Source organism: Cytophaga aurantiaca DSM 3654 (assembly GCF_000379725.1).
Taxonomy (GTDB): Bacteria; Bacteroidota; Bacteroidia; order Cytophagales; family Cytophagaceae; genus Cytophaga; species Cytophaga aurantiaca.
Window position 1 is genome coordinate 11,045 of the sequence record NZ_KB903630.1, and the last position, 57,671, is coordinate 68,715.

A 57,671-nucleotide genomic window follows, 5' to 3' on the forward strand; every position below is an offset into this window, starting at 1 on the left:
GTTGCTCCCAATCCATTTGTTGATGAAACACGCATTGATTTTCATTACAAAAAGAATGCAGGTTCTGCGATGTTAAAAGTAATGAATATGCAAGGTGAGATCGTTTATGAGTCTACCGAATTTGACATTAATGAAACAATCAGTATAGGGAAGGAATTGAAAAGTGGTATTTATATTGTTGTGGTTATATATGAAAACGAAAGTTACGTTCGAACGATAGTAAAGAATCAATAGAGATAAACCATAACGTGTGCAAATTTTTTTCACAAAGAACGCAATAGAATATGGATACCACCTTTGGTGTTCTGTGTACCACAGACCATAGTGGCGGGGTGGAGCAGTAGGTTGTTGGTGCCACTGCGATACTTTCACTCTATAGGTTTAGATATGATTTTTACGAAAAATATCTTTGAAAGCATTGAAGTGTGCTATTATAGAGAATAGTAATAGAATACAGCCGGCAATTGTAAGGAGAGATGAAATATTTGTAATGGTATGGGTAATTATGTTTTCGTAGAAATAATCCATGAACATATAGCCTTCAGTATTTTTAGCGAAAAATAATCTGTCTAATGAATTGCCAAGCCATCCCAATAAAATCAACGTTGATGAGATCATAAAAATAGGTAGCGAGTTTTTTCTTAAGATCAGTATAAATAGAATAAGAGTAAAACCTTTGAAAATCCAGATACCAATTTTAAATACATTAAAACCAGCCATTCCCATGTTGTCAACGTGCGTTAGCATTAATTTGTCTCCAAGAAGCTCTATCATTTGTCCATATTCGAGATGAGTTCTAACCTGAAATTTGATTAATAAATCAATAGCTACAAGTAAAGCTATTGGAAGAATTATTTTTAAGATTTGAATTGTTCTTTTGTTCATGTAATTTATTATAAATTTTGTTTCAACGTATCAAACAATTCGTTTTCGATTCTGAATTTCACTTTTTCTATTTGAGCAAAAGGAGTAAGTCCTGCAACATTTCCTGCAAAGACAATATCCGATTTTTCTAATTCGGTAATGTTATAAAAGCCAGTTTTAAATTCAATGTTGTTAACGGCACAGTATTGTTGGATCTGTTTACGCATAACCCCATCAATACAACCTGTTTCAATGCCTGGTGTATAGATCGTATTGTTTTTGATCCAGAAGATGTTTGCCTGTAAGCATTCGCTCACATTGCCATCGATATCTGTAATGATGATGTCGTTTGCTTTTCTGCGCTTCATCTCAAGTCCGGCCAGTACGTATCTTCCAGAGCTGAGTAATTTAAACATAGAGCCTTTATGGTAGTGATTGCGCACATCGTCTGAAAAAACCACATAGGCTTTACTTGAATGTATCCCAGGTACATATTCTTTTACAAGAACAGTAAGAATGCCATTGGTAGATTCCGGTGCGTATAATCCGCCCCAGTTTCTATGCACGATTAATTTGATACGTACGTTTGGTCCATATTCATTCCTCTTTATGAGTTCATGAATGATGTACTTCAATTCTGTTTCGCTGCTGCATACTTCGTTGCTAAGCTCCAGGCATTCCATGGATTTTTGCAATCGGGCAAAGTGATCTGAAAAATATTGAATGGTATTGTTTTTACCGAGCATTGTTTCGAAGATGCCATCACCATATTGGAATGCTCTGTTATCTACAGAGAAAAGAGCTTCGCTATCTGAAACGAATTGATCGTTGGAATATATAATCATACGTGTAAAATTATCATTGTAAAGATACAAGCATTTTATTGAAGTGAAAGGATGTTGTTTAGATTGAATGTCGTGACATATTCGATCTTTTCTAAGACCTCATCCCCAGCCCTTCTCCTAAAAGGAGAAGGGAGGTTTCTCTGTAGTGTATATTGGTGAAAATTAGTGAAATATTTACTACTAATAATGTTTGTTTCGTTTAGTCAATTCTTTTATTGATTTAAGTTAATACTTACTAAGAGAGAACTTTTTGTTTGCCCTTCCTTTTTTACCCGAATGATAAACAATACAATTCCATAAACGATCAGTGCTTCACCTGCCCAGAAGATCCACCAGTTATAGGCTTGGGGTATATAACTGGTCATGTCTTTCAATAACGCTTCTTTGCTTGAGACGGTCCACATTTGTGATAGATCATGCGTTTGAACATAATCCCATATAAAAGATCCGATGATGATCATGCAGCCCAGAATTTGCAACGAGAATTCTTTTTGTTTGAATGTTACTTTGAAGCCGTTCTCCTGAAGATAGATGATAGCGGCAGTAAGTACGATCATGGTTAGAGAAACGATGCATGGTGCGAGTATCGGTCCGACCCAAGGAACAGGAATTAAGAAAAGGATGTCCCAGGTAAACACGGATGCAGGCCAGTCTAATAAGACTTTCAAAAAGATATAATAGAAAATATCCCAGATGGCGAAGGCATAAATAAAGAATGCAAAACGCTGCATCTTATTTTTACCTGCCAGGATACCAATACCTGCTAACATAATAATAGTTGCAGCTTCGCGTAAGAATTCTGTAAGAGCAATTCTTGGTGCAATCGGCATCAACGGAAAATCAAACCCTTCCGGATAATATAATTCGCGCAGGTCTACAACCACAGCAGTTTCCATAAATCCCATTGCAATGCTAAAGAACGTGAGCCAGAAGAGTGTTTTAGTGAGTGTGTTCATTTTTGATAATTATGAATTATGAATTATGAATTATGAATTATGAATTATGAATTATGAATTATGAATTATGAATTATGAATTCGTTTCATTTAGTGAAGCAATTTAATTATACATAAAGAGTTGCGAAGAGAAGCACTCCCTTCTCCTTGAGGAGAAGGGTTGGGGATGAGGAGTTGCAATTATGCATACTTTTCAAGCAATCGTATTTTTTTATGACAGATGTAAAGAGGGATTAATCCGAATACTCCGAAGGAACAATCGATCAGTTGCCAGAAAAAGGGAATGCCTCTGATCGGTCCGCAGATAAAGGCGAGGGGGAATACCATCAAACAGGTAATCATTCCAAATTCAATTACCCATATATTTTTCACCGGATCTTTTAGCGGTCCGATGAAGGCCACTGCAATAACCAAATGTGCAAATGCAAGCCAGTCGGTTCCATAGCTTAAATAAGGATATGTTTTATTTGTAATCGCTACAGCCTCATAAATTGTAGTGAGCCACGACTGCATGGTTAATGGTAAAAAAGATTTTATGTGAACTAATGCAGCCAATTCTGTTTCGATGGGGAAGGCCGTGATGCCACTTAGTATCAGAAGAACTATAAATACAATGAGTAACGTGCGGATTTCTTTTGTTATTTTTTGTTTTGTTAATGTGTTCATAATAATTTGTGTTAATGAAGTTAAAAATTCCAATCACCGAATATGAAGCAACCCAACATAAAAGCGGGTAGTAGCAGTAACAGGAATAATAATTTGTTAATAATTAATAATATTGCCAGCCAGGCATTTATTACTTGTATTTTAAAGAAATAATACCAACTGTAACTAAGTAGAATAGGCTGTAAAAGAAGGTTTGCCATTCCCTGATATATCCAGATTGTAAAGAGTTTATCAATATGACTGTAAAAAATTCCTATCGGTATAATCATGTATAGCAGTATATGCAAAAGAATACTACCGATTAGGAGTTTAATAAGAACTTTCATATTTGCGTTTTGTCTACCTAATTAGTATTGTAAAGTACTTTGTAGTTCAAAGTAAATACAAAATTAGTTGAACTGCAAGGAAATTTCAGAAAATATTATGAAGATGAGGGGGGACTCTATTTTTTACTCACAAACCAAACTCCTGTAATAATAAACAGCGTACCGATAGCTTGTCGGATTGTGAAAGGTTCGTTCAGGAAATAATTTGCCAGAGCGATAGTGAATACAGGGCCTAAGGTTGCAATGATGGAAGACTTATCCGTGCCGATAAGTTTAATCGATTGCGCTAGAGTAAGCGAAGGGATAACGGTTGCAATAATCGCCATGGCAAATCCGATCCATAAAACCGGAGTTGAAGCCGTTGAAAAATCGGGTATTCCATTTACTGCTCCTTGATGTATCATTACAGAGATACATGATACAATCATAGCATAGGCAGTATAGCGTTGCGAACCGATGATGGGAATTAATTTTCCGCTACCGACAATGTAGAATGCATACGTTACTGCGCAGGCAAATACTAAAATACTTCCTTTAATTAAATTTTCTGTATTGGATTCTGTATTGCCTAAATAAATAAAGAAGATACCGATGTAAGTAAGTATCAAGGCGAAATAATCCTTGCGCTGCAATTTACTGCCAAATAAGATGGTATTAAGAACAACAATTAAGGTTGGGTATATGAATAATATAAGTCGCTCTAAAGAAGCAGAGATATAGGTTAATCCGGTAAAATCGAATAGGCTTGAAACGTAATAACCAATAAAACCCAAAAATATAATCCATCCCCATTGTGTTTTAGATATAGGAGTTGATGCCTGTTTGGAATAATACCATGCGAGGAAAATATAGATCGGAAAGGAGAAGAAATATCGAAGGAATAAAATGAAAACAGTATCTGCGCCATACATGTAGGCGTATTTAACCATGATTGCTTTCGTAGAAAAGCATGCAGCGCTGCAAATACCTAAAAAGACTCCTAAATATTGTTTTTGTATTGAATTTGGTTCTGCAGTCATTTATAGGTTTAACTTTTATGATGTATATTTACATAATCTTTAAACAAACATAATACGAATACTGATGCAGAAAAAGGTAGACGCAACAAAAATTGCAATAATAGGTGGAGGGAGTTGGGCAACCGCGCTTGTTAAAATACTTTCAGAAAACGATGTACGTATAAATTGGTGGTTAAAAAATAAAAAAGATGTCGATCATATTTTAGAGTTTGGTAAAAACCCAACCTATCTGAGTGATGTGGCGATTAATACAAAGAAGGTAAAGCCAACAACCAACGTATTAAAAGCATTAGAAGATGTGTCGGTTGTTATTTTTGTAGTTCCTGCAGCCTTTATTGGTGATGTATTGGCAACGATTCCTCCTGCAGCTTTAAAAGGGAAAATTATTGTCTCTGCTATCAAGGGGATGATTCCTCTGGAAAATATTTTGGTTACAGATCTATTGCAAAAGAATCATGAAATTCCGTCTCAAAAAATCTGTGTGATTGCAGGACCTTGTCATGCAGAAGAAGTTGCCTTAGAAAAACGTTCATACTTATCTATAGCAGGAGAGGATTTATCTGTTGCTTCAGTGGTTGCAAATTTACTGCAATGCCGATTTGTTAAGGCCACAGTTGTTGAAGATCTGTATGGTGTTGAGTATTGTGCGGTAATGAAGAACATCATTGCAATTGCATGCGGTATAGCACGTGGATTGAATTACGGAGATAATTTTCAGGCGGTATTGGTTTCCAATGCCATGCTTGAAATAGAATTGTTTGTGGATGCCGTTGTTAAGAAAGAACGCAACTGGAATGCGTCTGCGTATCTGGGTGATCTGTTGGTTACTTGTTATTCTCCATACAGTAGAAACCGTACACTAGGTAATATGGTGGGCAGAGGATATTCGGTTAAAGCAGCGCAAGTGGAAATGAATATGGTCGCTGAAGGCTATTATGCCGTGAAGTGTGTATATGAAATCAATAAAAAATTGAATGTGCAAATGCCGATAACTAAGGCAGTGTATAATATACTTTATGAAAAAATTTCTCCTTCAGTTGAATTAAGAATTCTTGAAGATTCGATGTGTTAAATTAAATGCCAAAATAAAGATACTTACTTTGATTCTCTCCCGGCTGTTGGTTTCCTTGATCTAAGCTTGGATTAAATATTTTTTCAAGTTCGTTAACCAATTTAGAAACGGGGAGGCCCATTACATTATAAAAATCTCCTTGTATTTTTTGAATGCCAACCATACCAATCCATTCCTGAATGCCATAAGAACCGGCTTTATCAAATGGCTTATAGTGTTCGATATAATAGTTGATATAGTCTTCGCTCAGAGGTTTGAAAAAAACTTCTGTGATGTCGTAGAAGGAGCGCTCCTGACCTTTATAACAAATTGTAACACCTGTTATAACTTCGTGCATGTTGTTAGACAACTTCAAGAGCATCTGTTTCGCTTCTTCGGGTGAAGCAGGTTTGTTCAATACATCTCTTCGTTGTACAACAATGGTATCTGCTGCAATAATCAAGCTGTCCGGGAAATCAGACTTTATTGAATGCGCTTTAATTTTTGAAAGGTAGAGTGGGATTTCTGTGCGTTGAAGATAGACGGGAAAGTTTTCTTCAACTTCTTTAGTAAGGATGCGGAATGTAATTCCCGCATCCTCTAAAAGTTGTTTTCTTCTGGGAGAACCAGAAGCTAAAATAACATCAATTTCTTTGAGTGAATCTATAAACACTATTTCTTACAGATATCTTTTTGCAAAGTGATTGATTCATTATCTCCAAGTGCTACTGCTTTAGCTAAATCAGCACATGCACCATCTTTATCTTTGATCTCATTTTTTAAAATCCCACGATATTTATATGCTTCAGCATCATTCGCATCAAGTGATAATGCTTTGTTGAAATCATCCATTGCTTCTTTATCCTTTTTGATATTCATATAGAAGTAACCACGGTTGGTGTAGCCTGCAGCTTCATTAGGGAATTTGGCAACTGCTTTATTGAATTCTTCTGTTGCAGCTACTTTGTCTCCCATGAAATAAAGCGTATTTGCTTTTTGGTAATAGGCTTCTTCAAAATTTGGCTTTAACGAGATACATTTATTGTAATCTTTTATAGCTTCTTCGTATTCACCTTCCTGACGTTTTACATATGCTCTGTTGAAGTATGCTGTATGATCGTTCGGATCTAATTGTATAGCTTTGTTGAAATCTTTAATGGCATCTGGGTATTTCTCTAAATGACTTTCAGAGAAACCTCTATAGAAATATGCATATGTAAAGTTCGGATACAATTGTATCGCTTTGGTGTAATCAGCGATTGCTGCTTCGTGTTTTCCGAATTCTGCTTTAGATAAACCTCTTCCGTAATATGCCTGAAAATTATCCGGTTGAAGAGCAATCACTTTAGAATAATCCTTTATAGATTCTTCATAGCGGCTTAATAAAAACAATTCATGGGCTCTGTTCTGATATGCTTCAGAATAAGATGAATCGTATTTGATTGCACTTGTATAATCTGCCAGTGCTTCATCTCTTGAACCTTCTTTGCTTTCAGAAATACCTCTTTTAGAAAATGCAGCTGCATAGTTTGGTTTGATGTCAATCGCCTTTGTAAATGCAGTGATTGCAGCAGCATGATCACCTAATTCCGCTTTACATAAGCCTATGTAGTAATACGCTTCATAGCTTTTAGGATCTTCATTTGCTGCTTGTTTGAATTTATTACTTGCATTGATAAAATCTCCTTTTTTAAATAAGGTCAATGCTTCGTTGAATGTAGCATGCGTATCAACATTAGCAAATAAGGTATATTCAAATTCAATGTAATCGTTGTTATCGCCGCCGTTCTGTTTTGATTTACCATCATCTTTTATAAACGTGATCTTGATCAACGCAAAACTTTTAGTTTCTCTTACTTTTGCGATAAAAACATCTCCGATGTTAACATTTTCGATGCTTGAACTATATTTGCCTGCATTAAAGGCAGATTCAAGTCCGGCGTAAGTTAATGGGGGAAGTTTACCTGTTTCTACTTTGATAAAATGAGTAGAATTGTATGATTTGAATGTTTTTTTAAATGCGGGAAGATCTATTGAATCAGTAATGTTTACCAGATCTTTGTGATCCGCTTTAGCAGTGATAAACTGCTGCTTGTTTTCAATTAGATCCCAGGATGCCGCATTTGGGCCTTGCATGTTAAATATCTTGCCTTTAATTAAGGTTTGGGCTGTTGTTGAAAAAGCAAACAACAAGAATCCATAAAATAGCAGTGATTTTTTCATATTATTGAATATATTCCTTTTGTACAAAAAAAGATATGTGAGAATTTTGAGCCAATGTATTGATTTATTCTCAAAATACCACATTTAACGGATAAGTTGTGTATTTTAATTTAGGATTTTAAGCAGTTGTACAACTTCTTAAATAGGCTTCTGTCTTACGTTAAACACACTTTTTTATCTACATTTCTTTAAGTTTAACTCAAAAAGTATTAGCTTTGTGGGATTTGATAAATGTGAATGATTTATCAAAATCTTATTATTAGCATAATTTAACTATTTAAATTTATACGACTTTGGATCTGTTTGAGAAATTACAGCACGACAGAGGGCCCCTAGGGAAGCACTCAAATATCGCTCACGGCTATTTTGCATTTCCTAAACTTGAAGGTGATATTGCTCCTCACATGAAGTTTAGAGGTAAAGATGTATTGAACTGGAGTTTGAATAACTACATCGGTTTAGCTAATCACCCTGAAGTTCGTAAGGCAGATGCTCAAGGTTCGGCAGATTATGGTTTGGCTTATCCAATGGGTGCTCGTATGATGTCTGGTAATTCAAATCTGATTGAAGAATTTGAAGCTCAGTTGTCAAGTTTCATGGGTAAAGAAGATGCAATGGTTTTAAACTTCGGTTACCAGGGGATCATGTCTATCATTGATGCTTTATTAGATCGTCACGATATTGTAATTTACGATTCAGAATCTCATGCATGTATCATTGATGGTATGCGTATGCATATCGGTAAGCGTTTAGTTTTCCCGCACAACGATATCGATAACTTAAAAAGTCAATTAGAGCGTGCAAATAAAATGATCGATCCTACTAAAGGTTCGATCCTAGTTATTACTGAAGGTGTATTCGGTATGGCTGGTGATATGGGTAGATTGAAGGAAATTGTTGAATTGAAAAAACACTATTCTTTCCGTTTATTAATTGACGATGCACATGGTTTTGGTACAATGGGTAAAACAGGGGCAGGTGCAGCTGAAGAACAAGGTGTACAGGATGAAGTAGATATATACTTCTCTACATTTGCAAAATCAATGGCTAGCATTGGAGCATTTGTTGCATCAAAAGAAAACATCATTGAATATTTAAGATACAATACACGTTCTCAGATTTTCGCTAAAACATTGCCTATGGCATTGGTAGTTGGAAATATGAAACGTTTAGAATTACTTCGTTCTCAGCCTCAGTTAAGAGAAAATCTTTGGAATGTGGTTCGCGCATTGCAAAAAGGTTTAAAAGATAAAGGCTTTAATATTGGCAAAACTGAATCACCTGTTACTCCGGTATATTTAAGTGGCACAGAATCTGAAGCTGCCCAAATGATCATCGATTTGAGAGAAAATTACGGTATCTTCTGTTCAATAGTTATATATCCTGTTGTTCCTAAGGGAGTTATGATGCTTCGCTTAATCCCAACAGCTGAACATACACTTGCCGATGTAGAAAGAACGATTAGTGCATTTGCAGAAGTTGCTGAAAAATTGAAGCAAGGAGTATACAGCAAAAGCTTAACGAATATTTCTATTTAAAAGAAAAAATATAAATTTATTGGCCCAGAATTGGTCATTTAAAGAATAAATTCGTATTTTCAATTATCAAAACGATTAGTAAACTCAAAATTTTTGGATACAATGAACAGATTTGAACAACTTAAAGACCTTGTCTCTTCTTTGGAAGCTGACTTTGTTAAATTTTATGACAAGCAGAATAGTGCCGCAGGTACTAGAGTAAGAAAAGGCATGCAAGATTTAAAAAACATTGCACAAGACATCAGAAAAGAAGTTCAGGATGCTAAAAATGCGGGCGAATAATTTATAACACTGCTCTGTCTTAAAATAAAAAAGCCTTCCCGCTAATTGCGAGAAGGCTTTTTTATTTGCCTGCCGTACAAGCTGATTTATGCTTTTATTTTTTTATGTGCCTCAGCAATTCTGTTTTTTAGATTATCAGAAGCTTTTACCAATGGTAAACGTACTTCGTTTGTACAAATCCCTAAGTGCTCTAACAGGCTTTTAACTCCAACAGGATTGCCTTCTTCATACATAAGCGGATTTATTTCTGTAAACGTCATTAACGTCTCTGTTGCTTGCTGAAAACGGGATTGTAAGGCTGCTTTGATCATTTCAGAGAATTTACCCGGGTATGGATTGGACAATACTGAAATAGCACCTACAGCTCCGATTGCAATGGTTGGAACGGCAAGTAGATCATCACCCGAAATAACCAAAAAGTTATCCGGCGTATTTTTTATGATTTCTAATGCCTGAACAATATCTCCACTTGCTTCTTTTACACCAAAGATGTTTGGTATTTCACTCAAGCGGATAGATGTATTCGCAGACATGTTAATGCCTGTTCTTCCAGGTACATTGTATGCCAATACCGGAACAGGTGTTTTGGCAGCTATTGCTCTGTAGTGTTCAACAACGCCTGCCTGAGAAGGTTTGTTGTAGTATGGACAAACAGAAAGCAAAGAATCAATGCCTTTGAAGTTTGCTGCACCTATGCGTTGTAAAACTTCAGCAGTATCGTTTCCGCCGATGCCATACATAAAAGGTAAACGACCTTTATTTACATCTAAGGCTACTTCAAGGAGTTTCGCCTTTTCTTCTTTTGTTGTTGTCGCAGATTCTGCTGTAGTTCCATTTACAACTAAATAGTCCACACCAGAAGAAATATTGAATTCAATCAAATTTTTGAAAGCGTCGTAATCAACCGAATGATCTTTTTTAAACGGAGTAATTAGAGCTGTACCAGTACCGTAAAACGTATGCACGATTGTAGTTTTTATTTAATACGCAAAATTGGCAAATTATCAGAACATTAAGAAAATACAGGCACTGTATTTTTCTATTTGTGTAAAACAATCATGCATTTAGCAGAGTTTCAAATTCGGCTTCAGAAATGATTTTTATATTAAGTTTTTGAGCTTTTTCAAGCTTTGCAGGTCCCATGTTGTCTCCGGCAACCAAATAGTCCAGTTTTCCGGTAATGCCAGAGCTGATCTTACCTCCATTTTTGATGATAATTTCTTTCAGTTCATCCCGTTCGTACTTTTCAAATACACCGGAAATGACGAAGCTTTTGCCTGAAAAAATATCGGACTCTTGTTTAATGATTTCGCCTTCACTAAGTTCCAGCTTTACACCGGATTCTTTAAGTTTATTGATCAATTGAATATTGTCTTCAATCGAAAACCATTCTCGAATACTTTGTGCAATTTTGATCCCGATTTCGGGAGCCTGAAGCAACGCTTCTTCAGAAGCATGTTGCAGACTTTCTATGTTTTTAAAATGTACGGCTAATTTTTCAGCAACCGTTGCACCTACATAGCGAATGCCTATTGCAAACAACACACTTTTGAAAGGTGTTTGCTTAGAAGCTTCTATTCCATTTAATACATTGGTAACAGATTTTTCTCCGAACCGATCCAGATTTATTAACTGATCATAGGTAAGAGTATACAAGTCGGCTACGTTTTTGATCAATTCTTTTTTGTAAAGCAATTCAATGGTCTCGGATCCGATGCCATCGATATTCATAGCTTTGCGTTGAATGAAGTGCTCTATCTTTCCGGTAATTTGTGGAGCGCAGCCCTTGTCATTCGGGCAATACCATGCAGCTTCTCCTTCAATACGAATTAAATGACTACTGCAAATAGGACAATTTTTTAAGAATTCAATTGTCTTACTGTTTGGAATTCTTTTTGAAAGATCTACGCGCGTTATCTTAGGAATAATTTCACCACCTTTTTCTACAAATACGGTATCGCCTTCATGTAAATCGAGTCGTTCTATTTCATTTGCATTGTGCAGCGTAGCTCTTTTAACGGTTGTGCCTGCAAGATGCACAGGTTTAAGATTGGCAACAGGCGTAACTGCTCCGGTGCGTCCAACCTGATATTCAACAGAAATAATAGGAGTAGAAGCTTCTTCCGCTTTGAATTTATATGCGATTGCCCAGCGTGGACTTTTGGCTGTCATACCCAGCTCAGCTTGAAGATGCAGGTCGTTTACTTTTATAACAATACCATCGGTAGCTAGTGGAAGATTGAAACGTGCTTCGCTCCAATGATTGATGTACTCAATGATTTCGTCTACAGAAGAACATACCTTATAGGAGTCAGAAACTCTGAAGCCCCATTCTTTTAATTGTTTGAGTGCCGCTGAATGCGTTGGTTGTGTAGTCGAATCTTGTAATAGAGAATAGATAAAACAATCCAGTGATCTTTTTGCTACAACGCCGGAGTCCTGCATTTTAACGGTGCCGCTAGCAGCATTTCTTGGATTAGCTAAAGGTGCTTCACCAATATCTTCACGTTCCTGATTGATGCGTTCAAACATCTCATACGGAAGATATACTTCACCGCGCACTTCAAATTCTGCAGGAATATTGTCCGTTTGAATTTTTAAGGGAATGCTCTTTATCGTTTTAATGTTGTGTGTTACGTCATCGCCTCTAACGCCATCGCCTCTGGTTACTGCATGAGAAAGGATACCGTTCATGTAGGTTAAACTCATAGCAACGCCATCGAATTTCATTTCGCATACATACTCAACAGCGCCAACAGATTTTTTTACTCGTTCATCAAATTCTCTTATTTCGCTTTCTGAATAGGTATTAGAAAGTGAAAGCATTGGGTATTTATGTGTGACGGAAGCAAACTCTTTTGTTATGGTGCCGCCAACACGTTGAGAAGGAGAGTCGGTTGTCAGGTATTCCGGGAATTGTTTTTCTAACGCAATTAATTCTGCTAAAAGTGTATCAAACTCAAAATCTGATATTTCAGAAGTGTCTTTTTGATAGTATAAATTGTTATGATAGTGAAGAATTTTACTTAATTCCTGAATCCGTAACAATGCCTCATTTTTATTCATATTGAAATATTTTCAACAATTTACCTATTTTATATTAAATCAAATAACTCTTAAATGGTTAGATTTGTAAAGATTTAGTACTCGTGTTCGAATTTCTTTAGAATGAAAAAAATCAGGTTAATTGCTTTAACAAGTGTCATGTACTTTTTTGTGTATACGATTCAGATAGTGATCGTACATAGGTTTGTTAATCCAGTTGTTACGCCGCTTATGATCTGGCGTGTTGCTCAAGGTGTTTTCGGAGCAGACCACTCGTTGGTTATACATAAGACCTGGAAACCGATAGAAAAAATTTCACCCAATATGGTGTATGCGGTTATGGCCTCCGAAGATCAGCGGTTTCTGCAGCACAATGGATTTGAGTGGGACGCCATTAAAAAAGCAATGGCCTACAATAAAAAGCATAAAGGTAAAAAGATGAAAGGTGCTTCTACTATCAGTCAGCAGACCGCTAAAAATGTTTTTTTATTTCCATCACGCACCTGGATCCGGAAAGGTGCTGAAATGTATTTCACATTTCTCATAGAAGTCATCTGGTCGAAAGAACGGATCATGGAAGTGTATTTAAATATCATTGAATTAGGAGATGGCATCTATGGGGTTGAAGCAGCATCTGAAATTTATTTTAAAACTACTGCACTAAAACTTTCCAAGAAGCGTGCTGCATCACTTGCAGCGATATTGCCCTTGCCATTAGAGTGGTCGCCAACAAAACCGGGAAGGTATACAGCAAATCGTATCATCAAGATCGAGGCGCAAATGAATTCGGTTGAACAACCTTCCTGGCTGCTGAAATCAAAGTAAACCTTTAGAAAAATGTTCTAGTACTTTCCCTGAAAGAATGTTTGCTTCAATTTTTTCAAGAATGGCTTCTTTCGATTCTAATTCAAAGCCAGAAAGTGTCATGCCTGTATAATAGATGATCTGATAGAAGGCTTGATTCTTTTTTCCATGTAATGCATCCATTCCTTCGCGTGCAGCATCTTCTGCATGAACAGATTTACTTGGAAGTTGTATATGTTCTCCTTGAATAAAATCCGACGGATTGATTTGCTGATCTATGATTGTATTCTTTGAAAGAATTACTTGTATTGTTTCTCGTGTTAAAGGCGCACAGGAAGAACCTTCGAGCCCTTTAATAACCATTGCCGCAGCTACTTTTTGCTGGGCTTTAAGTTGTTCAGCAACTTCAGTACGGTAATGTGCATGCGTAAATCCGGTTAACAAATGATTGCCATGTTGCGCGCGGATTGGCTGCATCATTTTTTCAAACGTTGCTAAGAACGGACGTTTAACCATTTCCTTACGAATGGTTTTTAAATTGAATAACAAGGGATGAAAGACAGACTGGTCGATGTATCCCCATCCAATAGAAGGATCGCTGAGCTGACTTGAAATCTGTTCACCTGATTTGTGTGTATTTGCATTGCATACATCCAATACTTTTTTACTCGTTACGCCATATTTGGGTGCAACTTCGTCTGTACCATGAACAATGCATGGATAGCCACATGAAGCGATTGCTGCTGCATAGAAAGGAGCAAGATTATGAAAACGATTGAAGCCATCATAATTGTCACTTATGTCAATAAGCAACGGTAATTGTGTTTCAATTCGTTTTGTATGCTTCCATAACACATCAAAGAAGGCTTTGTTTTCATCAAAACTTTCACGCTTCAGTCGTTGCGCTTCCAGGAATGCTCCTTTTTGAAAATCAGGGATCGCAGCATCTGTAAGCAATTGAGTCATTGCATCAAAAGCCTCTTCGTACGTAAGGTCTTTTAATGCAAGCGTATCGCACAGGTACTGTTCAAAAGAAGTTGTTGCATACGATCTGTTCATCATAAAATGCAAACTCTTTGGGAGTATATCAGTATAGGAAGCATGCAATTGCTTTAACCACAGCGCTTCGCTTTCGGTCGCAGGCAGCATTAATAAAGCTGTTAACAGCGTTGCCCGGGTAGTAAGGCTATAGGACGCATTCGTGAAGGCAATCTCAACCTCTTCAAGCTCTGTTATCAGTAAACTTTTACTTCCTTCGGGGCCTATTCCTTTTTTCTTAAGAAGTTCTTCAATCCGATTTAGTGGCATTGCTGTGTAGCTGATTTTGATTTCCTATAAAATTAGGTATTTTTACGTAAATAGTAATCATGGAGCTCGGTAATATAAAAGACGTAGAAGTACAAAAGCATTCCTCAGGAAGATTAACAAAACTATATATTGTTGCGTTATCTGCTGTTGCATTACTGACTATTGCCGGACAATTGTTGATTCAACGTGCCATTACCAATCAGCTGAGTGATTCCTATGTAGTAAACATGGCTGGGCGGCAACGCTATACCAGTCAAGAGATCTGCAAGTTGTGTTTATTGATCCAGGGTAATGTTCCGCATAATTCGTATCCGGATATAGGAATCAAGCTTGACTCTTTATTAGATCAATGGAAAGAAAGACATATAGGTTTATTAGAAGGTAATGAAAGACTGAAGCTTCCTGCAACGGAAAGCAAGGTTGTAAAGGAAATGTTCGGAGTTCTTGATCCCTATTTTTATAAGGTATATGAAAACGCTTCTGTCATTGCTACCGAGTCTAAACATACGCCTCGTGATGCTGCGAAAATAGAAGCTGCATTAAGAGGATTAGTTGATAATGAGAAAATATTTTTAGAGCACATGAACGAAATCGTATATCAATACGATCATGAGGCGCGAGCTAAAGTGTTGTTTTTGAAAAATGTTGAATGGGTATTGTTTGTTCTGACAATTTTAATTTTGCTGGCAGAAGGGCTTTTTATCTTTCGACCTGTTTCTAAAAAGATAAAGTCTGTCATTTCAGAATTGATCGATTCCGAACAGAAAGCTTTGGCTTTGACACATAAAATTAAAATTGCGAATAACTCGTTGAATAAGTCATTAAAAGATATTAAAGGAATAAATTTTGCACTGGAGCTTGCAACCATTATGATCCGTACAGATCGGTTTGGCGTGATCACGTATGCCAATGATAAATTCTGTGAGATCCTTAAATATGATAAAGAAGAATTGATCGGTCAGCGATTGGATATATTAAGCAGTCATTATCATACGCAGCAATTCTTTGATGTGTTATGGGAAACAATTTCAAGCGGACAGGTATGGAACGATGAGATCAGAAACAAAGCGAAAGATGGATCTTATGTATGGCTGGATACGACAATCATACCGGTGTTGAACGATGAACATGTGCCCAATCAATACATTGCTATTTATACAGATCTTTCAGAAAAGTTCAGACACAGTGTGAATGAACATAAGATCAGAACTTCGTCTGTATTGGAAGGACAGGAAAGAGAGCGACGAAAAATTGCACGCGAACTTCACGATGGATTAGGGCAGATGTTAACGGCATTGAAATTCAATATTCAAGGAATAAAACCTGCATCAAGTCCGGAAGAACAAGAATATGTTGATGGAATAAAAAACTTACTTCAGGAAACCATACTGGAAGTACGAAGGATATCTTTTGATTTAATGCCAAGCGTATTAAGCGATTTTGGATTAGGGGCAGCATTGTTGCATTTAAGTGAACGCTATTCTGTGAATGGTTCAAATAATGTTTCGATTGAATTTGTTGGGGTGAAGGATATTGGAAGGTTTGAAAAAAATATAGAAATTAACACCTATCGGATTATTCAGGAAGCATTAAACAATGCCATTAAGTATGCTGATGCCACAAATATTGTTTTGGATCTTCAGTTTGAGGCAGGCCGGATTCGATTTTCTGTAGAGGATAATGGAAAAGGATTTACGCCTCAGGATAAAAGAAAGACGGATGGAAGCGGCAGAGGGATGACGAATATTCGCGAAAGAGTAAGTTTATTAAATGGAAATCTTATATTTAATAGTATAATTGAAGAGGGAACTACTATAACCGTAGAAATTCCTGCAATAATAATTTAGTATCATGGAGAAAATTAATATTTTATTAGTAGATGACCATACGATTGTACGGGATGGGATTAAGGCTACTTTGAAAGACCAAACAAATTTTGTTATTGTTGGTGAAGCAGTAAATGGTGTTGAAGCGATTGAGTCTGTAAAGCAATTGAATCCTGATGTAGTTATTATGGACATCACAATGCCTGAAATGAATGGTATTGATGCAGCCATGACGATCTCTAAAAAGTATCCGCATTCTAAGGTGTTGATTCTGTCGATGCATGATAATGAAACTTATATTTTGAAGTCTGTTGAAGCGGGTGCTTACGGGTATCTATTGAAAGACGTTGATAAGCTTGAGTTTGTTAAGGCAATCAATGCTGTTTATAACGGTGAAAAATATTTCAATACTGCGATATCAAGTTTGTTGGTTGCGGGTTATCTGAATAAGGTGAAGCAGAATGATTTTCAACAGACAAGCGGCGGTACCAACGATGATTATGAACTGACGAAAAGAGAAAAAGGTATTTTGAAAATGATCACAGTTGGAAAAAACAATCGTGAGATCGCAGATGGTTTAGGTATCAGTATCCGAACAATTGAAACACATCGTGCAAATATTATGAAAAAATTAAAAGTAAAAAATGCGGTAGAACTTGTTCGTGTTGCCTTAGACGATAACATCGTTTAGTTCTTACGTATTGATTTTAACAGGTTAAAAGAGTCCCGACCCCGATAACTATCGGGGTCGGGACTCTTTTTTGTTTGGGTTATTTTTTGAAGTATTTCAATAATAGTATAGACTTAGAATAAAGGTTTTTTGAGCTGGATTTTCCTCGTTTTTCATATTTTTTGAGTTTTATGGGTGAAAAATGAAGGGCCTTTTCCTATTTGTATATGTTTTTTAGTTAAAAGTACTTATAAATTATACGTATTATTCTTAATTTTTATTCTTTTATCATACGTAAAAGTACCTAAAAATTGTATTTAGCGAATATACTGCGGTGTTTTATAAAGAACTTTTTGTTATACGTACAAATATTAAGTATAAATACGTACAAGTGATACGTATTTTATTTACTATTGTGACGTGGATGTATTGAACGTCCCCGAAAAGAAAACGAAACACCTAATCGAAACACATTTATGATGAAGAGAAGTAATACAGTTGCAAGAGTGATGTTGGCGCTGACAGCGTTTTTTTTCACTTCGAGTTTGTTTGCTCAATTTACATTGACGGGTCAGTATAGAACGCGTACAGAATTAAGAGCAGGACAGGGAACATTACCACAGGCAGGTTATGAACCAACTTTATTTACCAATAGCAGATTGAGATTGAATGTAGGCTTGACTGCAGATCGATTTAAATTTTTTGCTTCTATACAAGACATCCGTACATGGGGACAAGATGCATCTACCATATCAAACCTTGATGGGAGCAGATTGTTTATGCACGAAGCCTGGGGCGAAGTACAAATCAATGATTCAACGTTTCTTAAAAAGGTCGATTTTTTAGGATTTAAAGTTGGTCGTCAGGAAATCATGTATGATGATTCTAAATTATTGGGAAACCTGGATTGGTTGCAACAAGGAAGAAGTCATGATGCAATTGTTTTAAAATTCGCTGAAAAAGCATGGAGAGCAGATGCAGGTTTTGCATTCAATCAATCGAGAGAATATAAAAATACAGGTACCGTATATACGGGCGTTCCTGCTGCACAATTAGGTCCGGATGGTTTACCAATCCAAGCTGCAGCAGGCACCAATGGAATTGGTGTTATGTACAAAGCAATGCAGTATTTGTATGTAAGCAAAGAGTTCGGTTTTACTAAGATCACCGGTTTATACTTCAATGAAAATTTTCAAAAAAGAAATGGTGCAAATACAGCTTATATACCAGGAACAAACAATAGAACAACTGTTGGGTTGAGTGTGTATGGAACATTGTTCCGCAAACATAAAATCGACGGACAGGCATTCTATCAAGGCAACGAAGATAAAAACGGAAAAACTATGGATGGGTATATGTTTAGCTTATCTACACAATTTGCGGTAGGCAGAAAATTAATGACTGGCCCTGGAGCTGATTTCTTATCAGGTAACAACACAATGGATTCTACATCGAAAGTAAACAGAAGTTTTGATCCACTGTACGGTACACCGCATAAATTCTGGGGTTTTATGGATTACTTCTACGTTGCAGATCCATACGGTCTACAAGCTGCAAATGGTTCAGCAAACAGATTGTCTCCGGGTTTGATCGATCTTTACTGGAAATCAAAATACAGATTGCGTGATAACTTAATTCTGACATTAGACATTCATGAATTCTTTGCAGGTAATCAAGTAGCCAATATTGCTACAGCCGCAGATAAATCTGATAAAATGAATACACGCTTGGGTACAGAAATTGATTTTGTATTGAACTACAACTTAACGAAAGCTGTAGGATTTGAATTCGGCTATTCAGCAATGTTTGGAACTGAAACATTGTCTGCATTGAAGTTGCCTGTAAACACTGCAACGAAAGGTAAGTATCTGACAGGACAGTGGGCATATGTTATGATCAACATCCGTCCGGACTTTACAAATATGCTCAATACAGGCATGAAGGATATGAAGAAAAGTATTGATGAGTTGAATAAAAAAGTAGCAGCACTTGAAGCACCTTCACAATTTTAATTACTAATTAAAACATTAAAAGTTTAAAAATATGAGAGTATCTAAAACAGTTAAGAATACAATTTTGGGTTTGGGTTTAGCGGGTTCGTTATTTGTGTTTCCGTCCGCAAAATCAATTCACCAACAATCGGAAGTTATAAAGTTGGGTTTCATTCCTCTAACAGATTGTTCTCCCGTAGTAATGGCAAAAGAGTACGGCTATTACAAAAAGTATGGAGTAAATGTTGAATTGAGTAAAGAAGCTTCGTGGGCAAACGTTCGTGATAAAATATTAACAGGCGAACTTCAGGGTGCACACTGTTTAGCAAGTATGCCATTTTCTGTATACACTGGTGTTGGCGGTAAGGCTGGTTCTGAAATGAAAGTTGCTATGATCATCAATACAAACGGACAGGCGATCACACTCTCCAATGAATTTTGTGGTAAAGTTGGTTACAAACAAACCGGAAAAGTTAAAGGTGTTGTTGATGCACGTAAAGCTGCTGGAAAAGAGTTGACATTTGCCATGACGTTTCCGGGTGGTACACACGATCTATGGTTGAGAAACTGGTTGGTGAATTCAGGTGTGGATCAAAAAAGTGTAAAGATCATTACCATACCACCTCCGCAAATGGTTGCGAACATGAAAGTAGGGAACATGGATGGTTTCAGTGTAGGTGAGCCATGGAACGGTGTTGCTGTAAAACAAGGCGTTGGTTTTACACACATTGCAAGTCAGGATATCTGGAAGCATCATCCTGAAAAAGCATTGGTAGTGAACAAAGCATTTTCTGAAAGCAGAAGAGATGATTTGAAAAAAGTAATGAAAGCGGTGTTGGACGCATGCAAAATTTTGGATGTAATGGCGAACAGAAAACAAGCAGCGCCGATTGTTGGCGGACCTAATTACATCAATGCTCCATCAGATGTTATTGATAACCGTTTAGCAGGTATCTATGATTTAGGTTGCAATCAAGGTCAGGTTACGTATGCTGATGATTATATGTTGTTCCATAAAAAAGGTGCTGTAAACTTTCCTCGTAAGGCACATGCTATGTGGTTTATGGCACAATATGTTCGTTTTGGATATTTAGAAACTGCTCCTGATTACAGCGCGATTGCTGATAAATTATTGATGCAGGATTTATACAAAGAAGTTGCCGGTGAAATGGGAATTGCAATCCCAGCAGATGACATGAAACCATTCGCTCTAACGATTGAGCCGGGTGCGTTATTTGATCCTACGAATATTGCAGCCTATTTAAAAGTTTGCAAAAAATAAATAACAACTTGATTAATCTCGTGTATACTATGAAAACGATGATACTTAAAAAGTTTATACCTGGGTTAACAGTAACTGGATCTGATGCTTCTCAAGAAGCATCAGGTACCGCTGCTGTTCTGTTTAAGAAAATTTGGAATCAACTTCAACCAGTATTGCTGGCGTTTGTTGGTATTGGAATGTTTTTGCTTTTCTGGGAAGGAATCAGTGTGTTTCTAAAACGCGAAATGCCCGGACCTGCATCTACACTTTCTGTTTTATTCAGTATGTTGGTAAATCCCTTTTACGACTACGGACCTAATGATAAAGGTATAGGATTACAGTTATGGTATTCAATGATTCGTGTAGCAATGGGTTTTGGCTTAGCTACGATATTTGCCATTCCGATTGGAATGTTGTTAGGTGCAAGTAAATTGTTTTATAAAATGTTTGATCCGATCGTTCAGATATTAAAACCGGTTTCACCGCTTGCATGGTTCCCGATTGGCTTGGTGGCATTTCAGAATTCAGCTTCTGCAACAACGTTTATCATCTTCGTTACTTCGTTGTGGCCAACACTTATTAATACGGCAGTAGGCGTTGCTTCTATTCCGGATGATTTTAAAAACGTAAGTAAAGCATTTGGTTTCTCGAGAACCAAATATGTAATGAAGATTATGATCCCGTATGCATTGCCTCATATCATTACAGGATTACGTTTGAGTATTGGTGTAGCATGGCTTGTAATTGTAGCCGGTGAAATGTTGTCTGGCGGTACAGGTATTGGTTTCTTTGTATGGGATAGCTGGAATGCATTAAGTCTTGAAAAAGTAATTTCGGCAATTATTATTATAGGGGTTGTGGGTTTAATTCTGGACCGTCTTTTCTTATCACTTGGTAAATTGGTTACGTACAAATAAATTATTCGACTTATGGAAAATGCAACTGATAAATTAGATATAAATAATACAAAGGTATATCATTCTGCTCTTGGAATTCAGATCAGAGATATGACGATCTCTTTCCCAACTCCTGCAGGAACTTATGTAGCAGTTAAGAATGTAAACCTGAATATTAAAAAAGGGGAGATCGTTTCAGTGATCGGACATTCAGGTTGTGGTAAGTCCACAATACTGAATGCAATTGCAGGAATGGTAAAACCAAGCAAAGGAGAAGTTGTTGTAAATTATAAAACCATTTCTGCACCGGGACCGGATAGAGGAATTGTGTTTCAGAATTATTCATTGCTGCCTTGGTTAACAGTTCAGAAGAATATTTATGAAGCGGTTGACTCTGTGTTTTCATCTAAATCAAAAACTGAAAAAAATGAAATAGTAGATTACTATTTGCATAAAGTAGGTTTGTATGTGCATAAAAATAAATTGCCTCAACAGATCTCCGGCGGGATGAAACAGCGTACAGCTATTGCACGTGCGTTCTCTATCAATCCGAGTATATTATTATTGGATGAACCATTCGGAGCATTGGATGCATTGACTAAGACTTCTTTGCATGAAGAGTTAACGCAGCTTTGGGCATCGGATGAACATAAAAAAACAATTCTAATGGTTACACACGATATTGAAGAAGCTATTTATCTGTCTGATAAAATTGTTGTAATGACCAACGGTCCGGCTGCTACAATAGGTGATGTAATTGAAGTGAACATCCCGAGACCTCGAGAGAAAAAATCATTTGTTGCAAGTCCTGAATATAAGGCAATACGAGACAAGCTGCTATATCTGTTAATGGACGCATACGCGGCCGCTTAATAGTGTTGTAGTTCGTAAAAGGGGGAGGGAGTATCTGTGATGCTCCCTCTTTTATTTTATAGGGTTGAAATGTTATTTTTTAATCCAATTCCACTTTTAAGTTTTTTATGAATAATTAAAATTCAGACTCTCGTCAGAATCTTTCTCCATATTTAATCTATTCAATAGTATTATCTAATGAATACATAACATCTTTTAAAATATTTTGAAATGGAAAAAGACATAAACAACCTGCTGAAATCCGAAGCTGAAAAATTAACTAAACTTCAGCAAATTGTTCAGCAGGCAATTGATGAAGAAAAACTGATCGTAGAAAATCTGTTGCATCAACCCGATGAGGTATTGAGTTGGGGGCAACGTGTATCAGATGGAGTTGCAAGCTTTGGCGGTAGCTGGAAATTCATCATATCCTTTAGTATTCTTCTCACCGGTTGGATCTTATTTAATACACTTGCTCCGAATAGAGATGATTTCGATCCCTATCCATTTATTCTGATGAATCTTGTACTCTCCACTGTAGCGGCTTTTCAAGCACCTATTATTATGATGAGTCAAAATAGAAAGGAAGAGAAAGACAGAAAGCGAACAGAAAATAATCATTTGATCAATCTCAAAGCCGAATTGGAAGTTCGCAGTTTGCATCAGAAAATAGATCTGCTTCTGGAAGAACAAATTCAGATTTTATTTGAAGTGCAGGCAGAGCAATTGGGAATTCTGAAAAATATTGAATCGAAGCTGGAAAATAAATAATGAACGAGAAAAGACTTTTTACTTATATGAATGAAGTAATAGATATGCTTTTGTGCGTTCTATTGCATTTTCCCTGATGTTGATATAGAATAAACTATAGTCGCATAAATGATAGCTTTTGCCCAGGCGTGTATAGCCACTCGGTTTTACTTTATGTACCCAGAGAATTCCGTTATTGATTTTTGCATCTGAAACATGCAGATCAATACGGTTTAGTTGTTTAGGTGCTCCACCTAAGTTGTATGCAGAAGGTATGTAGCTTGTATCTGTTTTCCATGACAATGGATTTACACAGTTACCACCATTAAAATATTCATTTGTTTTTAATCTGGTACCGTAGGTAAATGTATTCCATGAAATAAAACAATTTACAGAAGAAGCATTTTTTGCAATCGGAATATTTTTAAATGTAGTATCTGCTATCGGCATTCCAATTAGATAAGCAGCTACCAGTTGTTTCTGAATATCTTTTCCATCGATTTCTTCTTTTAACAGACGCGTTAGATGATTGGACCCTTGACTATGTCCTGCAATAATAAATGGCCGTCCTTTGTTCCAGTGTTTCATATAATAATCAAAGGCTGCTTTGACATCCGAGTAGGCAAGATCAAGAGCTAAAGGACCGCTTTTTTTATTGATAAAAGATTTCAGAATGGCTTGTCTGTATAATGGTGCATATACTTTTGCACACGCATTGTATACGCTTGCCTGAGATTCTATTAAGTGGCCGATCCGGAAAAGTACATGTTGGTTGTCGTATCTGGCGTTCCATTTTGTTCCGAATACATATGCTGTGGGATATACATAAAAAACATCTACTTGTGCGCTATCCTGTTTGTCTGCACTTGAACAGTTTTGTGGGGTGCAATCTGCAGCATCAAATCTCCATGGTAATGCAGCCCAACTATTTTCATCTGAATAATCCGGCGCAACAGGATGTTTGGCGTGCTCAAACTTTTTACTTGGCAAACAGCTTTGAAGGTTGAGAAGCAAAAGGAAGAAAAATAACAGACGGTTGATTATGCGGGGATTCATACCAATAATTTACTCAATATTCAGATATATATTTCCTGTAAATCAGCTTTTAAGTCGGTTTTTAGCTGGTTTTTCAATAAAGTATCATTTTTACGTAAAATAAATAGGTATAATTACTTAGTTATTACGTAAAGTTGCTTATATTTGTACGTAAGTATTGATAACCCTTTTACTCGTACCCTTATGAACTCGTTAAAAGCAACTAAAATTAACTTATTTAGTTTTAAAACACCGAATATGAAAGCGTTCCACTTAACATGGATGGCTTTTTTCTTATGTTTTTTTGGCTGGTTTGGTATTGCACCGCTTATGGTTATTGTTCGTGAAGAACTTCATTTAACCAAAGGAGAGATTGGTAATATCATGATTGCGTCGGTATCGATTACCATATTTGCACGCTTGCTGATCGGATATTTATGTGATCGCATCGGGCCGCGCATCATGTATTCAGCCTTGTTGATCATCGGTGCATTTCCGGTTATGTTTATCGGTTTAAGTAACGATTATACTTCGTTCTTATTATTCAGATTGGTAATCGGTGTGATCGGTGCATCTTTTGTAATTACACAATTTCATACTTCATCTATGTTTGCTCCAAATGTAATTGGTACAGCAAATGCAGTAACTGCGGGCTGGGGAAATTTAGGCGGCGGAGTTACACAGCTTGTAATGCCTTTGATCTTTGCAGGTTTTGTTGCCTTAGGTTTTACAAACAGTGAATCATGGAGATTGGCGATGGTTGTTCCCGGTGTAGCATTGTTTATTATGGGGATCATTTATTTTTTGTATACAACAGATACTCCGGAAGGAAATCTTGCTGATCTGAAAAAGAAAGATCCGACGTTCACATTAAAGAAAAAACAATCACAGGTATCTTTTGCAACTGTATTAAAAGATTATCGTGTATGGGTGTTGGCATTTTGTTACGGAGCATGTTTTGGTATTGAAATTACGATCGATAACATTGCAGCGTTGTACTTTAAAGATAAATTCAATTTGTCGTTAGCGGCTGCAGGTTTGATTGCTGCATCGTTTGGTATGATGAATATTTTTGCCCGCGCATTAGGTGGTATGTTAAGTGATAAAGTAAGTATTACAAAAGGTTTAAACGGCAGAGTGCTAGTATTGGGCAGTTGTATTCTGTTAGAAGCTATCGGTATTTTGATATTTGCAAACATGGAAGTTCTTGTATTTTCAGTTATCTCCATGATCTGTTTTGCATTGTTTGTTAAAATGTCAAATGGTGCAACGTATGCCGTTGTTCCGTTCATCAATAAAAATGCGGTAGGAAGTGTAGCAGGTATTGTAGGTGCAGGTGGTAATCTCGGTGCTGTGTTGATGGGCTTCTTATTTAAAAGTGAAGATTTAACATACAACGATGCATTTAAGATCATTGGATATTGTATATTAGGAATAGCTGCGCTAGCCTTTACCATTCGATTTGTTACCTCAACAGCATCGGTATCTTCTAAATCTGAAATAGTGATTGAAGAAGTTGTAGCATAGCAAATGAATTTTATTCGATTACACCCTTTTAAACGAATACAATCATGGCTGCTTCAAATAAAACATATACATCTACGTGTTCTTATTGCGGCGTAGGCTGCGGCGTTAAGATACACAAATCTGTATCCGGCTCTCTTCAGATCGAAGGGGATGAATCACATCCTGCCAATAAAGGCATGTTGTGTTCAAAAGGAATGAATCTGCATTATGCTGCGATGGATCAATCCGATCGGTTGCTGTATCCGGAGATGCGAGGCAATCGCAGTATGCCTTTGCAGCGTGTTACATGGGACACAGCATTAGATAGAGCAGCAGCGGTGTTTAAATCATTGATCTCAACATATGGACCCGACTCAGTTGGGTATTATGTTTCCGGTCAATGCTTAACAGAAGAATATTATATCGCTAATAAAATCACGAAAGGTTTTATTGGGACAAATAATATAGATACTAATTCCAGATTGTGCATGAGTTCGGCGGTGGCGGGATACAAGCTAGCCTTAGGCGAAGATTCTGTTCCGCTGAGCTATGACGATATTGAATTGGCAGATTGTTTTTTTATTGCCGGTGCAAATCCTGCCTGGTGTCATCCGATCTTATTCAGAAGATTAGAAAATCACAAAGCGGCAAATCCGGATATTAAAATAATTGTTGTAGATCCGCGCAAGACTCAATCCTGTTCGCTTGCAGACATTCATTTACAGATACAACCAGGAACAGATATTGTATTATATCATGCAATCGCACGTAGGTTAATTGAAACCGGAAAAATTGATTTAGAATTTATTGTAAATCATACGAGTGGATTTGAAGCGTTTAAAGATAAAGTATCTGTTCTGAGCATTCAGGAAGCTGCAGATATTTGTGTTGTAGAAAGTGATTTAATCATCAAAGCTGCCGATATGATCGGAGCTTCCAAAGCCTTCATATCTATGTGGGCAATGGGATTGAATCAAAGCGTGATTGGAGTAAATAAAAATGTTTCCTTATTAAATTTATCTTTAATTACAGGGCAGATTGGTAAGCCGGGAGCAGGGCCGCTTTCATTGACCGGGCAACCGAATGCAATGGGCGGAAGAGAAGTTGGAGGCTTATCAAATATGTTGCCTGCACACAAAAATCTTGCAAACCCTGAACACAGACAAGAGGTAGCAGATTTTTGGGGTGTTCCCAAGATCAGTGAGAAAGCAGGATTAACTGCTACAGAAATGTTTGATCAATTGCTTTCAGGAAAGATGAAAGCAGTGTGGATCATTTGTACCAACCCTTTGGTTAGTTTGCCGGATGCGCGCAATGCAGAAGCTGCGCTGCGTAACGCACGTTTTGTAGTTGTTCAGGATATTTCGGATAAGCATGAAGCTATTCCATATGCTGATTTAGTTTTACCTGCAGCAGGATACATGGAGAAAGAAGGCGTGATGACCAATTCGGATCGTCGAATGAGCTATCTTTCTAAAGTAATGGAACCGCCCGGGGAAGCATTACCGGATGTTGAAATTCTTTGTCGTTTTGCTGCCAAAATGGGTTGGAAAGATTCGTTTAATTATTCTTCCAATGCAGAAATTTTTGAAGAATATACACGCATCACAAAGAATACCAATATTGATATCAGCGGCCTAACGTATGCAGATCTGATCGAACGCAGAAGCGTGCAGTGGCCGGTGCCTACACCCGGACATCCGGGGACACCGCGGTTATTCACCGATCATAAATTTTATACGCCTACAGGATTGGCAAATATTATTTCAGTTGATTCAATGAATCATTCTGAACAATTAGATGCGGATCATCCCTTGATACTTACTACTGGACGCATTCGGGATCAGTGGCATACGATGACACGTACCGGAAAAGTACGTAAACTGAATAAGCATATTTCTAAACCTTTCCTTGAGATGCATCCTGTAGATGCTAAAAAGCGTGGCATTAAACAGGATGATATTGTTACGATTGAAAGCAGAAGAGGAGATGTTCGTGTAACTGTAATTCTTACAGAAGACATTAAGCCCGGTGTCGTATTTCTTCCGATGCATTGGGGAAGATTGTTAAGTACTGATTTGACACGCGCCAACAATCTTACCAATAATTTAGTTGATCCGATTTCTAAAGAACCGGATTTTAAATACACGGCTGTAGAAGTTACGAAGTATGTTAAAAAGAAAGAGCATATTGTTATTGTTGGTGCAGGTGCAGCTGCTTGTCAGTTTATTAAACGTCATCGTGAATTAGGATCTGAAGATACACTTACGGTATTCAGTGCAGAGAATTATCATTTTTATAACAGAGTATTGCTGCCTGAGTATGTTAGTAAACACAAGCATTGGGAAAATTTAGAAAAGCTACGTAAAGCAGAATGGCTGGAATTGGGTGTGAAACTTATTCCGAAAAAAATAACAAAATTAATTACGGAGTCAAATTCTATTGTTGATGAATCAGGCGAAGTGCATCATTATGATCGCTTGGTTGTAGCAACGGGTAGTCGTGCTGCTACGATGAAAAATCTTCCTACGTTGAATGGTGTTTTTACCATGCGGCGAAGAGAAGATGCAGATGGTTTAATGCATCATATTTCCCCGGGCGATTCGGTTGTTGTTGTTGGAGGTGGTTTGTTGGGTCTGGAAATGGCCGATGCTCTGGTGGAAATTGGCATGAAGGTTTCAGTTCTTCAACGGTCGTCCCGTTTGATGGACAGGCAACTGGATAAAACAGCTGCAAGTCTGTTAGCGAAAGAGCTTCGCGATCGTGGTATGGATTTATACTTTGATGATGAAGTGTTGTATATAAACGGTGAATATTCCGTTGAAAGCATTCGTTTGAAAAGTAGCCGTAAGATTGATTGCAAAGCAATTCTGTTTGCAATCGGTACACAACCCAATGTCGAATTCCTGAAACAAGCCGGATTGACTGTGAATAGAGGTGTAGTGGTAGATGAACATTTACAGACTTCAAATGAGCATGTGTACGCAATGGGCGAAATTGCTGAACGCAATGGAGCGCTCTTTGGTATTACTGCTGCGGCAGAAGAGCAAGCAAATGTATTGGCTGAATATTTGAATGGCAGCACCACTTCAAATTATCTGAGCACACTTAGTATGAACATTCTGAAAGTTCATGGAGTAGAATTATGTTCGATCGGTATGGTAGAAACACCGACAAATGATCCTGCATACGAAGAAATTATTTTCCTGGATAAAACACGAAAATATTATAAGAAATGTATTGTGTATCAGGATCGCCTGGTGGGTGCGCTTCTCATGGGTGATAAATCTGAATTCAATGAATTCAGAGATTGGATAAAATCAGGAGTAGAGCTTGGTGAGAAACGCGAAAGCTTATTGATGTCCGGAAGTATTTCCAAAGAAGCGATGTTGGGAAAACTGGTATGTTCTTGCAACACCGTAGGCAGTGGAAATATTGAAAACGCAATAAAAGGTGGCTGCAAAGATGTAACATCTATTTGTAATACAACCGGTGCAGGTACAGGATGCGGAAGCTGTAAACCTGAAGTGAAAGCAATTTTAGATCGTTTGAATGCTGAATTAGAAACTTCTAAACCCCGAGAGTCTTATGCCTAAACAAGTATCGATTCAGGTTTATTGCAACGGAGGTTTTGTATCTCCGGGAGAATTGAGAAAGATTGCTATGCTGGCACAGCAGTTTGGTGCGAATTGTCTGCAATTAGGGATACGTCAGGAAATTCGTTTTTCAATTGACAAAGATCAGGTTGAGCAATTCAAAGTACGTATGAAATTGCTGTCCTTGCAATATTCTATCAGCGTTCATGAATCCTATAATATTATTTGTTCTGCTTTAGTAAAAGATATACTCAAAACGAAAGTTTGGTTAACAGAAGGAGATTATCGGGATATTTTAGATAGCTTTGATTTTCAGCCACGCATTGCGATCAATATTGTTGATCCCGATCAGCATGCCATTCCTTTATTTACAGGAGTATTGAATTTTGTGGCATCTTCCACAGAAAATTACTGGAATGTGTATTTTTCTTTGCCTCAACAAAAGGAGCAAGGCTGGATGCCGATCCTGATCCAATCCGATAAGATTGCTAACTTTAGTATGTTTATTCAAACATGTATTCAGGCTCAGGATAAGATTTCGTTATCTGAATTGATGGAAGAATTATATCAATTGGATACATGGAATTTTAAAAAGGTGGATAGTTATCCGGCTATTCCGGATTATCATTTTTTTCCTGTAGAAGGTTTTCATACCAATGGAAATGCGCAGTGGTTGGGTATATTTAATAAATCGAACGAGTTTTCAATTGCATTGATCGATGCTATTTGTGTCGAAGCATTGGAGTCGAATATCGGTACAATTTACATCACTCCCTGGGATAGTTTTTTATTGAAAAATATAGCACCTACACGAATTCTGTTTTGGGAAAATTTACTTGGCTTGTATAATGTGAATACAGGGCATGCTGCTCATGAGCTGAATTGGAACATGAATGAATGGAATGAAAACAGCAATGAGGTGCGAACCTATGTGAATGATTATTTCCGAGTAAAAGATGAACGCACGGAAGGTTTGATCATAGGTGTGAACAATGAGGCCAACGATAATTTTTATTCCATTAAAATTGTTGAGGAGCCATTGTTTAGTTTATTCGGAAGAAATTATTTTTCAGTATACCATATTCGATATAAAGAAAATTTCAATCCCAATAATCCGGTAGATAAATCCTTTATGGATTATGTTAAAAAGAAAAATTTACCAGAATTTATCTGTTATTTGACACGGGAATTTTACAGAAAGAAAAATGCTCAGTCTGAAAAAGTTGAAGTGAAGCAAAAGGCTACGCCTTCAGTTATAAAGCGTAAAGAGAGCTTTGAGTTTGTGTATCAGTGTACTAGTTGTTTAACATTGTATGATCCGGAATTTGGAGATCCGGATGAAGGTATTGTTGCAGGTACATCGTATGATGAATTACCTGAAAATTATTGCTGCTCTATCTGTTCAAATCCAAAAAAAGGCTTTAAATTGTTTTTAGGTTTCGATAAAGAACATGCATAGCACACTTATAAAGGATTCATTCGGACGGGAATTTAAAACACTTCGCGTGAGTTTAACTTCTTTGTGTAATATGGCGTGTGTGTATTGTGTAACACCTGGTGTTGTTCAAACAGAAAACAAACAAACCGTACTTACTACTGCAGAATATCTTTCTATAATTAAAAAAATTCATGAGCAGGTTGGTTTGAAAACAATACGATTAACAGGAGGAGAACCATTGTTATTTAATGAGATCTCTACACTGATTAAAGGTATTGTTGAACTTGGAATTACAGACATCAAACTTACTACAAATGGCTTGAGATTATCTGCAATGCTGGATGATTTGGTTGATGCGGGTTTAAGATCTGTAAATATTTCCTTGGATGCACTCGATCCTACAGTATTTCGGTCTATTACAAAAGTTCATAATATTCGTTTGGTATTGGATGCAATTGAAAATGCCATTGCAAAAGGATTGGAAGTAAAGATCAATACAGTTGTATTAAGAGGAGTGAACGACCATCAGATCATTCCGTTGTTCGAATACGCTTCAAGTAGAAATATTTCCATTCGTTTTTTGGAACTCATGAAGATGGGCTACTTGCATTACAACGAAACAGATCATTTTTATGGAATGGATGAGATCGTAGAAAAGATATCTTCTGTTACAACTATTGCTAAAATGGAACGGGCCGGGTCTAACACAGCTACATACTGGCAAACAAGCAAGGGGATGGTGTTTGGTATTATTGCCAATGAATCAGAGCCTTTCTGTTCAGATTGCAACAGACTTCGTTTGGATAGCTTAGGTAAAATATATGGCTGCATCAGTGCTGCAGAAGGTATTGATGTTAAAACAAGTGCCGATGCTTTTTTAACAGAAGCTTTAGAGACTGCCTTAGCACAAAAACAAGATCACTTTACAGGAAGTGAAATAAGCATGAAATATATTGGAGGATAAATGCGATGAACATTCATGTATTTGCTGCACTTAAGGATTTTATGCCATCTGAATGGAAGTTGACTGAAACATCTGTCAAGACGATCAAAGATCTTAAAGAATATTTAAAAGTAACATACCCTGCTGCAGAAAATCTATTGGAAGCATGTCGCTTCTCAACAGATGTACAAATGCTGTCGCTGGATCAGGAAATAAAAAACTATGAAAACATATTCGTTATCCCACCCTCAAGCGGTGGTTAATGACATACATATTTCTTCGGTTGATATTTCTCCGGCAGATCTGTTGAAAGAATATCACCATCCCGAAGCTGGCGCAATTTTGTTGTTCAGTGGTGAAGTACGTACGGACAGTGATAAAGAAGTCTTGTATCTGGATTACGAAGTACACACATCTTTAGCAGAAAAAATGATCCATGATATTCTGCTTGAGGCATCTTCTAAATGGAATTTAAAAATGGCCCTCTGTATACACCGCTCTGGAAGAGTTGGTATAAGCGAAGCCGCAGTAGTAGTTATTACAGCTTCACGTCATCGGAAAGAAGCATATGAAGCAAACCAATACATCATTAATAAAGTGAAACACGAAGCTCCAATCTGGAAACGTGAATATTTTGCAGATGGTACAAGCGAGTGGGGACATAATTGTTCTTGTTCAACTTCTTAATAGACTAACAAACGAAATCCTCCAAGGTTTTAAAAACCTTGGAGGATTGGATAAACTATAATTCATGCTCGACTTTATTCTTATTGGTACGTTCGCCTTATTTTTATTTGTTGCCTTTATTTATTCCTCAGTCGGACATGCCGGTGCTTCAGGCTATTTAGCAGTGATGGCGTTACTCTCATTTCCTTTAATAGAAATTAAATCAACTTCATTACTATTGAATATTATAGTTGCCGCAATTGCATCCTATAAATTCATATCTGCCGGTTATTTTGATAAAAAGGTTTTCTTTTCTTTTGCTGCTACGTCCATACCCGCGGCATTTTTGGGTGGTGCAATTACATTAGATCCACATTGGTTTAAAGTCCTGGCCGGTCTCTTTTTATTATTGTCTGCTGTTGGTTTAATTATTAAAAGTAAACGCATTGATCAGGATAAAGTCTCCGAAGTAAATATCTATACTGCCTTATGCATAGGTGCAGTGATTGGTTTGTTCTGTGGATTGATCGGAGTGGGTGGTGGTATTTTTCTTTCACCATTGATCATACTCATGGGCTGGACTTCATTGAAAAAAACATCGGGTATTGCGGCTTTGTTTATTTTATGTAATTCTATTACCAGCCTTATTGGTCATATATATACCAACGCATTTCATGTACACAACATACAATATTGGATTGCCGCAGTTGTTATAGGCGGATTTGCCGGATCTCATTTGGGATCCACCTTGTATAACAACAAAATATTGATGGGAATTCTGTTTGTTGTATTGTGTTCCGCAGGATTGAAATTTTTACTTGTATAAAAAAAACTTTTATTAACATCCATATTATGAAATTATTATTGAAATCTACATCTATCATAGAAGGTTTGACGGGATTGGCTCTTATTTTTATTCCCAATGTGTTAACGAATCTATTGCTAGGGCACTCTATTACTGAAGTAAGTGGCTTGATCCTTTCTATGGTTGGAGGCTCAGCATTACTGTCGATTGCAATTGTGTGTTGGTTGATCTCAGAAAGTGCGAATGCGCAGGCTCTTGTTAAAGGGCTGATGTTTTATAACATCGCTGTTGTTGGAATCGTGCTCTATAGTTCGATACATTTTTCTGTTAATAATATAATATTTTTTACTATTGCCGGTTTTCATTTTGTCTACGGAACGTGGTGTCTTATTATTATTCGAAAAACCACATAAATTTCTCAGCATTTTTTTGATTTAGCTGGCATATCTGAAAATTGCTTTACCTCACAAATTGACTGTTTTTCAATAGAAATATCTATCTTGTAATTGAAAAAACAAGATAGATTATGTATTGTGGCGTACCTGAAGAAGACCCCGATAAATTGATGGCTTTAGTGCTTTCTGGTGGTAAAAGTTCCCGCATGGGCCAGGATAAAGGCACGCTGGATCTGAATGGCGAACGCTGGGCACAGCATGCAGGCAATTTATGCACTTCATTAAACTTGTCGGTCGTATATTCCATTCAACCATCACAAATGGAGACTTATGCTACTTTTCTTGCTGCAAATTCAATTCTTATTGATGCCGTAGATGTCAAAGGTCCGCTTGCAGGTTTGTTGTCATTTTATCTGAAATATCCCTCAACCGATGTATTGCTTCTGCCGTGCGATATGATTCAACTGGATAAAAAGATCCTGAATGAATTGGTAGATGCGTATGATCAAATAAGTATCGGGCATGATATACTTGTGTACCAACATACAGATGGTACTATTGAACCCATGCCAGGTATTTATACTTCTGAAGCATTAAAGAAAATATACTGGCTATTTTCAGCAGGTGAATTAACAAAGTTCAGTATGAAGCACTGTATTGAAATCAGTAACAGTTTTTTTATTCCGATTGAAAAAGGAAATGAAGAATATTTTAAGAATGCAAATACACCTGAAGATATCAATCATTCAAACTAAAAATACATTCAATGAATTTTAATTTCCTGAAGTTGCTAAAAAGATTTTTTAAATACTTTCTGTACGTTTTGATTGGTCTGGTTGCGTATGCTGCAATCGTAGTTTCGATCGCTTACATTCCTGTAAATACTGACTTCAAATCCTGTAGTGAAGATTGTGTTGAGGTGTATATCCGTTCTAATGGTGTACACACAGATATTGTATTGCCAATAAAAAATGAATTGAAAGATTGGTCACTCCAACTGGATTCCAAAAAAACGAAAGCAGGTAAAACGAATTTTAAGTATGTATCTATTGGCTGGGGAGATAAAGGGTTTTATCTGGATACTCCAACCTGGGGTGATCTTACATTTAAAACTGCATTTAATGCGTTGTTTTATTTAAGCAGTTCTGCCATGCATGTTACTTTTTTTGATCAATTAAAAGAAGGAGAACGCTGTAAGAAAATTTTAATTTCAAAAACGGATTATATGAAAATCGTTTCTTTTGTCGAATCAAGTTTTCAGGTAAACGAATCGAATGCGTATATGCAGATTCCGAATGTTTCGTATGGCAACAACGATGTGTTTTATGAAGCAAAAGGACGGTATAATTTATTTTATACCTGCAATACCTGGACAAATAATTGTTTGAAGTCCGGAGGTTTGAAAGCATGTTTATGGACGGTTTTGGATAAAGGTTTTTTCTATCACTATCAGTAAATCCTTGCGAGTGGATTGTGTAGTCATATCAGCATTAAATCAAGATTGGTACGTTTGTAAATGAATCACATGAAGATTACTCTAAAGATTTTATTCATTTCAATAGTAACGTTGCTCATAGGATGCTTTGTTATGACCATGTTTTGGGGTTATGAAAAAACAATGCTTCTACTATTGGGCGATAGTCCGAATGTAGAGAAGATTTTAAACATGGTTTCTCCAAAGAAATTTTTAATTCTTCAACTGATGTGTGTGGCAGTTGCAGCTGGTTTTACATTCTTACTCTTTATTCTGGATCGGATAATTCTATTCTTTAAGAGCGTTTATACGTTTATTAAAAGAAATGTATATATACTACTGAATGAACTCAGATATACAGAGATTAAATGGTTACTGATATTTCCTCTTGGGAGCTCTGTTTTCTTTGCGATTGTTATGCCTGTTTCATACGATGAAGCTTATACTTATTTGCAATTCACTTCAAAATCGATATTCGTTTCACTTAGCTTTTATCCGTTGCCCAATAATCACGTATTGCATTCAATCATTACAAACATAACACGCTACATTCCTTTTTTACCCATATTGTTTTGCCTGAGGGTTTCGAGTATTGTTGTTTCTTTTTTTACTTGGCTATTGTGTTTTTCGTTTCTCAAAAAATACTATTCGAAACATATTTCCTTGCTTATTACAGGTATTTCATCCATGTTGTTTATGTCGATGTATTATAGTTACATGTCTCGCGGATATGGACTGGTGATGTTGTTTTTTGTTTTATCTTTTTATACTTCATATAAAATTATTTTTGAAAACGATAGCAGAAAAAACTGGTTGTTGTTTTCTGTGAGTAACATACTTGGCTTCTTTACAATGCCTTCTTACTTATATGTGTTCATTATACTGAATGTATTTATTCTATGGAACAATCGGCTACAATTGAAAAAACAGTTTTTGTATAATGTGTTTACCGTATTCGTTGTTGTGATTTTATATATGCCCATTATTATTGTAAATGGGGCAGGAGCATTGATCAGTAATCGATTTGTCGCTCCTATCAGCAGAACAGAATTAATGAATCAGTTGGTTGATTTCTTTAGAAATGCAGTTGTCGAAATTACGGGTGTAAACTATATCTTTATATGTTTCCTATTACTTATTTCGCTGGCTCTGTTAATTAAGTTTAAGATGAAATTTGAACTTAAAACCTTTGTTGTTTTTATTGTAAGTCCATTCCTGTTGCTTATAGGTCATTCTGTGATTCCGTTTCCAAGAACATTTAATTATTATGCTGTCGTACTGATATTTCTGGTTTGTATTCCTTATTGGAAGTTGATACAGGAAATATCTGTTAAGTATGTGATTGCTGTTGTGCTATTGATTCAGCTTTCTTTATTCTTGAACTTTTATTTCAATATTAAAAAATATGAGACGTTCAATATTCCTTATCATACTATAAATACTAAGATTGTTGGTAATGGGAGTTATTTTTTCTCATCCGACTTTTTCGAAATAAATTTTCTGTTTGAAAATAAAATCCGTGGGTATATGTCTTCTCAATCATATAATTTCCCTGGTGGCAAGGTAGATACGGATACGCTGCGTGGATTTGATTATTATGTCATTGATAAAAAATTCGATCTTACAAAAAATAGAAAACCTGTTTACAATACAGAAGAGATCAATGTTTATAGTAAATAACTGTTTCTGGTTTTTTTTGTGTTATATTGATTTGACAAAAAAAGATATACGCCTTACTATTTTCCTTAAAAAGAAATCACAATCATTATAAAAAAACAATGAAATATATTATCAGTAGTTTCTTTTTATTACTGTTTGCGTCTTCAATCGTGAACACGCAGAATGATGCGATTGCAACTGGTGATAGATATTTCACCCTTATGCGTTACCGCGATGCCATTGCCTGGTATAATCTGGATTCTTCAAAAGCTGAAGCGCAATGGAAAATTTCGAAGGCAAATATATGTTATGGAGATGTAGCAGTGAGTACTGAAAAAGAAGTGTATTTCAGAGCTGCGGAAAAAGCTGCGAACAGGTGTATAGCATTAGATCCTTCGAATAGTAATGGATATACATGGAGAGCTGCTGCCCTTGGTAATATTGCGATCTATGAAGGAAGTACTGCCCGTGTGAAGTTGTGTAACAGTATAAAGGCCGATGCATTAAAAGCTGTTCAATTAAATCCGAAAGACGATATTGCATATTCCATTTTGGGTTCTTTGTATAGAGAAATAGGGAATATCAGTTGGGTTGAAAAGAAACTGGCAATAACTTTTATAGGAAAAATACCTGATGGAGGATATGTTGAATCTGAACAAAATTTTAATAAAGCGATTGCTATCGACCCTACATTAATGCGCCATTGGTATGAATTGGGTTTGTTGTATACCTATTGGGGCAAAGAAGAACAGGCTATTTCGGCTTTTCAGCGTGCTAAAATGTGTCCGGTTGTAATCGCAAGCGATAAAAATAAATTGGTTGAGATAGAAAAAAGAATTAGTGGTCAGTAAACAGTGGTCAGTTGTCAGTATGAAAAACGAGTGGTCTGACCAATTCTATATTATAGCTCATCTATTTCTATTCTCCTGTGCATCATTCTAGGGAGTGGTCTGACCACTGTTTACTGTTTAGTGTTTACTAACTCACTGGCGCTAGTCTTAGCGCAGCGGGACTAGTACCAGTGAGGCAGTCTTTAACTGTATTTTACTTTTACTAAATTTTTATTACTGGCCACTGTTCACTGACCACTGACAACTAATTCACTAGTCCACCTTTATCCATGGATAATAGTTCACCGACATTCCAGCTTCCATTTTTTTTATACTTGCATTGTGTCGCAGCATACCTGTGCTGAATAAGGTTGCTGAAATATCTCCCGAGCCATTGTGCTTCTTTACTTCAACACCTGTTGCTGTTTCGTTTGCAACAATAAATTCATCGAAGTCGATCTTTTGCAAACGTTCGTGCGTAAATACTTTGTTTGTGAATGTATTATCCGAATTTGAAAAACAAGCACGTATAAATGGTTCAACTAAAACTTTAATTCCGATCTGAACAGAATACGGATTTCCAGGTAATCCAAAAGCCACGCAGCCATTGGGATGTGTGCCGAACCAAATGGGTTTGCCAGGTCTGATTCGTACTTTATGAAAGTGACAGGTAAAGCCGCACGCAACAAGTGCTTCGGGTACATAGTCTGCGTCTCCCGCCGATACACCACCTGTTAAGATTAAGATATTCGATTCTTTACCGGCTTCGATCTGTTCTTTTAAAGCATCAATCGTATCCAGAGCAGAACGTACATCAATATTTAACGGATAATCTTTTAACAGTGCACGTATGGTAAATGAATTTGAATCACGTATCTGCCAGCTTGCTATGGTATCAGTTGTAGGCTCAATAATTTCATTACCTGTGCGGATAATGGTTGTTGTTAAAAAATCATACGAAGGAACAAATCCATATCCCAAGGATGCAAGCGTACCAACATGCTGCGGTGTTACACGCATTCCTTTTTTTAACACAACAGTACTCTTTAAAACATCTTCACCTTCCTTTGCAATGTTTTGCATCGGAGTAAAAGTTATACCTTTTTTGAAATAGATGCTGTTGTTCTCTGCTGAAATATCTTCGACACGTACAAGAACATTTAACTGTTTAGGTACCGGTGCACCTGTCATGATACGCAAACACTCAAACTCCTGAATTTCTGTTTGCCACATTTCTCCGGCAAATACTGTTCCTGCTAATTTGTATGATTCCTTAACAGGAGAGGTGCCATCCCAATAAAAAGCAATCCCATCTACTGCAGCTCTGTTAAAGGGCGGATAATTTCTATCCGCAACAATATCTTCTGAATAAAAATTTCCAATGCTTTCAAGCAGCGTAATGTTATTAGGAGAGGCTTTAAGTTTTTTACTTAAAACAATTTTCTGTGCATCTTCAAATGATATCATAATCAATGTCCTCCGCCTTTCATCATTTTCCGTGCATGAAATACTGCCGGTAAAATTGCTTCCAAGCATTCGCGCACGCCGTTGCTGCTGCCCGGTAAAGTAACAATCAATGTTTCATGGATCGCACCTGCCACCGCCCGCGACATCATCGCAAGTGGTGTACGCATTTGCCCGTATACACGCATTGCTTCTGTGATTCCATCGGCATCACGTTCTATAATTGCTTTTACTGCTTCAACGGTTTTATCTCTTGGACCTAAACCGGTACCGCCCGTAGTAAATATGTAGGCATAATCTTCGGCTACCCATGCACGTATTTTTTCCTGAATATGCATCGGTTCGTCTGGCACAATATCATACGAGACATTTGTAATGCCATGCTCGTTTAACATTTCTAGGATCTTTTTCCCGGAACTGTCTTCGCGTTTTCCTTCAAAAGTGGAATCGGAGCAAACCAATACAGCACATCTCGGTGGTGTGTTAAAATATTTCTGTCCGCTTTTACCACCTGTTTTTTCAAGCAATCGAATAGGACCTATACTTAGATTTTTATCAATATTTTTTAATAGATCATAGACCGTTAACGCTGCAATTGAAATACCTGTTAGTGCTTCAATTTCAATTCCCGTCCTGCCGATTGATTTTATTTGTGAACGTATAACAACACCGTGTAAGCCTTCTAATGAAATGCCAAGTTCATCTGTATGTTTTACAGGATCCAGTATTTCAAAATCAACAGACATGCCATCGATACCAACCGGGTGACAATGCGGAATAAGTTGTGATGTATTTTTGGCTGCTAAAAATGCTGCAGCACGAGCCACATCAAACATGTTTCCTTTTGGTAAGGTGTCGTTTTTTATATGATCAATCGTGGATGCAGAACAGGTAACCATACCAATTCCGGTTGCTGTACGCAGAGTAATCTGTTTGCCGCTGATATCACGCATAAGGGTAATAAGTTTTATGTAATAGTTACTAAGTACGGAGTATTCAACTTTAATAGCAAGCCTTCGTATTAAATTAAGGTGAAACGTAATATTATATAATGTATTTATTTAATTACTTCAAAACTTTAGATACCAATCAAAATTTGATTTTAATATGTTTTTCTTTTCTACTTGAATGAATTTTAAGAATGCTTGGCTGACAGGTGAAAGTTTTTTTCCTTTTAACCAAATTAGATGCCATTCCGTTTTTATGGGCAAATTTTTTGTTTTTAAAATATACATTTGCTTATTAAGCAATTCATTTTTAATTCCGATTAGAGGCATAATAGAATATCCCAAGCCAGCAATTACAGCTTGTTTGACAGCTTCGTTTGATGTGAGTTCCATCTGTTTTCGTTTTTTTCCTTCATGTAAGTTAAAATACTTCTCCATTGCCATCCTCGTAGCAGAACCTTCTTCTCTATAAATTAAAGGTTTACTTTCATCTCGGATATTTTTATTTCCAATCAGATATAATTTATTTTCAATTAAAAATTCTTTTTCGATAGGAAGATTGTCGGGTAGTACAGATACCAATGCAAAATCAGTTTCATTGTTTTTTAAACTTTCAATTACTTTACTTTTATTGGTTACATCTAGTATCAGATCTATCCCCGAATTTTTTTCCAGAAACTCAGATAAAAAGAAAGGGATAACATATTTGCCGGTTGATGCGGAGGAAATCCTAAGTTTTCCTGTCATTATTCCTTCATACAAATTTGTTTTATAGTTAATCACTTCCAATTCCTCAATTACATTTTCAGCAATTTTTGCGATCTCTTTTCCAAAATCAGTAATATATAATTGTCGTCCTATAACCTCAGTTAAAGGTACTGCAAATTGATCTTGAAAATTTTTCAATTGAATGGAAACGGCCGGCTGTGTCATGAAGAGCTCTTCTGAAGCCTTTGTTATACTTTTTGTTTGAACAACCTTAATAAATATCTGGAGTTGATGTATTGTATAATTCATAAATATATTTTATGTATTCCATAATAAATATAAATAAAAATTTATGAATCAAAAAACTCAGATTTGTAAAAATAATATGTAAAGGAATTATGGAAAAATCACATCAAAAAACAACTCCGCAAATTGTTAAAGACAATTTTGTTCTTATTAAAGGGGAATTTGCTCCTGATGAGGCACTGGAAGTAACCACTCATCTTATAACTGAAAAAATTCAATTTCATAAACTTCGAATTTTTAGTAGAGAAATTCGATTTGGATATGTTGATAAATCATCTTTAGCAAGAATAGAGGAATTAAGGTTGTGTAAAGAGTCTATAAACGATCTTATTCAAGTTGCTAAGAATGCTGAAAAAAAAATAAAAATAGATTCCTCAATTACTATTCAAATTATTTAATAAAACATCTATAAATAAAATAGTTATGACTGAACAATATCTTGCTCTGATTTCTTTGATTGCTCCATTAACTTTTGTTGTCACAGCAATTGTCTCTTGGTTTCAACCAGGCATGCGTCCAGAATTTATGAAGGGAATAAGTACGTTAACAACCGGGGTTAGTATAATCGTTGCTGCTGTATGTGCTTATTTGGTTTTTATAAACGGGCTTTTAGAAACATCCTTATTAGGAATGAATCAACTTGGGTTTAGTATCCGACTAGATACATTAAGTGTATTGATGTTGTCGATGATTTCTTTAATTAGTTTCATTGTAGTTAAGTTTAGTTTAAATTATTTAGACGGTGATAAGCGACAAGGCATATTTATTGGTCGATTAGCAGCAACCATCGCATCTGTACAATTATTAGTTCTTTCAGGCAATTTGGCATTGTTATTTGCCTCTTGGGTTTTAACAAGTGTTTCGTTACACCGCTTACTGGTATTTTACTCCGAACGTCCTGGTGCTATTGTTGTTGCTCGTAAAAAGTTTATCGTTGCTCGCTTAGGAGATGGTTGTTTGCTTGGTGCAATTATCGTATTATATTCAATATTCAAGACTGGTAATTTAGAAGTTATATTTCAATCCATAAAACTATCAATGGATTTAGGTATTGGAATTGTAAACATAGAATATGCAGCTATACTTTTAGTTTTTGCAGCGTTATTAAAGTCTGCTCAATTCCCTACGCATGGTTGGTTGATAGAAGTAATGGAAACACCAACCCCTGTTTCTGCACTCTTACATGCCGGATTGTTAAATGCAGGTCCATTTTTGATTGTTCGAATGGCATATATAATGGAAGTAAGTATGTACTCTTCTTATATATTAATCATTGTTGGTGGATTTACAGCACTGTTTGCTTCAGTCGTATTTCTTACTCAAACATCTCTTAAAACGGCACTGGGTTACTCAAGTGTTGCACACATGGGATTTAGCTTACTTGTTTGTGGTCTTGGGTTGTATCCTGCTGCCATGTTGCATCTTGTAGCTCATTCTTTTTATAAAGCTCATGCCTTCCTTTCTTCAGGGAGTTTGATTGAGGTTATACGCACTTCACCAATTTTACAACCTAAACGAACAGGAAATCCTTTTAATATTGTGTTGGGAATTGTCTTAGCAATCTGTGTCTATATAATTTTCGCGTTACTTTGGGGGATTGATTTTGAAAATCAATTATCACTCTTAGCTATTGGAGCGATAATCGTAATGGGACTTTCAACGTTATTTGCTTCTGCGCTTGATTCAAATGGAAGCTATAAGTTGATACTAAAAACTTCTTTATTAGCGATCGTTGTTGTGGCATTATTTTTCACTCTCGAGTCGGGTATGCACTATTTGTTACATTCAGGTTTACCTCAACTACGCATATTAAGTACAGGTGAAATGATTTTAGTATGTCTTATTACGATCATATTTTCTGCTGCCGTATTTCTGCAAATTTATTCCCCTTTAACATCTTCGTCCTTATTCAGTAAATCGATCATACTTCATTTAAGAAACGGGCTTTACGCAAATACATTATTTGATAGACTGGTCGGGTCATTAAAGATTCATTTACAACCTCAGCATATTGAAATTTCAGACAATAATAAAATTGCTAATAAAGGACAATCAGTAGAAGTATAAAAATATTTATTGAAACATTTAATCTTAAAAATAATATGACAGATCAACATATTTCGAAACAAATTTTATTTGAAGGTTTAACTGCTAAGCAACTTGACTTATTAGGGATAGTTCGAAAAGCATGTAAAAAAATTGCTCCCGTTTGGCCACTTGAGAATTTTGTTGCCGTCAACCCTTACTTAGGGTTGACCAATCTATCGTTTGAAAATGCAGCAAGAGAATTGGCAGCTGCCGGAGGAATACAAATGACTTTACCTACGTCGTTTTACTTACAAAAAATTAAAACAGATGAAATTATCCATGAAGATTTAGAAAAGGTTTTAATCAAAAACGAATATTATTTAGGTGCACATGAATTTATAAAAGCGATCGAAAATTATTCCAGCAATTCCGAAGAACTTCAATCCATTTCTTCTCTTTCCGATATTGCTACAGAAGTGACTCAAAAAGATTGGAATCGATTTATGATTGCACGAATTTCTCTATGGGCTGCATCCTATTTTGATAAAGGTCAGGCTGTTTGGGCGGTAGCAAATCAAACAGAAAGTTTATTTATGTCATGGAAAAATGAAGCGACAATAGATCTTACACCACAGTTAAGTGGCCTGAAAGATTTCAGAAAAAAAGTTTCGAAAATTCCGGATCATCCTATTGATGCTATACAGTACTCGTTAGATATATTAGGTGTGCCAGAAAAAGGATTGTCCATATATTTACATCGTTTACTCGTTAAAGTTGGCGGTTGGTCTGCTTATGCTGGTCAGCTAGATTGGGAAAACAATTTGTATAATGGGAAAGATGGGAAGTTGATTGAGTTTTTAGCAGTTCTTGTATGTTGGGAAGCATGTTTGCTTGAAACCCTGAACAACGATCTTCTAAAAGAAAAATGGAATGCGTCGATACAAATACTAACAATAGATGAAGTTTCTCAAAAAATGAATCATCAACTTTTTTACAAGTTGATTTTACAAGGAGCTTTTGATGTATCTGCACAACGGAAAATTGTAAATAAATTCCAATTCAACAAAAAAAATAATATAAAAAAAATAGTTAAACCCAAAGCACAAGCAATATTCTGTATCGATGTTCGCTCAGAAGTTTACCGTAGAAATCTTGAATTAGTGGATACTAAAATCAAAACATATGGCTTTGCTGGTTTCTTTGGTTTATCAATCAAATATGTGCCGCTTGGACACATAGGTGGTGAAGCACAATGTCCAGTACTTCTTAAGACAGGGCCAACGATATTGGAAGAACTAATTGATATAAAACAAAATCAAATAGCAATTCAAAATCGAGTACTGAATCAACAAGTGAATCAGATATGGAAATCTTTCAAAGCAGGAGCAGTTACGTGTTTTAGCTTTGTAAGTCCAATGGGCTTGACCTATTTACCTAAACTCTTTACGGATTCATTTGGATTAACAAGACCTATACCTCATCCAGATAAAATTGGTTTAAAGAAGTCTTTTAATGAAAATAAAACAGTCCGATTGGCTTTCAATACATACAATAATGAAAATGTAGGTATTGAAATAGCAAGTCAAATTGAAATGGCTAAAAATGCTTTGGTCGGAATGTCATTGACAGATAATTTTGCTGGGTTTGTGTTACTTGTTGGTCATGGTTCAACCACAGTGAATAATCCCCATGCAACAGGCTTAGATTGTGGTGCATGTGGCGGACATACGGGTGAAGCAAATGCAAAAGTCGCTGCAGCCATTTTGAACAATACACTTGTGAGAGCAGGTTTGCAGACACATAATATTTACATTCCTGAAAATACCATATTTCTAGCCTGTCTTCATGATACTACAACAGATGAAGTGAGAATCTTAAATCTACAAGATGTACCTGCCAATCGGAAAAATGAACTGATTGATCTTGAACAATCTTTGATTTACGCTGGTAAGGAATCTCGATCCGAGCGTTTTTTGCGTATGTATTCGAACTCAAAAGGGGATGTAGATAAACGTGTAATCGAACGAAGTAAAGATTGGTCACAAATACGTCCGGAATGGGGGCTTGCCGGTTGCTCAACTTTTGTAATAGCACCTCGCGAAAAATCTTTGGGTATTGATTTAGAAGGTAAATCTTTTTTACATACATATGATTGGAAAAAAGATTCTAACTTTTCTGTTCTGGAAGCTATTATGACAGCACCAATGGTTGTTACAAGTTGGATTAACTTACAGTACTACGCATCTACGGTAGACAATAAAAATTTTGGTTCGGGTAATAAAACACTTCATAATATCACAGCAGGGTTAGGAGTGCTTGAGGGATATTCGGGTGATTTACGAGTGGGGCTTCCATGGCAATCTGTTCATGATGGCGAAAACTTTCAACACGAACCACTTAAATTAAATGTAATAATTGCAGCTCCAATGTCTGCTATAAATAATGTAATACAGAAGCATAATAGTGTAAGAGATCTCTGTGATAATGGTTGGTTGCAACTTTTAATAATGGATGAAGTAGGAGAGATTTCACATCGATATGAGGGTAATCTAATTTGGGAAGAATTAAATAAAAATGTAGCATAAATATTGATTTGCCTTAATCGTTGACTATCTAACTTATTTGTGTTTATTAGTTGGATTGCTGATTATTGAGGCAAATCATATGTATTAGTTTATTCTCATCCTCCAATTCTACTATCGACAACCTCATCTATAAAAAAAGACGGTGACGCCCTTTTCGTCACCGTCCCAACTAAACCAATTAATCAGAAGATTTTAATTATTCATTTAGGCCAATAAAAATTAAACCGTCTTCTACTTTGATTGGATAGGTCTTTATAGTGTAGTCATCGCCAGACATGCAATGACCGTCCTTTAGGGAAAATGATTTTTTATGAAATGGACAGGCAACTTTAGGTTCGTCGCTCATATCACCGATCATACCACGCGATAAGATCATTTGTTGTTTATGCGGACATAGATTGTCTGTTGCAAACCATTCATTGCGACGTGTAAAATTGAAGATCGCAATTTGTTTTCCCTGGATCATGGCACATGCGCCACCGTTTTCCGGTACATCTGAAATCGTACCGGCTTTATACCAGGTTGTATCTGTAGTTGTGATTGTTGCGTTTGTCATATTAGTAAGTGGTTTAAGGGTGAATTACGCTTTCCAGTTTGCCGGTTTTTTCTGTGTTCGCATTTCTGTGAAAGCCATTGTTTCATCGGATTCATCCGAATTGATAAATGTGCTGAAGCGTTTTCTCAACTCAGGGTTCTCAACAACTTCTTTCCATTCGCAATGATACGTGTCTACAAGTAACTGCAACTCTTTTTCGAATTGGCTGTTCAAGCCAAGACTGTCGTTGATAATTACTTCACGTAAATATTCAATACCACCTTCTAATTTATTTAACCATGTAGCCGTACGCATTAAAGGCTCTGCTGTACGGATATAAAAGATCATGATACGATCGATGTATTTAATACAGGTTTCATCGTCTAAGTCTGAAGCGAATAAGATTGCGTGCTGTGGTTTTGCACCACCATTCCCGCAAACATATAAGTTCCATCCTTTGTCAGTTGCAATGATACCAAAGTCTTTCCCTTGTGCTTCTGCGCACTCACGCACACAGCCCGATACGGCCATCTTTACTTTATGCGGAGAGCGTATTCCCTTGTAGCGCTCTTCTATGCGTATTGCGTACGAAACTGCATCTTGTACTCCAAATCTACACCACGTTGAACCCACACAACTTTTTACAGTACGCAATGATTTTCCGTACGCATGTCCGCTTTCAAAACCAGCATCAATAAGCTCTTCCCAGATATCCGGTAACTGATGTACCGGTGCACCAAACAAATCGATGCGCTGTCCGCCGGTAATCTTACAATACAAATCGTATTTTTTTGCAACTTGTCCTAGTACAATCAATTTCTCAGCAGTAATTTCTCCACCTGCTACACGAGGCACAACAGAGTAGGTGCCACCTTTCTGTAAGTTCGCAAGGAAACGATCATTCGAATCCTGAATGGTAGCTTGTTTTAATATTACTTCATTCCAAACACTTGCAAGGATAGAACCTACAGCCGGTTTACATATTTCACAGCCATCACCTTTTCCTAATTCATCCAGAATGACATCGTAATTTTTATATTCATGAATTTTGATCAGATCCAATAATTCCTGACGGGAATAGTCAAAGTGTTCACACAACACTTTTTTAATAACCTTTCCTTGAGACTTTAATGTTTCAGAAATTAAATCATTGACCATTGGTACGCAGCCGCCACAACCTGTTCCGGCTTTGGTACATTTTTTCATGCCTGCCAGATCGGTTACATTCTGATCTGTAACTGCTCCGCAGATCGCACCTTTGGTAACCCCTTCGCATGAGCAGATCAATGCTTCATCCGGAAGATTCATTACACCCGCATTACCACCTTCAGATTTGCCATCACCACGTGAACCCAGAATTAAATCTTCCGGATCCGGTGGTAAAGCCATCTTGTTGTTAACCATCTGCAGCAACATGTTATAGCTTTCAGCATCGCCCACTAATATCCCACCTATAACACGTTTTTTATCTGCCGATAAGTTCAGGCGTTTGTAAATGCCTTTATCTTTATTCTCATATGTAATTGCTACCGAACCTTCTTCTGCACCGAAGGCATCACCGAAGCTTGCTACATCAACACCAATTAATTTTAACTTGGTAGACATATCAAACGAACGGAATTCTTTGCTATGTTCCTTGATTAAATTTTCTGCAACAACTTCCGCCATTTCATAACCAGGTGCAACCAGGCCATAGATCATTCCCCAGTGCAAGGCACATTCACCGATTGCATAAATATCTTCATCAGAAGTTTGAAGTATATCGTTCACTTCAATACCACCTCTCGGACCTACTGTTAAACCTGCTTTTTTAGCAACTTCATCTCGTGGTTTGATACCTGCTGAGATAACAACCATATCAAGTTCTAAACGTGTATCGTCTGCAAACTGCATCGCAGTTACAGTTGCATCTCCGTCAAAGTAAGAAGTGTTTTTATTTAAATGGATTGTTAATCCCAAGGATTCTAATTTTTCCTGTAGAATCTTAGAGCCAGCTTCGTCCAATTGGCGTGGCATCAAGCGTGATGCAAATTCAATTACATGTGGCTTTATACCTAGATCCAACAATGCTTTAGCTGCTTCTAAACCTAATAACCCGCCACCAATTACAGCACCGACTTTCGATTTCTGAGCCTGATTGATCATCATCTCCAGATCTTCAATGGTGCGGTATACAAAAATACCGTCTTTATCAACGCCTTTAATAGGAGGTACAAAGGCTGCAGAGCCAGTTGCAAGTATTAATTTATCGTAAGAATAGACGTCACCGGAAAACGTTGTAACAGATTTTTTTTCTCTGTCAATCGATACAACCGGATTGCCTAAGACCAGGTTGATGTTGTTTTCTGCATACCATTCTTTCGGTGCCATGGTTAAATGATCTGCCGAACGGGTACTGAAATATTCACTTAAGTGAACCCGATCGTATGCAGGTCTTGGTTCTTCCCCAAGTACGGTAATTTTGAAAGCGCCGGAAGGATCTTTTTTCTTCAGCTTTTCGCAAAACTTGTAACCAACCATTCCGTTGCCAACGACCAGGATTTGAGTTTCGTTTTTCATAAGTAAAAGGGACTAATGTTAACTACGTAGGCAAAATTACGTAATTGTTACGTAAAAGCAAGTATTTATACGTAAAAATACTTAATAAAATAATTTTGTTTAAAAAAATCGCATGGGAGCTAAACAAAAGAGAGTACATTTGTTTAAATCTTCATATAATCAGGAAATAAGTGGTTCAGTTTTCAATAAAGGACTTAGAGCGGATTACAGGTATTAAGGCTCATACGATTCGTATTTGGGAGCAAAGGTATAATATCATTACACCCCAACGAATGAGCAATAACATTCGCTTTTACTCTAATGAGGATTTAAAGCGGATTTTGAATGTTAGTGTTCTTAATAAAAATGGACTTAAAATTTCAAAAATTGCTCACTTAACTCCTGATCAATTAAATTCAGAAGTTAAAAAAATTATTGATACAAGTATTTATGAGGATAATCAGATTGAAGGTTTGATCGTGAGCATGATTGAATTGAATGAGGATAATTTTCAGGAAATTATTTCTAATACAGTTTCAAAACATGGTTTAATAAAAACAATTGAGCATACTATTTATCCATTTTTTGAGAAGATAGGTATATTGTGGCAAACCGGAGCCATTAATCCTGCTCAAGAGCATTTTATAAGTAATCTGATTCGCCAAAAGATAATTGTATCTATTGATTCTGTTTCGATTAAACCTGACCCAACTAAAGAGACTTTTTTGCTTTTTTTGCCCGAATCAGAATTGCATGAAATAAGCTTGTTGGTATATACCTATTTATTAAAGTCAAAAGGGTATAAGGTTATTTATTTAGGACAATCTGTTCCTTACGTTGATTTATTAGCTGTTGTTCATAGCATTCAACCTCAAAAAATAGTTACCGCATTTACCAATCCTTTTGCCGAAGGGATGTTACAGGAGTATTTGAATAAATTAAGTTGTGATTTCCCTGACTGTATATTTTTTGTTTCAGGTTATCAGTTTATCAGGGAATCAGTAAAACTACCTACTAACATAATTCTGCATAAGGGCTTAGATGCTTTTAAAAAACTTGTTTAATTTTTAAAAATCTATATTTTTATAATCCTGTTTATCAGCATGTTAATTATTTTGTTTAATTAAGTGTATTTTTTGTTAAACAAAAATGACTATTTTTGTTTAACAAAATGGTGTAAATGTTAAACAAATAAATTTATGTCAACAACTGAATTTTATACGCTGGTAATGAATGAGCAGCATCTGCTGAAAAATTTTGCTTTAAAATTAACAGCAGATCAAGACGATGCTAAAGATTTGATTCAGGATACAATACTTAAAGCAATTAAGTATAAAGACAAATTTATCAGCTCAACAAATTTGAAAGGCTGGCTGTGTGTCATCATGAAGAATACATTCATCAATACATACAGAAGATCTGTTCGAAAAAATACATTAGTAAACAACTCATTTGATTTATTGAAAGATGAAATTCAAACGACGATACATTCTAATACAACGGATGCCCAAATTAACTTACAAGGAACTTCTTCGTGTTATTGATTTGTTAAAGGATGAATTCAAATTGCCATTTCTGCGTTATGTGGATGGGTATAAATACAAAGAAATTTCAGAAGAACTCGACATACCAATAGGCACAGTAAAAAGTCGAATATTTATTGCTAGAAAAGAGTTAATAGCACGACTTAAAACTGAATATAGTTTAACTCGATAAATTGTTGCAGCTATTTGTTATATAATATTAAATAGGATGAATATGAAGATTACTAAAGGTATACAGACGTTGATTGAAGAAATAAATGAGGATCATTATTCATCCAATCCCAATACTCCCATACGTATTGATGCATTTGATTTAGATGATGATCTTAAAATTGAATTGATTAGTAAAAAGTTTAAAGATATCATGGATATTCTTGGCTTAGATCTTACAGACGATAGTTTAAAAGATACTCCAAAGCGTGTGGCTAAGATGTATGTAAAAGAAATATTCAGTGGTTTAAACCCTGCGAATAAGCCAGCCATCGCTTTATTTGAAAATAAGTATAAGTACGATGAAATGGTGTTGGAGAAAAATATTACTTTTTATTCTAATTGTGAGCACCACTTTGTACCAATCATTGGTAAGGCCCATGTGGCATATATTTCAAACGGTAACGTAATTGGTTTGTCGAAGTTGAATCGTATTGTAGAATACTTTTCAAAACGTCCGCAAGTTCAGGAAAGACTTACCATGCAAATTGCAAATGAATTAAAGAAGATATTGAATACTGAAGATGTTGCAGTTGTGATTGATGCAAAGCATTTGTGTGTATCTATGCGTGGTGTAAAGGATGAATCAAGTACAACAATTACTGCCAGCTATTCCGGTAAGTTTAAAGAAGATTCTGTTAAAAATGAATTTCTATCGCATATCAAATAACGAATGAATTATTTACTTGTTGGCAGTAACTCAGCGATTGCTTCTGAAGTGATTGGCAAATTAAAAGAAGACGGTCATGACTTGTGGACGGTCAGCAGGTTGGAAATGAATGTTACTGAACATCATCAGGTGCTTGATATTGTCACTGCTTCAATACCTGAAAATTTCTTACCGGATACCTTACATGGCTTGATCTATTTTCCAGGAACAATCATCTTAAAGCCATTTCATAGAATCTCCATTGAAGAATTTACTTCGGACTATCAAATCAATTTCTTAGGTGCTGTAAAATCCATTCAAACTGCTTTGCCTGCGTTGAAAAAAGGGAATGGGTCTGTTGTATTGATTAGTACCGTAGCGGCAACTATTGGCTTGGGTTTTCATGCATCGATTGCTTCTTCAAAAGCTGCACTTGAAGGCTTGTCTAGGTCCTTGGCCGCTGAATATGCACCTACGATCCGTTTTAATGTTGTTGCACCTTCCATTACAGATACTCCATTGGCAGAAAAATTATTGAATACCGAAGAAAAGAAATTAAACTCAGGTAAACGTCATCCATTGGGGAGAGTTGGAGAAGCTGGTGATATCGCATCATCGATTCTTTTTTTATTGGGAAATAAATCCACCTGGATTACCGGGCAAACGTTTCATGTTGATGGAGGTATGTCAACAGTAAAAGTTCTTTAGTTGAAATTATTTATTCATTATTAACTCATACACAACATGCATACATTAGAAAGAACGCAACGTTTACCAATTACTATTGAAGAAGCATGGGATTTTTTTTCTTCCCCTAAAAATTTAAAAGTAATTACTCCGCCTTATATGGGTTTTAATATAAAGTCTGGTGGTGAAAGTCCAATGTATGCGGGCATGCTTATTAAGTATACCGTAACACCATTACTTGGTATCCCAATGAAATGGGTGACAGAAATTACGCATGTAGAGGATAAGAAATTTTTTGTTGATGAACAACGTGTAGGTCCTTATGCAATCTGGCACCACGAACATCATTTCAGGGCAATTCCTAATGGCGTTGAAATGACGGATATCGTTAACTATAAACTGCCTTTGGGTATTATAGGAGAGTGGCTTGAACCAATTATTGTTAAACACAAAGTTCAGGAAATTTTTGAATATCGAAATGTTAAAATGTTGGAGTTGTTTGGGGAATATAAATAATTGTCTGAATTTGGATTTGTTGGATTAATTGAAAAAAAGGATTAATAAAAAAATGCGAATAGATATTTACCTATTCGCATTTTTTTATGTCTGGCAGTAAAGTTTAAATATTATGAACAGGTTAGATTACTAACTTTAATCCAATAATCTTTAAAATCCAATAAATCCAAATCAATAGTCCTCTTCATCAAACACAAGATCAGCATCCTTCTCCCAGATCTCCATTTCGCAAGGCTTGCAATTGAATTTTAATTTGTATTCGTTTTCCCCATGCTTTAAAACCAAGGGTTCAACTACTTTTTCACCCATGGTATCGCGTTGGTACCTCGGACATTTACCCAATTCGTATTTAACACAATACTTGGTTGTCATCACGCGTGCCTTGCCAGGATCCCATTGCAGCTCAAATGCTTTTTCAATTTCGGTTACACCGTGTCTGTGATAAAATGTTCTAGCCATTTTGTTTGACACGTTGTACATGAAATCCAGTTTTTCAACCGGGTAGGGATGTTCTGTTTTTTGAATCTTATATTCCTTGCGCTGATACGCATTTACGCGTACGTCAATAAGATCTTCCAGAACGATTCTTCTGATCTCATTTATTTTTGAAATAGGTAAGAACCAGCTTGCAGAAAGTTCTACTTCTAAATGATCTACAATAAATGGTGTATTTCCTGTTTTTGAAAGATTCTTTTTAATGTTCTCTACAACACCATCGCTATTCTTACTTAATTCTTTTGCAACCTCTAATGTAGAAATACTTGTATGTCCGTCTTCATCTACAGCTTTTAACTCAAAGCCTGCAGCGGTTTCTGTAAAGAATAATGAAACACCGATCTTACGGATTGCGCTGTCTTCACGTTCAACTAATTTGTTAAACTCCGCATCCGCATTGCGGTAGATCATGGTGCCTACAGCTAATGGCTTGAATGTATTTGGAATGACGATACCATTTTCAATGGTGTTTATCTGCGCACCGTCTGCTTCACCGGCTTCGTTGATGAAGTATAAACCATCACCATTATTTAATTTGTCGGAGTTCTCAATTACGTATCCGTTTTTCTTAACTGCTGTTACTTTTCCGATTACTTGTCCCTGCGACTTTGGTGTGTCCCATGAACCGATGCTTTGTGTACGTTTGTTTACAAAATAATCGGTATAGCCACGGTTGAAGCTACGATCCATTTCTGCATCGAAGTTGAAGAACGTACGGCCGGAAGATGCTTTTTCAAAACGTTCGTTATTTTCTAAAAACGCGTCTAATTTTTTACGCAGATAGGATACATTGTTTTTTACATAAACTATATCTTTTAATCTACCTTCAATTTTGAAAGACGTAATTCCTGCTTCAATCAGATTTGGTAATTGATCGCTTAAGTCAAGATCTTTGATCGATAACAAGTGACTGTTTGCGATCAATGTTTTTCCTGTACCATCAATAAGGTTGTATGGCAAACGACAGTTCTGCGCACAAGAGCCTCTGTTAGCACTGCGCTCACCGCCTGCAATACTCATATAGCAGTTGCCGCTAAATGAAACACACAACGCACCAGATACAAAAAATTCTAATTCAACATCCGTTGCATTTGCGATGTCTTTGATCTGATCTAGATTTAATTCGCGCGCTAATACGGCACGTTTCATTCCTGCATCTGCAAGAAACTTTACATGCTTGGGATCACGGTTGTTTGCCTGCGTACTTGCATGGATTACAATAGGAGGGATATTCATTTCCATGATTGCCATATCCTGAATGATCAATGCATCCACACCGATGTGATACAGTTCATGTATCAATTTTTCGCAGGTCTCTAATTCGTTATCGTATAAGATTGTGTTCAATACAACAAACACCTGTGCCTTGAATAAATGCGCATAACGCACCAATTCTGCAATGTCTTCAACCGGATTGGTTGCATTGGTACGGGCACCAAATTGAGGAGCACCGATGTATACCGCATCTGCACCGGCATTGATGGCAGCCATTCCCTGATATAGGTTTTTGGCAGGAGCAAGTATTTCAACTTTCTTTTTCATAGGAGATGCAAAGTTCCGTAATTATTTACGGGTTTACAAGCAGGATTTGGATTCATTGGATTCTTTGGAAAGATGGGATTACAGGCTACTAAACCATTGCTTATATCTTCTAATGACGGTTTATTGCTGAAGATTGTGATACGAACCTGCATAGCCCACGATTTTAATCATGGGAGGAAAAGGATTGAAATTGTGTTTATGTGTGGATTATATAATTCCAAATTGAAGTATGGTTTCATGGAGATTTAATTATGGGAGATACAGGTTCTATTAGTCGCCCATAATCCCATTTTTCCAAAGAATCCAATGAATCCGAATCAGCCTTTCCGCACAAACTCCGACTTCAATGCCATAGCACCGAAACCATCGATCTTGCAATCAATATTGTGGTCACCGTCTTTCAAGCGGATGTTCTTAACCTTTGTGCCTGCTTTGATTGCTTTCGGAGCACCTTTAACGGGCAGATCTTTAATGATCACAACAGTGTCGCCATCCTGCAGGATTGCACCATTAGAATCCTTTATAACGTTATCCGTACTGAGTGCTTCTGCAATTTCTGCGGGATTCCATTCATAATTACATTCCGGGCAAACCATTAACGAATCAGCTTCGTATGCGTAGGGAGATTTGCATTTTGGACAAGGAGTAGCGTCGTCAGACATAAAGGAGGGAGTTAATTTGAAGGCGCAATATACTAAAAAGTGCCTGATTTGTCTTGAAAATGAATGTTTGGACATCTTAAGTGTTTTACAATAAGCCGCTTAAGTAAAAATTGGTATAGGGCTTTGATGCTAAAGATGTATATTGCGTGTCTATTTTGAATTTTAAAATGATGTATAGAATAGAACGTACTCAACAATTGCCGGTAAGTCTGGATGAGATCTGGAAGTTTTTTTTATATCCCGGTAATTTAAAAAAGGTCACTCCGCCCGATTTAGGGTTTCATATTGTAGCAGGTGGAGAAGGTATGATGTATAAAGGAATGATTGTTACCTATGATATTGATTCCATCTTCAGAATGCCTTTTACATGGGTTACAGAAATAACAGAGATGGAAGAGAAAAAACTTTTTGTAGATTTTCAACGCTCGGGTCCTTATGCATACTGGAATCATCAGCATCATTTCAAGGCAATAGCAAACGGCGTTGAGATTACCGATATATTGGAATATAAAATGCCTTTGGGAATATTGGGCAGTATTGTTCACCCGTTTTTGGTGAAAGGAAAGATCGAAAAAATATTTGCATACAGAATGGAAAAATTAGAAGAACTGTTCGGTGTATACATTACTCCGGCTGTGATCCAGGGTATCTGAGAATCGACATTACTGCGTTCTCAAAAGAAAAGAGCTTCTGATCTTATGTGATCGGAAGCTCTTTTCTTTTATTAGAAGTTTACTTCTTATGTAATCGATGCATTGTATATCACGTCAATGGCTGTTGATAGTACCTTCGAAAATTCTTCCGGTGTTTGGTTTACACGAAGATCGTCTAATAAGGCTCTTGAAAAACTTGCGATTGTACCTTTATTCGCAGCAAGTAGCTGCGTTGCTTTTTCAAGATCGTAGCCGCCTGATAAAGCAACCACACGTACTACCTGAGAATGTTTTGTAAATTCATTGTAGAAATTATCAACGGTAGGTAAGGTCAGCTTTAACATTACTTTTTCATTCGGAGCAAGGGTGTTTAATTGTTCCAGAATGTATTTCTTCAACGAAGCTTCGATCTCTTTTTTATCGGGAGAATGAATATCTACTTCAGGTTCAATAATAGGAACAAGACCATTTGCAATGATGATCCGTGCAAAATCAAATTGCTGCTTCACGACTGCTGCAATACCAGTTTGATTGTTTTCAAAAATTACCGAACGCATTTTTGTGCCGAATACACCTTTGCTTCCAGCATCTTGAATCACTGCAGCCAAATTGGGGATCGGCTTCATCAACTGTACGCCATTTACTTTTTCTTCCAGACCTTTATCTATTTTCAAAAACGAAAGAATGTTTTTCTTCCATAGATATTCTGTCGTTGGCAAACCTTCAACTTTAGAATTTAATGTTTTTTCGAATAGAATAACACCAAGGATTTTATCTCCGGTAAACGATTTATCCGTCATTACTCGTGAACGCATGGCATGTATCAGCGCATACATTTCATCTTCGTTTTTGTAGGCTGTTTCCTGAATGCCGTATCCTACCAATGCTTTAGGTGTACTTCCACCACTTTGATCCAATGCGGCAATGAAGCCAGCACCTTCGTGCATACGTTTTAGTTGTTGTTCAAAAGTTGACATAAGAATTGTAAATTATGAGTTATAAATTATAAATGGCGGATTCGGTATTGCAAAATGAATTATATAATATAAAGATATTTGGGCAGAGAATAAAGCAGAATATGTTATGTTTTAAGGTTCCGTATAATTTGTCCAGTTATTTTTTTTGATCAAATCTTCGTGGTATATAATGTAGGGGTTAAACATATTGGCGTAGATATCTGCGGCATTTATTTCTAGCGATTTCTGAACAGCATTTTTTGCATTTTTATTTGCTTCCAAAGCTTTCTCTTTTTTATTAGCTCCATATAAGAACCAGCTGTATTTGTCCCATGCTTGATAATTTACCGTATTAAATTCTTCATTTAAAACGGGATTTAAATTGAAGAAGTAATAGATGCGATAACTCTGTGTATAGGCTAATATCCCTAAAGCTAAGATGTAAGTGAATAGGATAGTCTGAGGATAACGAATTTTAGACTTATTAACAGCAAGTAAAACGGTATATATGAATGTTAGACAGACACAAACCGTGAATAGAATCTGAGCGAAAGGCCAATACATATAACGAAACATGAAGTAGGTTGTCCAGATAAAAATATTCAAATGAAAAAATACTTCTGGCATATTTTTATCTGCATTTTTTATCACAAAAATGACCGTATATATGAAAAGCAAGAATACGCCTAACACAATCAGTGGACCCGCAAAAGGATAGTGCAGGAATTTGAAAACAAAGCTAAGGCAGATGGATATCCAGGAGCAGATGCGAAGTGATTTCATAGTTAACTAAATTATATTAAATAAGATTATGTAATCTGTTTCAATCCAATACAAATCTTTCGAAATATTTTTCTTTGTTTTTACAGGCAAATTCTAATCTCAGTGTATCTGTTTGAAAATATTCTGAATTCGGTTCGAAAATATTTTTTAAGTCAGAATATTCAGGTGAATTAAGTATGTTTATAATCTCGATCGAATCGCTAGCTGTTTTTCTGATGAGATAATTATCACAAAGGCATTTTGCAATTTCCATTTTGGCCCAGCCCACTTCCATAATATTGTTGGGCGCATGTCCATGGGTTTCTGCAATATTTTTGATGTTATCGTTTTTATAATGTACA

At 36.4% G+C, this 57,671-nt stretch carries 55 protein-coding genes (1 of these 55 cut by a window edge); 34 read left to right on the top strand and 21 right to left on the bottom strand.

Annotated elements, in window-relative coordinates:
* On the top strand, window positions 1-234 hold a 234-nt coding region (locus tag A3EE_RS0107015; protein ID WP_026209643.1), incomplete at its 5' end, for a T9SS type A sorting domain-containing protein.
* A 147-nt stretch (window positions 235-381) separates the two neighbouring features.
* On the opposite strand, the gene A3EE_RS0107020 is transcribed toward A3EE_RS0107015, so the two are convergent.
* The 5 genes from A3EE_RS0107020 to A3EE_RS0107045 form a co-directional block, all read right to left on the bottom strand.
* Window positions 382-885: a signal peptidase II gene (locus A3EE_RS0107020; protein WP_018342733.1), complete on the bottom strand. Its 504-nt coding sequence runs from the start codon at window positions 883-885 to the stop codon at window positions 382-384.
* Between the two features lie 8 nt (window positions 886-893).
* On the bottom strand, window positions 894-1,709 hold the full coding sequence (locus A3EE_RS0107025; protein ID WP_018342734.1) for an aminotransferase class IV: 816 nt from the start codon (window positions 1,707-1,709) through the stop codon (window positions 894-896).
* A 212-nt stretch (window positions 1,710-1,921) separates the two neighbouring features.
* A complete protein-coding gene (locus A3EE_RS0107030; protein ID WP_157446930.1) occupies window positions 1,922-2,665 on the bottom strand; it encodes a hypothetical protein in 744 nt (247 codons plus the stop codon).
* Window positions 2,666-2,844: 179 nt separating this feature from the next.
* Entirely contained in the window at window positions 2,845-3,330 is a 486-nt protein-coding gene (locus A3EE_RS0107035; protein WP_026209644.1) for a hypothetical protein, read from the bottom strand.
* Window positions 3,331-3,772: 442 nt separating this feature from the next.
* Window positions 3,773-4,675 (bottom strand): DMT family transporter, encoded by a 903-nt coding sequence (locus A3EE_RS0107045; protein ID WP_018342738.1) that lies wholly within the window; start codon window positions 4,673-4,675, stop codon window positions 3,773-3,775.
* Between the two features lie 64 nt (window positions 4,676-4,739).
* Here A3EE_RS0107045 and A3EE_RS0107050 point away from each other — a divergent pair, with 64 nt between their 5' ends.
* Window positions 4,740-5,747 (top strand): NAD(P)H-dependent glycerol-3-phosphate dehydrogenase, encoded by a 1,008-nt coding sequence (locus A3EE_RS0107050; RefSeq protein WP_018342739.1) that lies wholly within the window; start codon window positions 4,740-4,742, stop codon window positions 5,745-5,747.
* Window position 5,748: 1 nt separating this feature from the next.
* Here A3EE_RS0107050 and A3EE_RS0107055 read toward each other — a convergent pair whose 3' ends face one another.
* Both A3EE_RS0107055 and A3EE_RS0107060 read right to left on the bottom strand, forming a co-directional pair.
* Entirely contained in the window at window positions 5,749-6,399 is a 651-nt protein-coding gene (locus A3EE_RS0107055) for a Maf-like protein (RefSeq protein ID WP_018342740.1), read from the bottom strand.
* Complete coding sequence (locus A3EE_RS0107060) at window positions 6,399-7,949, bottom strand: tetratricopeptide repeat protein (RefSeq protein ID WP_018342741.1); 1,551 nt, start codon at window positions 7,947-7,949, stop codon at window positions 6,399-6,401. The genes A3EE_RS0107055 and A3EE_RS0107060 overlap by 1 nt, the downstream gene beginning before the upstream one ends.
* Window positions 7,950-8,242: 293 nt before the next feature.
* On the opposite strand from A3EE_RS0107060, the gene A3EE_RS0107065 reads away from it, so the two are divergent.
* Window positions 8,243-9,487, top strand: a complete 1,245-nt coding sequence (locus tag A3EE_RS0107065; protein WP_018342742.1) for an aminotransferase class I/II-fold pyridoxal phosphate-dependent enzyme — start codon at window positions 8,243-8,245, stop codon at window positions 9,485-9,487.
* Window positions 9,488-9,589: 102 nt separating this feature from the next.
* Window positions 9,590-9,769, top strand: coding sequence for a hypothetical protein (locus tag A3EE_RS0107070; RefSeq protein ID WP_026209645.1), 180 nt, complete (start codon window positions 9,590-9,592; stop codon window positions 9,767-9,769).
* An 86-nt stretch (window positions 9,770-9,855) separates the two neighbouring features.
* Here A3EE_RS0107070 and dapA read toward each other — a convergent pair whose 3' ends face one another.
* The gene (dapA, locus tag A3EE_RS0107075) at window positions 9,856-10,734 is read right to left on the bottom strand and encodes a 4-hydroxy-tetrahydrodipicolinate synthase (RefSeq protein ID WP_018342744.1); all 879 of its coding nucleotides are present in this window, start codon (window positions 10,732-10,734) and stop codon (window positions 9,856-9,858) included.
* Window positions 10,735-10,825: 91 nt separating this feature from the next.
* A complete protein-coding gene (gene ligA / locus A3EE_RS0107080) occupies window positions 10,826-12,835 on the bottom strand; it encodes an NAD-dependent DNA ligase LigA (RefSeq protein WP_018342745.1) in 2,010 nt (669 codons plus the stop codon).
* Between the two features lie 102 nt (window positions 12,836-12,937).
* On the opposite strand from ligA, the gene mtgA reads away from it, so the two are divergent.
* Window positions 12,938-13,639: a monofunctional biosynthetic peptidoglycan transglycosylase gene (mtgA, locus tag A3EE_RS20175; RefSeq protein ID WP_018342746.1), complete on the top strand. Its 702-nt coding sequence runs from the start codon at window positions 12,938-12,940 to the stop codon at window positions 13,637-13,639.
* On the opposite strand, the gene A3EE_RS0107090 is transcribed toward mtgA, so the two are convergent.
* Window positions 13,631-14,926 carry an anthranilate phosphoribosyltransferase gene (locus A3EE_RS0107090; RefSeq protein ID WP_018342747.1) on the bottom strand — a complete coding sequence of 432 codons (1,296 nt, stop codon included), beginning with the start codon at window positions 14,924-14,926 and terminating at the stop codon, window positions 13,631-13,633. The two genes, mtgA and A3EE_RS0107090, sit on opposite strands and share 9 nt — an antisense overlap.
* Before the next feature lie 59 nt (window positions 14,927-14,985).
* Here A3EE_RS0107090 and A3EE_RS0107095 point away from each other — a divergent pair, with 59 nt between their 5' ends.
* The 7 genes from A3EE_RS0107095 to A3EE_RS0107125 all read left to right on the top strand — a co-directional run bounded on the left by A3EE_RS0107095 (window position 14,986) and on the right by A3EE_RS0107125 (window position 23,196).
* The gene (locus tag A3EE_RS0107095) at window positions 14,986-16,773 is read left to right on the top strand and encodes a sensor histidine kinase (protein WP_018342748.1); all 1,788 of its coding nucleotides are present in this window, start codon (window positions 14,986-14,988) and stop codon (window positions 16,771-16,773) included.
* 4 nt (window positions 16,774-16,777) lie between these two features.
* On the top strand, window positions 16,778-17,443 hold the full coding sequence (locus A3EE_RS0107100) for a response regulator (protein ID WP_018342749.1): 666 nt from the start codon (window positions 16,778-16,780) through the stop codon (window positions 17,441-17,443).
* A gap of 455 nt (window positions 17,444-17,898) precedes the next feature.
* Window positions 17,899-19,434, top strand: coding sequence for an alginate export family protein (locus A3EE_RS20180; RefSeq protein WP_083921251.1), 1,536 nt, complete (start codon window positions 17,899-17,901; stop codon window positions 19,432-19,434).
* A 31-nt stretch (window positions 19,435-19,465) separates the two neighbouring features.
* A complete protein-coding gene (locus tag A3EE_RS0107110; RefSeq protein ID WP_018342751.1) occupies window positions 19,466-20,695 on the top strand; it encodes a CmpA/NrtA family ABC transporter substrate-binding protein in 1,230 nt (409 codons plus the stop codon).
* A gap of 29 nt (window positions 20,696-20,724) precedes the next feature.
* Window positions 20,725-21,594: a nitrate ABC transporter permease gene (gene ntrB / locus A3EE_RS0107115; protein WP_157446931.1), complete on the top strand. Its 870-nt coding sequence runs from the start codon at window positions 20,725-20,727 to the stop codon at window positions 21,592-21,594.
* A gap of 12 nt (window positions 21,595-21,606) precedes the next feature.
* Window positions 21,607-22,446, top strand: a complete 840-nt coding sequence (locus A3EE_RS0107120; protein WP_018342753.1) for an ABC transporter ATP-binding protein — start codon at window positions 21,607-21,609, stop codon at window positions 22,444-22,446.
* Between the two features lie 210 nt (window positions 22,447-22,656).
* On the top strand, window positions 22,657-23,196 hold the full coding sequence (locus A3EE_RS0107125) for a DUF1003 domain-containing protein (RefSeq protein WP_018342754.1): 540 nt from the start codon (window positions 22,657-22,659) through the stop codon (window positions 23,194-23,196).
* Window positions 23,197-23,214: 18 nt separating this feature from the next.
* Here A3EE_RS0107125 and A3EE_RS0107130 read toward each other — a convergent pair whose 3' ends face one another.
* Entirely contained in the window at window positions 23,215-24,231 is a 1,017-nt protein-coding gene (locus tag A3EE_RS0107130; RefSeq protein ID WP_018342755.1) for a DUF3089 domain-containing protein, read from the bottom strand.
* Between the two features lie 183 nt (window positions 24,232-24,414).
* On the opposite strand from A3EE_RS0107130, the gene A3EE_RS0107135 reads away from it, so the two are divergent.
* From A3EE_RS0107135 to A3EE_RS0107190, 12 genes are all read left to right on the top strand, one after another.
* Window positions 24,415-25,737, top strand: a complete 1,323-nt coding sequence (locus tag A3EE_RS0107135; RefSeq protein WP_018342756.1) for a NarK family nitrate/nitrite MFS transporter — start codon at window positions 24,415-24,417, stop codon at window positions 25,735-25,737.
* A 44-nt stretch (window positions 25,738-25,781) separates the two neighbouring features.
* On the top strand, window positions 25,782-29,312 hold the full coding sequence (locus A3EE_RS0107140) for a nitrate reductase (RefSeq protein WP_018342757.1): 3,531 nt from the start codon (window positions 25,782-25,784) through the stop codon (window positions 29,310-29,312).
* Window positions 29,305-30,771 (top strand): rubredoxin, encoded by a 1,467-nt coding sequence (locus A3EE_RS0107145; RefSeq protein WP_018342758.1) that lies wholly within the window; start codon window positions 29,305-29,307, stop codon window positions 30,769-30,771. Before A3EE_RS0107140 ends, A3EE_RS0107145 begins: the two co-directional genes overlap by 8 nt.
* The gene (locus A3EE_RS0107150; RefSeq protein WP_026209647.1) at window positions 30,764-31,714 is read left to right on the top strand and encodes a GTP 3',8-cyclase MoaA; all 951 of its coding nucleotides are present in this window, start codon (window positions 30,764-30,766) and stop codon (window positions 31,712-31,714) included. The genes A3EE_RS0107145 and A3EE_RS0107150 overlap by 8 nt, the downstream gene beginning before the upstream one ends.
* 5 nt (window positions 31,715-31,719) lie before the next feature.
* The gene (locus A3EE_RS0107155; protein WP_018342760.1) at window positions 31,720-31,956 is read left to right on the top strand and encodes a MoaD/ThiS family protein; all 237 of its coding nucleotides are present in this window, start codon (window positions 31,720-31,722) and stop codon (window positions 31,954-31,956) included.
* The gene (locus A3EE_RS0107160) at window positions 31,916-32,380 is read left to right on the top strand and encodes a molybdenum cofactor biosynthesis protein MoaE (RefSeq protein ID WP_033417677.1); all 465 of its coding nucleotides are present in this window, start codon (window positions 31,916-31,918) and stop codon (window positions 32,378-32,380) included. Before A3EE_RS0107155 ends, A3EE_RS0107160 begins: the two co-directional genes overlap by 41 nt.
* A gap of 64 nt (window positions 32,381-32,444) precedes the next feature.
* Window positions 32,445-33,185 carry a sulfite exporter TauE/SafE family protein gene (locus A3EE_RS0107165; protein WP_018342762.1) on the top strand — a complete coding sequence of 247 codons (741 nt, stop codon included), beginning with the start codon at window positions 32,445-32,447 and terminating at the stop codon, window positions 33,183-33,185.
* Between the two features lie 26 nt (window positions 33,186-33,211).
* The gene (locus A3EE_RS0107170) at window positions 33,212-33,577 is read left to right on the top strand and encodes a hypothetical protein (RefSeq protein WP_018342763.1); all 366 of its coding nucleotides are present in this window, start codon (window positions 33,212-33,214) and stop codon (window positions 33,575-33,577) included.
* 113 nt (window positions 33,578-33,690) lie between these two features.
* A complete protein-coding gene (locus A3EE_RS21250; RefSeq protein ID WP_018342764.1) occupies window positions 33,691-34,314 on the top strand; it encodes a molybdenum cofactor guanylyltransferase in 624 nt (207 codons plus the stop codon).
* Between the two features lie 11 nt (window positions 34,315-34,325).
* Window positions 34,326-35,015, top strand: a complete 690-nt coding sequence (locus A3EE_RS0107180) for a TIGR02117 family protein (protein WP_018342765.1) — start codon at window positions 34,326-34,328, stop codon at window positions 35,013-35,015.
* 69 nt (window positions 35,016-35,084) lie between these two features.
* Window positions 35,085-36,713 (top strand): hypothetical protein, encoded by a 1,629-nt coding sequence (locus tag A3EE_RS0107185; RefSeq protein ID WP_033417686.1) that lies wholly within the window; start codon window positions 35,085-35,087, stop codon window positions 36,711-36,713.
* A gap of 98 nt (window positions 36,714-36,811) precedes the next feature.
* On the top strand, window positions 36,812-37,543 hold the full coding sequence (locus A3EE_RS0107190; protein ID WP_018342767.1) for a tetratricopeptide repeat protein: 732 nt from the start codon (window positions 36,812-36,814) through the stop codon (window positions 37,541-37,543).
* Between the two features lie 252 nt (window positions 37,544-37,795).
* On the opposite strand, the gene A3EE_RS0107195 is transcribed toward A3EE_RS0107190, so the two are convergent.
* From A3EE_RS0107195 to A3EE_RS0107205, 3 genes are all read right to left on the bottom strand, one after another.
* A complete protein-coding gene (locus tag A3EE_RS0107195) occupies window positions 37,796-38,989 on the bottom strand; it encodes a molybdopterin molybdotransferase MoeA (protein ID WP_033417687.1) in 1,194 nt (397 codons plus the stop codon).
* A gap of 2 nt (window positions 38,990-38,991) precedes the next feature.
* Entirely contained in the window at window positions 38,992-39,939 is a 948-nt protein-coding gene (gene moaCB, locus A3EE_RS0107200) for a bifunctional molybdenum cofactor biosynthesis protein MoaC/MoaB (RefSeq protein WP_018342769.1), read from the bottom strand.
* A gap of 117 nt (window positions 39,940-40,056) precedes the next feature.
* Window positions 40,057-40,950, bottom strand: coding sequence for a LysR family transcriptional regulator (locus tag A3EE_RS0107205; RefSeq protein WP_018342770.1), 894 nt, complete (start codon window positions 40,948-40,950; stop codon window positions 40,057-40,059).
* 89 nt (window positions 40,951-41,039) lie between these two features.
* Here A3EE_RS0107205 and A3EE_RS0107210 point away from each other — a divergent pair, with 89 nt between their 5' ends.
* Genes A3EE_RS0107210 through A3EE_RS0107220 form a run of 3 tightly spaced genes read left to right on the top strand, consistent with a single transcriptional unit; the run spans window position 41,040 to window position 45,560 of the window.
* Window positions 41,040-41,345, top strand: a complete 306-nt coding sequence (locus A3EE_RS0107210) for a hypothetical protein (protein WP_018342771.1) — start codon at window positions 41,040-41,042, stop codon at window positions 41,343-41,345.
* Between the two features lie 25 nt (window positions 41,346-41,370).
* Window positions 41,371-43,014, top strand: a complete 1,644-nt coding sequence (locus A3EE_RS0107215; protein WP_018342772.1) for a proton-conducting transporter transmembrane domain-containing protein — start codon at window positions 41,371-41,373, stop codon at window positions 43,012-43,014.
* Between the two features lie 35 nt (window positions 43,015-43,049).
* Window positions 43,050-45,560: a YbcC family protein gene (locus A3EE_RS0107220; RefSeq protein WP_018342773.1), complete on the top strand. Its 2,511-nt coding sequence runs from the start codon at window positions 43,050-43,052 to the stop codon at window positions 45,558-45,560.
* 196 nt (window positions 45,561-45,756) lie between these two features.
* On the opposite strand, the gene nirD is transcribed toward A3EE_RS0107220, so the two are convergent.
* Together nirD and nirB are read right to left on the bottom strand one after the other, a co-directional pair.
* A complete protein-coding gene (gene nirD, locus A3EE_RS0107225; protein WP_018342774.1) occupies window positions 45,757-46,116 on the bottom strand; it encodes a nitrite reductase small subunit NirD in 360 nt (119 codons plus the stop codon).
* A 24-nt stretch (window positions 46,117-46,140) separates the two neighbouring features.
* Window positions 46,141-48,654, bottom strand: coding sequence for a nitrite reductase large subunit NirB (nirB, locus tag A3EE_RS0107230; protein ID WP_018342775.1), 2,514 nt, complete (start codon window positions 48,652-48,654; stop codon window positions 46,141-46,143).
* A 170-nt stretch (window positions 48,655-48,824) separates the two neighbouring features.
* Between nirB and A3EE_RS0107235 the strand changes: the two genes are divergently transcribed.
* The 6 genes from A3EE_RS0107235 to A3EE_RS0107255 all read left to right on the top strand — a co-directional run bounded on the left by A3EE_RS0107235 (window position 48,825) and on the right by A3EE_RS0107255 (window position 52,239).
* Window positions 48,825-49,697 (top strand): MerR family transcriptional regulator, encoded by an 873-nt coding sequence (locus tag A3EE_RS0107235; RefSeq protein ID WP_026209650.1) that lies wholly within the window; start codon window positions 48,825-48,827, stop codon window positions 49,695-49,697.
* A gap of 135 nt (window positions 49,698-49,832) precedes the next feature.
* A complete protein-coding gene (locus A3EE_RS21045; RefSeq protein ID WP_018342777.1) occupies window positions 49,833-50,177 on the top strand; it encodes an RNA polymerase sigma factor in 345 nt (114 codons plus the stop codon).
* The gene (locus A3EE_RS22115) at window positions 50,137-50,349 is read left to right on the top strand and encodes a sigma factor-like helix-turn-helix DNA-binding protein (RefSeq protein ID WP_245553815.1); all 213 of its coding nucleotides are present in this window, start codon (window positions 50,137-50,139) and stop codon (window positions 50,347-50,349) included. The genes A3EE_RS21045 and A3EE_RS22115 overlap by 41 nt, the downstream gene beginning before the upstream one ends.
* 36 nt (window positions 50,350-50,385) lie before the next feature.
* Window positions 50,386-51,057: a GTP cyclohydrolase I FolE gene (gene folE / locus A3EE_RS0107245; RefSeq protein WP_018342778.1), complete on the top strand. Its 672-nt coding sequence runs from the start codon at window positions 50,386-50,388 to the stop codon at window positions 51,055-51,057.
* A 3-nt stretch (window positions 51,058-51,060) separates the two neighbouring features.
* Window positions 51,061-51,744, top strand: coding sequence for an SDR family NAD(P)-dependent oxidoreductase (locus A3EE_RS0107250; protein WP_018342779.1), 684 nt, complete (start codon window positions 51,061-51,063; stop codon window positions 51,742-51,744).
* Between the two features lie 36 nt (window positions 51,745-51,780).
* Window positions 51,781-52,239 (top strand): SRPBCC family protein, encoded by a 459-nt coding sequence (locus A3EE_RS0107255; protein ID WP_018342780.1) that lies wholly within the window; start codon window positions 51,781-51,783, stop codon window positions 52,237-52,239.
* 171 nt (window positions 52,240-52,410) lie between these two features.
* On the opposite strand, the gene A3EE_RS0107260 is transcribed toward A3EE_RS0107255, so the two are convergent.
* Together A3EE_RS0107260 and A3EE_RS0107270 are read right to left on the bottom strand one after the other, a co-directional pair.
* A complete protein-coding gene (locus A3EE_RS0107260; protein WP_018342781.1) occupies window positions 52,411-54,276 on the bottom strand; it encodes a peptidase U32 family protein in 1,866 nt (621 codons plus the stop codon).
* Between the two features lie 317 nt (window positions 54,277-54,593).
* Entirely contained in the window at window positions 54,594-54,938 is a 345-nt protein-coding gene (locus A3EE_RS0107270; RefSeq protein WP_018342783.1) for a zinc ribbon domain-containing protein YjdM, read from the bottom strand.
* A gap of 167 nt (window positions 54,939-55,105) precedes the next feature.
* On the opposite strand from A3EE_RS0107270, the gene A3EE_RS0107275 reads away from it, so the two are divergent.
* A complete protein-coding gene (locus A3EE_RS0107275; RefSeq protein ID WP_018342784.1) occupies window positions 55,106-55,591 on the top strand; it encodes an SRPBCC family protein in 486 nt (161 codons plus the stop codon).
* Window positions 55,592-55,677: 86 nt separating this feature from the next.
* Here A3EE_RS0107275 and A3EE_RS0107280 read toward each other — a convergent pair whose 3' ends face one another.
* From A3EE_RS0107280 to A3EE_RS0107290, 3 genes are all read right to left on the bottom strand, one after another.
* Window positions 55,678-56,568: a fructose bisphosphate aldolase gene (locus A3EE_RS0107280; protein WP_018342785.1), complete on the bottom strand. Its 891-nt coding sequence runs from the start codon at window positions 56,566-56,568 to the stop codon at window positions 55,678-55,680.
* Between the two features lie 111 nt (window positions 56,569-56,679).
* Window positions 56,680-57,330, bottom strand: coding sequence for a hypothetical protein (locus tag A3EE_RS0107285; protein ID WP_018342786.1), 651 nt, complete (start codon window positions 57,328-57,330; stop codon window positions 56,680-56,682).
* Window positions 57,331-57,370: 40 nt separating this feature from the next.
* A protein-coding gene (locus A3EE_RS0107290; protein ID WP_018342787.1) for a hypothetical protein crosses the window boundary here: on the bottom strand, window positions 57,371-57,671 show its 3' portion. 131 nt of this gene lie beyond the right edge of the window; 301 of the gene's 432 nt are visible here — the last part of the coding sequence; the start codon falls outside the window, past its right edge — the gene reads right to left on this strand; its stop codon occupies window positions 57,371-57,373.

Bases quoted from the DNA above. Each gene is read 5' to 3' on its own strand.
- A3EE_RS0107095 (WP_018342748.1), top strand. From the start codon at position 14,986: ATGGAGCTCGGTAATATAAAAGACGTAGAAGTACAAAAGCATTCCTCA.
- nirD (WP_018342774.1), bottom strand. From the start codon at position 46,116: ATGACAAACGCAACAATCACAACTACAGATACAACCTGGTATAAAGCC.
- A3EE_RS0107110 (WP_018342751.1), top strand. From the start codon at position 19,466: ATGAGAGTATCTAAAACAGTTAAGAATACAATTTTGGGTTTGGGTTTA.
- A3EE_RS0107025 (WP_018342734.1), bottom strand. From the start codon at position 1,709: ATGATTATATATTCCAACGATCAATTCGTTTCAGATAGCGAAGCTCTT.
- A3EE_RS0107100 (WP_018342749.1), top strand. From the start codon at position 16,778: ATGGAGAAAATTAATATTTTATTAGTAGATGACCATACGATTGTACGG.
- A3EE_RS0107145 (WP_018342758.1), top strand. From the start codon at position 29,305: ATGCCTAAACAAGTATCGATTCAGGTTTATTGCAACGGAGGTTTTGTA.
- A3EE_RS0107150 (WP_026209647.1), top strand. From the start codon at position 30,764: ATGCATAGCACACTTATAAAGGATTCATTCGGACGGGAATTTAAAACA.
- A3EE_RS21045 (WP_018342777.1), top strand. From the start codon at position 49,833: ATGTCAACAACTGAATTTTATACGCTGGTAATGAATGAGCAGCATCTG.
- A3EE_RS0107140 (WP_018342757.1), top strand. From the start codon at position 25,782: ATGGCTGCTTCAAATAAAACATATACATCTACGTGTTCTTATTGCGGC.
- folE (WP_018342778.1), top strand. From the start codon at position 50,386: ATGAATATGAAGATTACTAAAGGTATACAGACGTTGATTGAAGAAATA.
- A3EE_RS0107060 (WP_018342741.1), bottom strand. From the start codon at position 7,949: ATGAAAAAATCACTGCTATTTTATGGATTCTTGTTGTTTGCTTTTTCA.
- A3EE_RS21250 (WP_018342764.1), top strand. From the start codon at position 33,691: ATGTATTGTGGCGTACCTGAAGAAGACCCCGATAAATTGATGGCTTTA.
- A3EE_RS0107215 (WP_018342772.1), top strand. From the start codon at position 41,371: ATGACTGAACAATATCTTGCTCTGATTTCTTTGATTGCTCCATTAACT.
- A3EE_RS0107195 (WP_033417687.1), bottom strand. From the start codon at position 38,989: ATGATATCATTTGAAGATGCACAGAAAATTGTTTTAAGTAAAAAACTT.
- A3EE_RS0107050 (WP_018342739.1), top strand. From the start codon at position 4,740: ATGCAGAAAAAGGTAGACGCAACAAAAATTGCAATAATAGGTGGAGGG.
- A3EE_RS0107270 (WP_018342783.1), bottom strand. From the start codon at position 54,938: ATGTCTGACGACGCTACTCCTTGTCCAAAATGCAAATCTCCCTACGCA.
- A3EE_RS22115 (WP_245553815.1), top strand. From the start codon at position 50,137: ATGCCCAAATTAACTTACAAGGAACTTCTTCGTGTTATTGATTTGTTA.
- A3EE_RS0107120 (WP_018342753.1), top strand. From the start codon at position 21,607: ATGGAAAATGCAACTGATAAATTAGATATAAATAATACAAAGGTATAT.
- A3EE_RS0107090 (WP_018342747.1), bottom strand. From the start codon at position 14,926: ATGCCACTAAATCGGATTGAAGAACTTCTTAAGAAAAAAGGAATAGGC.
- A3EE_RS0107285 (WP_018342786.1), bottom strand. From the start codon at position 57,330: ATGAAATCACTTCGCATCTGCTCCTGGATATCCATCTGCCTTAGCTTT.
- ntrB (WP_157446931.1), top strand. From the start codon at position 20,725: ATGAAAACGATGATACTTAAAAAGTTTATACCTGGGTTAACAGTAACT.
- A3EE_RS0107160 (WP_033417677.1), top strand. From the start codon at position 31,916: ATGAAAACATATTCGTTATCCCACCCTCAAGCGGTGGTTAATGACATA.
- A3EE_RS0107210 (WP_018342771.1), top strand. From the start codon at position 41,040: ATGGAAAAATCACATCAAAAAACAACTCCGCAAATTGTTAAAGACAAT.
- A3EE_RS0107170 (WP_018342763.1), top strand. From the start codon at position 33,212: ATGAAATTATTATTGAAATCTACATCTATCATAGAAGGTTTGACGGGA.
- A3EE_RS0107260 (WP_018342781.1), bottom strand. From the start codon at position 54,276: ATGAAAAAGAAAGTTGAAATACTTGCTCCTGCCAAAAACCTATATCAG.
- ligA (WP_018342745.1), bottom strand. From the start codon at position 12,835: ATGAATAAAAATGAGGCATTGTTACGGATTCAGGAATTAAGTAAAATT.
- A3EE_RS0107180 (WP_018342765.1), top strand. From the start codon at position 34,326: ATGAATTTTAATTTCCTGAAGTTGCTAAAAAGATTTTTTAAATACTTT.
- moaCB (WP_018342769.1), bottom strand. From the start codon at position 39,939: ATGCGTGATATCAGCGGCAAACAGATTACTCTGCGTACAGCAACCGGA.
- A3EE_RS0107130 (WP_018342755.1), bottom strand. From the start codon at position 24,231: ATGAATCCCCGCATAATCAACCGTCTGTTATTTTTCTTCCTTTTGCTT.
- A3EE_RS0107190 (WP_018342767.1), top strand. From the start codon at position 36,812: ATGAAATATATTATCAGTAGTTTCTTTTTATTACTGTTTGCGTCTTCA.
- A3EE_RS0107045 (WP_018342738.1), bottom strand. From the start codon at position 4,675: ATGACTGCAGAACCAAATTCAATACAAAAACAATATTTAGGAGTCTTT.
- A3EE_RS20180 (WP_083921251.1), top strand. From the start codon at position 17,899: ATGATGAAGAGAAGTAATACAGTTGCAAGAGTGATGTTGGCGCTGACA.
- A3EE_RS0107035 (WP_026209644.1), bottom strand. From the start codon at position 3,330: ATGAACACATTAACAAAACAAAAAATAACAAAAGAAATCCGCACGTTA.
- A3EE_RS0107280 (WP_018342785.1), bottom strand. From the start codon at position 56,568: ATGTCAACTTTTGAACAACAACTAAAACGTATGCACGAAGGTGCTGGC.
- A3EE_RS0107030 (WP_157446930.1), bottom strand. From the start codon at position 2,665: ATGAACACACTCACTAAAACACTCTTCTGGCTCACGTTCTTTAGCATT.
- nirB (WP_018342775.1), bottom strand. From the start codon at position 48,654: ATGAAAAACGAAACTCAAATCCTGGTCGTTGGCAACGGAATGGTTGGT.
- A3EE_RS0107275 (WP_018342784.1), top strand. From the start codon at position 55,106: ATGATGTATAGAATAGAACGTACTCAACAATTGCCGGTAAGTCTGGAT.
- A3EE_RS0107125 (WP_018342754.1), top strand. From the start codon at position 22,657: ATGGAAAAAGACATAAACAACCTGCTGAAATCCGAAGCTGAAAAATTA.
- A3EE_RS0107185 (WP_033417686.1), top strand. From the start codon at position 35,085: ATGAAGATTACTCTAAAGATTTTATTCATTTCAATAGTAACGTTGCTC.
- A3EE_RS0107205 (WP_018342770.1), bottom strand. From the start codon at position 40,950: ATGAATTATACAATACATCAACTCCAGATATTTATTAAGGTTGTTCAA.
- A3EE_RS0107135 (WP_018342756.1), top strand. From the start codon at position 24,415: ATGAACTCGTTAAAAGCAACTAAAATTAACTTATTTAGTTTTAAAACA.
- A3EE_RS0107070 (WP_026209645.1), top strand. From the start codon at position 9,590: ATGAACAGATTTGAACAACTTAAAGACCTTGTCTCTTCTTTGGAAGCT.
- A3EE_RS0107255 (WP_018342780.1), top strand. From the start codon at position 51,781: ATGCATACATTAGAAAGAACGCAACGTTTACCAATTACTATTGAAGAA.
- A3EE_RS0107165 (WP_018342762.1), top strand. From the start codon at position 32,445: ATGCTCGACTTTATTCTTATTGGTACGTTCGCCTTATTTTTATTTGTT.
- A3EE_RS0107155 (WP_018342760.1), top strand. From the start codon at position 31,720: ATGAACATTCATGTATTTGCTGCACTTAAGGATTTTATGCCATCTGAA.
- mtgA (WP_018342746.1), top strand. From the start codon at position 12,938: ATGAAAAAAATCAGGTTAATTGCTTTAACAAGTGTCATGTACTTTTTT.
- A3EE_RS0107020 (WP_018342733.1), bottom strand. From the start codon at position 885: ATGAACAAAAGAACAATTCAAATCTTAAAAATAATTCTTCCAATAGCT.
- A3EE_RS0107220 (WP_018342773.1), top strand. From the start codon at position 43,050: ATGACAGATCAACATATTTCGAAACAAATTTTATTTGAAGGTTTAACT.
- A3EE_RS0107250 (WP_018342779.1), top strand. From the start codon at position 51,061: ATGAATTATTTACTTGTTGGCAGTAACTCAGCGATTGCTTCTGAAGTG.